Origin of the sequence: Flavobacterium sp. (assembly GCF_040402955.1) — a bacterium.
Lineage (GTDB): Bacteria > Bacteroidota > Bacteroidia > Flavobacteriales > Flavobacteriaceae > Flavobacterium.
In genome coordinates this window covers 1-47,304 of sequence record NZ_JBBALQ010000011.1, presented here as the reverse complement: position 1 = coordinate 47,304, position 47,304 = coordinate 1, and the positions used below count along the sequence as shown (strand labels likewise).

At 32.3% G+C, this 47,304-nt stretch carries 39 protein-coding genes; 20 read left to right on the top strand and 19 right to left on the bottom strand.

Features of this window, described 5'->3' with window-relative positions:
* Positions 1 to 82: 82 nt before the first annotated feature.
* Positions 83 to 922 carry a 1,4-dihydroxy-2-naphthoyl-CoA synthase gene (locus ABWP78_RS06545; RefSeq protein ID WP_291241568.1) on the bottom strand — a complete coding sequence of 280 codons (840 nt, stop codon included), beginning with the start codon at positions 920 to 922 and terminating at the stop codon, positions 83 to 85.
* 129 nt (positions 923 to 1,051) lie between these two features.
* Between ABWP78_RS06545 and ABWP78_RS06540 the strand changes: the two genes are divergently transcribed.
* Positions 1,052 to 1,480 (top strand): PH domain-containing protein, encoded by a 429-nt coding sequence (locus ABWP78_RS06540; RefSeq protein WP_353169977.1) that lies wholly within the window; start codon positions 1,052 to 1,054, stop codon positions 1,478 to 1,480.
* Complete coding sequence (locus ABWP78_RS06535) at positions 1,480 to 2,670, top strand: serine hydrolase domain-containing protein (RefSeq protein WP_353169976.1); 1,191 nt, start codon at positions 1,480 to 1,482, stop codon at positions 2,668 to 2,670. Before ABWP78_RS06540 ends, ABWP78_RS06535 begins: the two co-directional genes overlap by 1 nt.
* Positions 2,671 to 2,673: 3 nt before the next feature.
* Here the strand turns inward: ABWP78_RS06535 and ABWP78_RS06530 are convergent, their stop codons facing one another.
* From ABWP78_RS06530 to ABWP78_RS06515, 4 genes are read right to left on the bottom strand one after another with little or no spacing between them, the layout of a single operon-like run.
* The gene (locus ABWP78_RS06530; protein ID WP_353169975.1) at positions 2,674 to 4,119 is read right to left on the bottom strand and encodes a DUF3570 domain-containing protein; all 1,446 of its coding nucleotides are present in this window, start codon (positions 4,117 to 4,119) and stop codon (positions 2,674 to 2,676) included.
* A 9-nt stretch (positions 4,120 to 4,128) separates the two neighbouring features.
* Positions 4,129 to 4,338: a DUF4266 domain-containing protein gene (locus ABWP78_RS06525; RefSeq protein ID WP_353078232.1), complete on the bottom strand. Its 210-nt coding sequence runs from the start codon at positions 4,336 to 4,338 to the stop codon at positions 4,129 to 4,131.
* A 35-nt stretch (positions 4,339 to 4,373) separates the two neighbouring features.
* Entirely contained in the window at positions 4,374 to 5,357 is a 984-nt protein-coding gene (locus ABWP78_RS06520; RefSeq protein WP_353169974.1) for an FAD:protein FMN transferase, read from the bottom strand.
* Positions 5,357 to 5,791 carry a thioredoxin family protein gene (locus ABWP78_RS06515; protein WP_353169973.1) on the bottom strand — a complete coding sequence of 145 codons (435 nt, stop codon included), beginning with the start codon at positions 5,789 to 5,791 and terminating at the stop codon, positions 5,357 to 5,359. Before ABWP78_RS06515 ends, ABWP78_RS06520 begins: the two co-directional genes overlap by 1 nt.
* Before the next feature lie 173 nt (positions 5,792 to 5,964).
* Here ABWP78_RS06515 and def point away from each other — a divergent pair, with 173 nt between their 5' ends.
* The 5 genes from def to ABWP78_RS06490 all read left to right on the top strand — a co-directional run bounded on the left by def (position 5,965) and on the right by ABWP78_RS06490 (position 10,527).
* Positions 5,965 to 6,552: a peptide deformylase gene (gene def, locus ABWP78_RS06510; protein ID WP_353169972.1), complete on the top strand. Its 588-nt coding sequence runs from the start codon at positions 5,965 to 5,967 to the stop codon at positions 6,550 to 6,552.
* 95 nt (positions 6,553 to 6,647) lie between these two features.
* Positions 6,648 to 7,070 (top strand): DUF5606 family protein, encoded by a 423-nt coding sequence (locus tag ABWP78_RS06505; RefSeq protein WP_353169971.1) that lies wholly within the window; start codon positions 6,648 to 6,650, stop codon positions 7,068 to 7,070.
* 183 nt (positions 7,071 to 7,253) lie between these two features.
* Positions 7,254 to 8,027, top strand: coding sequence for a nucleoside triphosphate pyrophosphohydrolase (gene mazG, locus ABWP78_RS06500; RefSeq protein WP_353169970.1), 774 nt, complete (start codon positions 7,254 to 7,256; stop codon positions 8,025 to 8,027).
* A gap of 174 nt (positions 8,028 to 8,201) precedes the next feature.
* Positions 8,202 to 9,278 (top strand): serine hydrolase domain-containing protein, encoded by a 1,077-nt coding sequence (locus tag ABWP78_RS06495; RefSeq protein ID WP_353169969.1) that lies wholly within the window; start codon positions 8,202 to 8,204, stop codon positions 9,276 to 9,278.
* Positions 9,279 to 9,981: 703 nt separating this feature from the next.
* Positions 9,982 to 10,527: a hypothetical protein gene (locus ABWP78_RS06490; protein WP_353169968.1), complete on the top strand. Its 546-nt coding sequence runs from the start codon at positions 9,982 to 9,984 to the stop codon at positions 10,525 to 10,527.
* A gap of 78 nt (positions 10,528 to 10,605) precedes the next feature.
* On the opposite strand, the gene bcp is transcribed toward ABWP78_RS06490, so the two are convergent.
* A complete protein-coding gene (bcp, locus tag ABWP78_RS06485) occupies positions 10,606 to 11,058 on the bottom strand; it encodes a thioredoxin-dependent thiol peroxidase (RefSeq protein WP_353169967.1) in 453 nt (150 codons plus the stop codon).
* Between the two features lie 318 nt (positions 11,059 to 11,376).
* On the opposite strand from bcp, the gene ABWP78_RS06480 reads away from it, so the two are divergent.
* Positions 11,377 to 12,039, top strand: a complete 663-nt coding sequence (locus ABWP78_RS06480) for an endonuclease III domain-containing protein (RefSeq protein WP_353169966.1) — start codon at positions 11,377 to 11,379, stop codon at positions 12,037 to 12,039.
* A gap of 226 nt (positions 12,040 to 12,265) precedes the next feature.
* Here ABWP78_RS06480 and ABWP78_RS06475 read toward each other — a convergent pair whose 3' ends face one another.
* From ABWP78_RS06475 to ABWP78_RS06425, 11 genes are all read right to left on the bottom strand, one after another.
* Positions 12,266 to 12,853 (bottom strand): RNA polymerase sigma factor, encoded by a 588-nt coding sequence (locus ABWP78_RS06475; protein ID WP_353169965.1) that lies wholly within the window; start codon positions 12,851 to 12,853, stop codon positions 12,266 to 12,268.
* Positions 12,854 to 13,087: 234 nt separating this feature from the next.
* The gene (locus ABWP78_RS06470) at positions 13,088 to 14,785 is read right to left on the bottom strand and encodes a family 16 glycosylhydrolase (protein WP_353169964.1); all 1,698 of its coding nucleotides are present in this window, start codon (positions 14,783 to 14,785) and stop codon (positions 13,088 to 13,090) included.
* Positions 14,786 to 14,821: 36 nt separating this feature from the next.
* Positions 14,822 to 16,270 (bottom strand): MFS transporter, encoded by a 1,449-nt coding sequence (locus ABWP78_RS06465; RefSeq protein ID WP_353169963.1) that lies wholly within the window; start codon positions 16,268 to 16,270, stop codon positions 14,822 to 14,824.
* A 22-nt stretch (positions 16,271 to 16,292) separates the two neighbouring features.
* Complete coding sequence (locus ABWP78_RS06460; RefSeq protein WP_353169962.1) at positions 16,293 to 17,711, bottom strand: glycoside hydrolase family 30 protein; 1,419 nt, start codon at positions 17,709 to 17,711, stop codon at positions 16,293 to 16,295.
* A 92-nt stretch (positions 17,712 to 17,803) separates the two neighbouring features.
* Positions 17,804 to 19,003 (bottom strand): glycoside hydrolase family 17 protein, encoded by a 1,200-nt coding sequence (locus ABWP78_RS06455; protein ID WP_353169961.1) that lies wholly within the window; start codon positions 19,001 to 19,003, stop codon positions 17,804 to 17,806.
* Positions 19,004 to 19,053: 50 nt separating this feature from the next.
* Positions 19,054 to 22,515, bottom strand: a complete 3,462-nt coding sequence (locus ABWP78_RS06450) for a 1,3-beta-D-glucan phosphorylase, GH149 family (protein WP_353169960.1) — start codon at positions 22,513 to 22,515, stop codon at positions 19,054 to 19,056.
* An 81-nt stretch (positions 22,516 to 22,596) separates the two neighbouring features.
* On the bottom strand, positions 22,597 to 23,409 hold the full coding sequence (locus tag ABWP78_RS06445; protein WP_353169959.1) for a glycoside hydrolase family 16 protein: 813 nt from the start codon (positions 23,407 to 23,409) through the stop codon (positions 22,597 to 22,599).
* A gap of 13 nt (positions 23,410 to 23,422) precedes the next feature.
* Positions 23,423 to 24,868 carry an Ig-like domain-containing protein gene (locus tag ABWP78_RS06440; RefSeq protein ID WP_353169958.1) on the bottom strand — a complete coding sequence of 482 codons (1,446 nt, stop codon included), beginning with the start codon at positions 24,866 to 24,868 and terminating at the stop codon, positions 23,423 to 23,425.
* Between the two features lie 17 nt (positions 24,869 to 24,885).
* A complete protein-coding gene (locus tag ABWP78_RS06435; protein ID WP_353169957.1) occupies positions 24,886 to 28,008 on the bottom strand; it encodes a glycoside hydrolase 5 family protein in 3,123 nt (1,040 codons plus the stop codon).
* 263 nt (positions 28,009 to 28,271) lie between these two features.
* Positions 28,272 to 31,082: a helix-turn-helix and ligand-binding sensor domain-containing protein gene (locus ABWP78_RS06430; protein ID WP_353169956.1), complete on the bottom strand. Its 2,811-nt coding sequence runs from the start codon at positions 31,080 to 31,082 to the stop codon at positions 28,272 to 28,274.
* A 109-nt stretch (positions 31,083 to 31,191) separates the two neighbouring features.
* Complete coding sequence (locus ABWP78_RS06425; RefSeq protein WP_353169955.1) at positions 31,192 to 32,943, bottom strand: T9SS type A sorting domain-containing protein; 1,752 nt, start codon at positions 32,941 to 32,943, stop codon at positions 31,192 to 31,194.
* 342 nt (positions 32,944 to 33,285) lie between these two features.
* Between ABWP78_RS06425 and uvrA the strand changes: the two genes are divergently transcribed.
* From uvrA to ABWP78_RS06390, 7 genes are all read left to right on the top strand, one after another.
* On the top strand, positions 33,286 to 36,096 hold the full coding sequence (gene uvrA, locus ABWP78_RS06420; RefSeq protein WP_353169954.1) for an excinuclease ABC subunit UvrA: 2,811 nt from the start codon (positions 33,286 to 33,288) through the stop codon (positions 36,094 to 36,096).
* Between the two features lie 21 nt (positions 36,097 to 36,117).
* Positions 36,118 to 36,345: a hypothetical protein gene (locus ABWP78_RS06415; protein ID WP_353149744.1), complete on the top strand. Its 228-nt coding sequence runs from the start codon at positions 36,118 to 36,120 to the stop codon at positions 36,343 to 36,345.
* Complete coding sequence (locus ABWP78_RS06410; RefSeq protein ID WP_353169953.1) at positions 36,330 to 36,632, top strand: type II toxin-antitoxin system RelE/ParE family toxin; 303 nt, start codon at positions 36,330 to 36,332, stop codon at positions 36,630 to 36,632. Before ABWP78_RS06415 ends, ABWP78_RS06410 begins: the two co-directional genes overlap by 16 nt.
* A 1-nt stretch (position 36,633) precedes the next feature.
* Complete coding sequence (gene uvrB / locus ABWP78_RS06405) at positions 36,634 to 38,622, top strand: excinuclease ABC subunit UvrB (protein WP_353169952.1); 1,989 nt, start codon at positions 36,634 to 36,636, stop codon at positions 38,620 to 38,622.
* Between the two features lie 384 nt (positions 38,623 to 39,006).
* Positions 39,007 to 39,738: a hypothetical protein gene (locus ABWP78_RS06400; RefSeq protein WP_353169951.1), complete on the top strand. Its 732-nt coding sequence runs from the start codon at positions 39,007 to 39,009 to the stop codon at positions 39,736 to 39,738.
* A 129-nt stretch (positions 39,739 to 39,867) separates the two neighbouring features.
* Positions 39,868 to 40,107 (top strand): hypothetical protein, encoded by a 240-nt coding sequence (locus ABWP78_RS06395; RefSeq protein WP_353169950.1) that lies wholly within the window; start codon positions 39,868 to 39,870, stop codon positions 40,105 to 40,107.
* A complete protein-coding gene (locus ABWP78_RS06390; protein WP_353169949.1) occupies positions 40,107 to 40,511 on the top strand; it encodes a type II toxin-antitoxin system VapC family toxin in 405 nt (134 codons plus the stop codon). Before ABWP78_RS06395 ends, ABWP78_RS06390 begins: the two co-directional genes overlap by 1 nt.
* On the opposite strand, the gene mnmC2 is transcribed toward ABWP78_RS06390, so the two are convergent.
* Positions 40,508 to 41,182: a tRNA (5-methylaminomethyl-2-thiouridine)(34)-methyltransferase MnmC2 gene (gene mnmC2, locus ABWP78_RS06385; RefSeq protein ID WP_353169948.1), complete on the bottom strand. Its 675-nt coding sequence runs from the start codon at positions 41,180 to 41,182 to the stop codon at positions 40,508 to 40,510. The genes ABWP78_RS06390 and mnmC2 overlap by 4 nt on opposite strands.
* Before the next feature lie 241 nt (positions 41,183 to 41,423).
* Here mnmC2 and ABWP78_RS06380 point away from each other — a divergent pair, with 241 nt between their 5' ends.
* From ABWP78_RS06380 to ABWP78_RS06360, 5 genes are read left to right on the top strand one after another with little or no spacing between them, the layout of a single operon-like run.
* Positions 41,424 to 42,767, top strand: coding sequence for a DEAD/DEAH box helicase (locus ABWP78_RS06380; RefSeq protein WP_353169947.1), 1,344 nt, complete (start codon positions 41,424 to 41,426; stop codon positions 42,765 to 42,767).
* A 31-nt stretch (positions 42,768 to 42,798) separates the two neighbouring features.
* Positions 42,799 to 44,727 carry a vWA domain-containing protein gene (locus ABWP78_RS06375; protein ID WP_353169946.1) on the top strand — a complete coding sequence of 643 codons (1,929 nt, stop codon included), beginning with the start codon at positions 42,799 to 42,801 and terminating at the stop codon, positions 44,725 to 44,727.
* On the top strand, positions 44,724 to 45,980 hold the full coding sequence (locus ABWP78_RS06370) for a dihydroorotase (RefSeq protein WP_353169945.1): 1,257 nt from the start codon (positions 44,724 to 44,726) through the stop codon (positions 45,978 to 45,980). The genes ABWP78_RS06375 and ABWP78_RS06370 overlap by 4 nt, the downstream gene beginning before the upstream one ends.
* On the top strand, positions 45,973 to 46,284 hold the full coding sequence (locus ABWP78_RS06365; protein WP_353169944.1) for a hypothetical protein: 312 nt from the start codon (positions 45,973 to 45,975) through the stop codon (positions 46,282 to 46,284). The genes ABWP78_RS06370 and ABWP78_RS06365 overlap by 8 nt, the downstream gene beginning before the upstream one ends.
* A 3-nt stretch (positions 46,285 to 46,287) precedes the next feature.
* Positions 46,288 to 46,923: an alpha/beta hydrolase gene (locus tag ABWP78_RS06360; RefSeq protein WP_353169943.1), complete on the top strand. Its 636-nt coding sequence runs from the start codon at positions 46,288 to 46,290 to the stop codon at positions 46,921 to 46,923.
* A 67-nt stretch (positions 46,924 to 46,990) separates the two neighbouring features.
* Here ABWP78_RS06360 and ABWP78_RS06355 read toward each other — a convergent pair.
* Positions 46,991 to 47,304 (bottom strand): T9SS type B sorting domain-containing protein (locus ABWP78_RS06355; RefSeq protein WP_353169942.1); only part of this gene is annotated, 314 nt, incomplete at its 5' end.

Below are 47,304 nucleotides of genomic sequence, written 5' to 3'. Positions count from 1 at the left end.
ACTTTTTACTTTTTACTTTTTACTTTTTACTTTTTACTTTTTACTTTTTACTTTTACCCTTTACCTAACACCCTTCACCCATCTAAGGAATATACTTTTTCTCAAAATTAGGTTTGCGTTTTTCTAAGAACGCATTTCTACCTTCTACAGCTTCTTCGCTCATATAGGCCAAACGTGTGGCTTCACCAGCAAAAACTTGTTGTCCCACCATTCCGTCATCAGTTAAGTTCATCGCGAATTTTAACATTCTGATAGACATTGGCGATTTACCTAATATTTCTTGTGCCCATTCGTAAGCAGTAGATTCTAATTCGGTATGAGGAATAACAGCATTTACCATACCCATTTCGTAAGCTTCTTGTGCCGAGTAGTTTCTTCCTAAAAAGAAAATTTCTCTTGCTTTTTTCTGTCCTACCATTTTGGCTAAATACGCCGAACCATAACCGCCATCAAAACTGGTTACATCAGCATCGGTTTGTTTAAAAATGGCGTGTTCTTTACTTGCTAAAGTTAAATCGCATACCACATGCAAACTATGTCCGCCACCAACAGCCCAACCCGGAACCACAGCAATAACTGCTTTTGGCATAAAACGAATTAAACGTTGTACTTCTAATATATTTAATCGGTGATAGCCGTCTTCGCCTACATACCCTTGTTTGCCCCTTGCTTTTTGATCGCCACCGCTACAAAAACTCCAAATTCCGTCTTTTGAAGAAGGTCCTTCTGCAGATAATAAAACCACTCCAATAGAAGTGTCTTCGTGGGCATCTTTAAAAGCATCTAATAATTCGGCAGTTGTTTTTGGTCGGAATGCATTTCGAACATCAGGTCTGTTGAAGGCAATACGCGCCACACCATCACATTTTTTATACGTGATATCTTCGTACTCTTTTACGATTTTCCAGTTGATAGTTGACATTTTCAATATTTTTTATCAAAAATACTTCAAAAATACTTTAATTTGCAAAAGCAGATGACATTTTTATATAATCAAAGCCAATAAAACATTCAATCTACTATTTCGCCCTAAAAAACAGCTAAACAATATATGAAATACAAATCGGACTTTAGTAAAATTAATTTCTTTATACCTCTATTGCCTGCAGTACTCGTATCGCTTATTGCTTTTTTATCTGGAGATTCTATTGAAATGGTTTTGGCGCCTATTGGTATTCTAATTTTACTTTTAAGTGTATTAATTACGGTTACATTTTTCACTACCTATTACGAAATTCAAGAAAATATATTGATTGTTTCTATGTTTTTTTACAAAACAAAAATTAAAATTTCAGAAATTAGAACCATAAAATATTCCAATTCTATACTAAAAACAAATTTTTACAAACCAGGCTTTCATCACAGAGGCATTGAAATTGTTTATCACAAATACGACGACATATTTATATCACCAATCAACAGAGACCAATTTATTGAGCAGTTAATCGAACAAAATTCAACTATAGAAATCAGAAAATAATGAGAATACGCCTTTCCCTTTTATGCCTTACTTTATTCATACTATCTTGCAAAGACAAAGCATCCGAATTTTCAAAAAATAATGGTACACAAGAAGCACAAAGCGACTTTTTTGTAGCGTTTAACGAATTAGATTCTGCGTATTGCGAGAAACAAAAAAACGAAATCAGTTACCATTACAATAAATTAATTAACAAAAGTGATTTTTATGGTCAGTTTTTAGTCGCAAAAAACGGAAAAATCTTGTTTGAAGATTATCAAGGATTTGCCTACAAAGAAAAAGACGATAAAAACAGAAAAAATAAGCCCATTCATATCGCTTCTGTAAGTAAAGTTTTAACGGCTGCTGTTATTTTACGAATGGTTGACCAAGAAAAAATTGGGTTAGACGATAAAGTTTCCAACTACTTAGAAGGTTTTTATCATAAAGACATTACAGTAAGAATGTTATTAAATCACCGAAGCGGCTTACGTCATTATGGTTATTTTATTGAGCGTGATGTAAAATGGGACAAATCGAAACGCATTACCAATCAAGATATTTTAGATTTAATCAATTCCGGAAAAATACATTTGGAAAGCAAACCTGGTACCCGATTTGCGTATTGCAACACCAACTATTCTTTATTAGCGCTTATTATTGAAAAGGTTTCTGGAATGCGTTATCACGAAGCGATGAACGAACTACTTTTTAAACCGTTAGGAATGAAAAATACGTTTGTTTTTGATTACGAAAAACACCACGACACGGTAAGTCAAACCTATAAATCAAACCGAATACGTTTGGCTTTTGACCACTTGGATTTAGTATATGGCGATAAAAACATTTATTCTACAGCACGTGATTTATTAAAATTTGATTTAGCAACGTATTCGGATAACTTTTTTAGCGAAAAACTAAAGAAAGAAATTTTTAAAGGGTACAGTTACGAATCGAAAGGTGAAAAAAATTACGGATTAGGCATTCGTTTACGTGAATGGAAAGAAGCGCCAACTCTAACCTATCATAACGGTTGGTGGCACGGCAATACCTCATCGTATATAACGCAAAAAACAGATACGGTTACGATTATTGCATTATCTAACAAAATGACTTACAACACCTATAAAACTAAGAAATTCATAGCATTATTTAACCCTAAATATCCTGTAAAATTAGATAATAGCGATGTTGGTGGTGCTAATGAATAAGAGTTACTGATTTACAAATTTGAATGCAATTGTAGCAATATCAGCGTGCAACCCATCGGTTCTTTCGTAATGATTGAATCTGAAATCGATGTTTTTTAGTCCGAATTTCCAAATTTTCGCAGCGGTGAATATGTCGGTATACGTAAATCCGGCACCATATTGGTTGGCGTTAAACGTAGACAAATCAAAATCTGAAGTATAGAATTTTTCAGTAGAAAAATGGTGTTCAAAAGGTGCAAAATATTTAGATTGCAACTGTGTATAATATCTATACATTGGAAAAATGGTGAATTTATCAGATACTTTCACAGGAATTTCAATAGAAGCCGTATGTGCTTGTATTTCCCAATCGTCTGAATAATAACGGTAATACGTTCTAAAAACAACTTTCTCGTTTAAGTAATAATTTAATCGTGCGCCAATAGGCAATTTAAAACGTGTGTTTGGTAAACGTTCAATATCATCCGCCAAACGATACACATCACTATTTAAAGGGTTTTCGTAATTAGAAATACTTGCAGGATTTCCAATATAATAATTGGGTTTATCTGCAAAATAGACTCTATGATACGGTGTAGACAACATCCCGTCTTGTTGTAACAAATCAAAAAACATTGAAACCTGAAACTTTTTGGTTAGTACTTGAGAAAAACCGAAAGAAGCCGAATAGGAATTTCTTCCCACAGCACTCCATTTTGTGAACGTATTAGGCAAATAAGCGGATGAAACAACACCATTTTGATTATATACCGTAACACCTGCAAAATAACCATTACTCTGAAAACCAGAGCCAAATTTACCAAACTCGCTCAATTCGGTTGGATAAATTGGGCGCCATTGATCTAAATAAGCATTGACTTTCAATGAAACTTCTGAATTCTTATCATTAAATAATTTCGAAATGCCTCCTCCAAAACCAATTGAAGTATAATCGTATTCATTTGAAAATGCCACATCGGCATTCCAAATGAAATTTCTATCGTCGCTATTATGACTGTAATTGGCATTTATGGCAGCCAACACATCACTTTGTGAAGCACCTGAAGACGCTTGCCAAGGCGAACCTGTCGGGCCTGTAGCCAATGCCGCAGCGGCTACTCTATCGTCATCATCTTCACCACCACCTCTGGAAGCACCTGAAGCATTAAACGGATTAATATTACTTGACGAAGCTGATGTATATGCAGAAATTCCGCTATCAATTGTCAAAACATCATCGTCATTTAAAGGCATAGCAATTACAATGTTGGCTGTAGCATTAGTTAATTTTTCAGAACCAATTCCACCACCTACAGAAGAATGCGTACCGTCTTGTTTGTAATAACTGGATAAAAAATCGATTTCAGTAGTTTCTAAAACACGTTTTTTAAATACAATGGTAGAATCATTTTTTACTTGCGCATGCGACAATAGCGAACATAAACTTAGGGCGAATACTATTTTTTTCATCTTTATAAATTAATTACAACCGCAACCACCACCCGATTTTCCACCATTGGCACCAGCAGCTGCTTCACGATACACTTGAAAAGACGTTTCGTACCGCTCTGAAGCACGAGCAGATAATTTCATATCTACATCGTTGATTTTTTCTTTTTCATACTCTTTAACCGAATTACAGGATTGGAACACCAAAAGTAACACCGTTAATATTAATAACTTTCTCATATTTTATTTATTTACAAACCAATTAAGGAATGCTTTTATTCGTATTTTTTAATGTCAATTCCTTTTGAAGTAAAAATTTTACCTTTATCATCCACAATAATGCACTCAATGCCTTTTAGTTGATTGATTAAGTTCAACCCTACTTCTACACCCAACACAAAAACACCTGTTGCCAACGCATCTGCAATTTCTGTTTGTCTGGCAAAAACCGAAACACTTACTATGCCAGTTGCTGGATATCCAGTTCGCGGGTCAATTATGTGCGAATAGCGAATGTTGTTAAACGTGACATATTTTTCATAACTTCCAGACGTTTCCACAGCGCTATCAATCAACGGAAACGTAGCGAATACTTTATTCTTATTAACTGGATTTACGATACCAACCGACCAAGGTTTACCATCGGTTTGACTTCCCCAAGTGTTTATATCGCCAGAAACATTTACAATTCCGGCCGCACAACCTTTGGCTTGAAGTACTTCTTTCACTTTATCGGCAATGTAGCCCTGACCAATACCGCCAAGTCCTAATTTCATACCGGCATCTTTAAGAAAAATGGTTTTGTTTTTGGTATCTAAAATTATTTTTTCATAACCAATTCGTTCTACTGATTTTTTAATCGCTTCAGGCGAAGGCATTTCTTTCATCGACCCATCAAATTTCCAAATTTTATCCATTGACGCATACGAAATATCGAAAGCACCATCCGTTAATTTAGAAATTTTAATAGCGCGTTCCACCAATTCAAATACTTCGTTATTGACTTTAATAGGAACTATACCTGCATTCTGATTTACTTGTGAAATTTGTGTGGTCGGAATCCAATCTGAAATTAAATTTTCAATTCGTTTTACTTCATTTACAGCTGAATTGACATAAAAATTTCCTTCAACCGTGTCTTTGGCTACTACAGTAATTTCAAACGGACTGCCCAATAAAGCGTACTTTTTCTTGTGTGTAATTTGAGAAAAAGCAGTTAAGGTTCCTAAAAACAAAAAAAGACAAAATTTCAATTTCATTATTTTACCATCGCATTTAAAAGTTGCACATATTCTGTAGGCGATACATTCTTATAGCCCGTAATTCCTAATACTTTACCCGTAGCGTCTAATAAAACTACCAATGGAAAATTACCTTCTTTATTGTATTTTTCGGCTAATTTTTTATTACTTTCTGTTTGTTCTGCCGAAAGTAAATTCCCTTTTTTCTTTGGAAAATCGGCTTTTAACAATACCCATTTCTTTTCTGCTTCAGATTGAAAAACATCAGATTGAAAAATAGTCCTGTCTAATTTAATGCAAGGTGCACACCAATCAGATCCTGAAAAAACCAAAAGAATGTTTTTATTCGAAGCGGCGGCTTCCGTTTTGGCGGCATCTAAAGAAGTGGTCCAATTTTGAGAAAAAGAAATTGTAGCTGAAAATATAAATGCAAATAGAATTATTTTTTTCATGGCTTTTAAGAATTGTTTAATGTTTTATTTATAACACAAATATACGAATTTTATTGCTTAATGGCTTTGTTAAAATATTATTTATTTGTTATATAATTACGTTATAAAAGGGTTCCGAAAATTAATAAGGAAGAATAAAAGAAAATTTGCTAATTTTGCAAAAAAAAGAAACCATGATTTTACCTATATACGGATATGGCGAAGCTGTTTTAAGAAAAGTTTGCGAAGACATTACGCCAGAATATCCAAACTTAACCGAAACATTAAGCAATATGTATGAAACCATGTACAATGCTTATGGCGTAGGTTTGGCAGCACCTCAAGTAGGTTTAGCCATCCGATTATTTGTAATTGACACCACCCCTTTTGCAGATAGCGACGAAGTTACTAAAGAGGAATCCGAACAATTAAAAGGATTTAAACAAACGTTTATTAATGCTAAAATTTTAAAAGAAGAAGGTGAAATTTGGGCGTTTAATGAAGGCTGTTTAAGTATTCCCGATGTGCGTGAAGACGTTTTGCGTCATGAAACCATTACTATTGAATATTACGATGAAAACTTCGAGAAGAAAACAGAAACTTACAACGGATTGATTGCCAGAGTAATACAGCACGAATACGATCATATTGAAGGTGTTTTGTTTACCGACCATTTATCTATGTTAAAGAAAAAATTAGTAGGTAAAAAACTGCAAAATATTATGGAAGGCAAAGCAAGACCCGATTATAGAATGAAATTTGCCAACCTAAAAATCAAATAAATCGGACCTAAAAATTTTATGTTTTATTTTGGATTTTCAAATTGGAAATTCATTTTTTAAAATATATATTTGCGACCATATAAAAACAAAAAACTATGAGTTTTCAAAAAATATTAGCCATTTCTGGAAAGCCAGGATTATACGAATTAAAAGTACAAACACGTTCAGGATTTGTAGCGGAATCTTTATTAGATGGTAAAAAAATTACTGTAGGATTAAGAAGTAACGTAAGTTTATTAGCTGAAATTGCCGTGTTTACTTACAATGAAGAAGTAAAATTAATTGATATTTTTAAATCAATAGCTACCAAAGAAAACGGAGAAGCTACTATTTCGCACAAAGAAACAGACGACAAATTAAAAAGCTATTTTCGTGAAATTTTACCAGAATATGACGAAGACCGAGTATACACATCGGATATTAAAAAAATATTCAATTGGTATAATATATTACAACCAAAAGGCTATGTTACTTTAGATGCTTTAAATACCGAAGTAAAAGAAGAAACCCCTGAATAAGCTATTTCCATCAAAAAAATATAGTATATCCCATTCTTAATTTAGTTTGGGATTTTTTTTTAACTTTGACGTTAGGAAAGGCAAAAGTAAAAAGGCAAAAGTAAAAAGTCTAAAAATCTAACCAGTCTAAAAATCTAACCAGTCTAACAATCTAACAAATCTAACAATCTAACAAATCTAAACATGAACACAAGAGCACAACAACTACAAGCCTTTGAAAGATTACTGGATATTATGGACGATTTACGTGAGAAATGTCCGTGGGATAAAAAGCAAACGTTAGAAAGCTTGCGTCATCTTACCATAGAGGAAACCTATGAATTGGGTGATGCCATTTTAGATAATGATTTGCCTGAAATTAAGAAAGAACTGGGCGATTTGTTACTACACATTGTGTTTTATGCCAAAATAGGTTCGGAAACAAATGATTTTGATATTGCCGATGTGGCCAATAGCATTTGCGATAAGTTAATAGACCGCCATCCGCATATTTTTGGCGATGTGGTGGTGGAAAACGAAGAACAAGTAAAACAAAATTGGGAAAAGCTGAAATTAAAAGAAGGCAGAACTTCGGTATTAGCAGGTGTTCCAAAAAGCTTACCTGCATTAGTAAAAGCCAGCAGAATTCAAGATAAAGTAAAAGCCGTAGGATTCGATTGGGAAGAAACCCATCAAGTTTGGGAAAAAGTAGAAGAAGAAATTGCCGAATTACAAGTGGAAATAGCCGCAAATAATAAAGATAAAATGGAAGCCGAATTTGGCGATGTGTTATTCTCTATGATTAATTACGCCCGCTTTTTAAATATCAATCCAGAAGACGCCTTAGAACGCACCAACAAAAAATTCATCAAACGCTTTCAGTATTTAGAGAGTAAAGCCACAAAATTAGGCAAATCGTTATCTGATATGACATTAGCCGAAATGGATGTGTTTTGGGAACAAGCGAAGAAGGTTTAGGGTGAAGGGTTAAGGGTTAAGGGAAAAATCTAAAAAATCTAAAAAATCTAAAAGTCTAACAATCTAAGAAATCTAAGAAATCTTAAATGTCTAACAATCTAAGAAATCTAAGAAATCTAAGTAGTCTAAAACATCTAACAATCTAAGAAATCTAAAAAATCTAAGAAGTCTAATATGTCTAACAATCTAATCCGTCTAACTAGTCTATTATTAAGCATCCTATTCATTTCATGTGGTGAAACGGAATGTGATTGTGTGTCGCCACCAGAAGAAACAATGTATTTTCCAACAAATACAGGCACTTGGGAAACCAAAACACCTGAAAGTTTGGGATGGAATACGGCAAACATTGCGGCACTTGACACCTATTTAACCGAAAAAAACACCAAAAGTTGTATTGTTTTGCACAACGGAAAAATAGTTTTAGAAAAGTATTATAACGGACATACTGCCACTTCACTATGGTATTGGGCAAGTGCGGGAAAAACATTAACGGCAACCGTTACAGGGATTGCAGCACAAGAAGGACTAATAAATATTAACAACAAAGTATCCGATTATATAGGATCGGGCTGGACGAGTGCGCCTTTAGCAAAGGAAAACCTAATTACTTGCAAGAATTTATTAAGTATGAATTCTGGGTTAAACGATGCTTTAGGCGATACGGTTACACCCAGTAATTTACAATACGTAGCCGATGCAGGCACCCGATGGGCGTATCATAATGTATATGTAAAATTACAAGATGTGATAGCCACTGCCACCAACCAAACGTGGGACAACTACTTTAACAACAAATTACGCAACCCAATTGGTATGACTGGCGCTTGGGTAACAGATCCAACGGCATTAAGCGTCTATTGGAGCAACAGCCGAAGTATGGCACGTTTTGGCTTACTGGCTTTAGCCAATGGCAATTGGAATGGTACACAAATTATCAATTCAAATTATATGAATGCTGCCACTACAACATCTCAACCCATTAATTTAGCGTACGGCTATTTGTGTTGGCTAAACGGAAAAAGCAGCTTTCGACTTCCTCAAAGTCAATTGCAATTTAATGGTAGTATCATCACTACCGCCCCTGCAGATATGTATTGCGCATTAGGCAAAAACGACCAAAAAATTTACGTGGTTCCCAGCCGCAAATTAGTCATTATCCGAATGGGTGAAGCCGCAGACAGTAGTAACTTAGCCCTTTCTACTTTTGATGAAGTGCTTTGGCAGAAGATTAATGCGGTGGTGAATTAGATGGTTTGATTTTTAGATGGTTAGATTGGTTAGACGGGTTAGATGTTTAGATGTTTAGAAACCTTAGATTTTTAGAATATAGAGAAAAGAATATAGAGTATAGACTTTTGACTTTCGACTTTCGACTTTCGACTTTCGACTATAGAGATAATCAGCAAACCCTCTTAAATTATGAAAACCTTTGGTATACTGCCAAAGGTTTTTTTGTTAAATACCTGAATTTTTTTGTTCAGGACGTGAAATTTTACGTTATACCACCCCAATTTTTTACGTTCAGAACGTGAAATTTTAGGTTTTCAATTAATCCAAGTCCTGAAATAATAAAAAAATATCGCACTAAAAGAAAGTACTACCAATTAAGATTTCTTAAAATATAGATTGGCAAAGTTTGGTTTTTTTTTTGTATGTTTGAAAATACTAAAATAAACACATCCCAAATCTTTAAAATTAACCGAATAGATTATATTACCAATGAAATACAAAAACATACGAGAAGAAGAACTTAAAAACAAAGTAGGTGGCTTCGAGAACCTCAGCCAACAACTTATTAGGTTCTTTAGACTAAACTTTAAGTTTTTTTTATAATTATATATTTTGGCTACTGCGATATATTTAGTTTATTTGTTATTAATACTTGTTAAGGCGTTACAACCATAGCAGCAATTTTAAAAAAATATAAACTAAAATTCACAATATGAAACATATGAAAAAAATCTTGTTTACCTTGTTTTTAGTAGCGGTAGTAGTTAGTAGCGTAGTGGTTGCCAACAACGATACTAAAAAGGAAACTTCTAAAAAAGCCATACAAAAGCCACTTACTGCTGAAGAAATGAAAGCAGCTCGTAAAAAATGGGAAGCTACACCAGATGGTATTGCATACAAAAAATGGGAAAACGCTCCAGAAGGTAAAAAAGTAAACGCCAGTTATGAAAAAGTAAAAAAGCACTTTAAAGATTTCAGGGATATGGAAGCTGTGGTAACTTCAGTTACGTTTCAGCGTGAAAACGCACAATCAGGTGGTCCAAAATGGCTTATCTTAGAAATTGAGGGCGAAACATATATGATGCAATTTATTCCTAAAGAATTTGAGCCACTAAAAAGTTTAAAAGTAAACGATAAGATACTTGTAAGAAGTCGCAGCGCAGGTTTTTCGCACAATCATCCGTATTTAATACTTTCTGGCGACTATATTGCAAAAGACAATAAAGTACTTTTTAAACGTGTATTTAATAAAAACAATCATTGTTAAATAATTAAAATAGCTTGTTATTTTTGAAGGGATTAGCATAAAAAAAGGGTTTTCAACTAGTTTGAAAACCCTTTTTCTTTATCCTAAAATCTGACTGGCGTGTACTTTGGTTTTCACATCAGATATAACATCAGTTATAGTACCATTTTCGTCTATTACAAACGTGGTTCTATGAATACCATCATATTCTTTACCCATAAACTTTTTTGGGCCCCAAACGCCAAAGGCTTCAATCACAGATTTGTCTTCATCCGCCAATAAGGCAAATGGGAAACTGTATTTTTCTTCAAATTTCTTTTGTGCTTTGGCACTATCGGCACTCACGCCTATCAATACGTAATTATTAGCTTGAAAACGTTCATAATTGTCTCGTAAATCACAAGCTTCAGCGGTGCAACCCGGCGTATTGGCTTTCGGATAAAAGAATACTACTAGTTTTTTTCCTTTATAATCTGCTAAGGAATGTTGTTTTCCATTTTGGTCGGTTCCTGAGAAACTTGGTGCGGTATCGCCTACTTTTAAATGTGTCATGTTTTTTTGTTTTTTGTTTGTTGTTTTTGAAAATCCTTGTAATCCGTGGTAAAAAAATTAACCGCAAGGTTCGCAAAGATTTACGCAATGTTCGCAAAGTTTTTTTTTGTTGATTTTTGATATTGTTATTAATTTTTGAAAATCCTTGTAATCTGTGTAATCTGTGTAATCTGTGTTAAAAAAAATTAACCGCAAGGTTCCGCAAAGATTTACGCAAGGTTCGCAAAGTTTTTTTGTTGATTTTTGATATTGTTATTGCTATTGATTTTTGATATTGTTCTTGCTATTGATTAACTTTACCACTTCAAATATACAAAAATGACTAAAAAAGAGCGTGCAACATTTGTTATAAATACGTTAAACGATTTGTATCCTGAAATTCCGATTCCTTTAGACCATAAAGATCCGTACACGTTACTAATTGCTGTTTTACTATCGGCGCAATGTACAGATGTTCGTGTCAATCAGATTACACCCTTATTATTTGCTAAAGCAGATAATCCGTACGATATGATAAAAATGAGTGTGGAAGAAATTAAAGAAATCATTCGTCCTTGTGGTCTGTCGCCTATGAAATCGAATGGGATTCACGGTTTATCACACATCTTACTCGAAAAATACAATGGCGAAGTGCCTCAAAGTTTTGAAGCATTAGAGGCCTTACCTGCCGTAGGACATAAAACCGCAAGCGTAGTAATGAGTCAGGCATTTGGAGTACCTGCCTTTCCTGTAGATACGCACATTCACAGATTATTATACCGTTGGAATTTAACATCTGGTAAAAATGTGGTGCAAACCGAGAAAGATGCCAAAGCTATTTTCCCTATAGCAACTTGGAACGAATTGCATTTGCAAATTATTTGGTACGGCAGAGAATATTCACCTGCAAGAGGTTGGGATTTAGAGAAAGATATCATTACCAAAACGATTGGAAGAAAGTCTGTTCTTAACGAATATTATAAAAAAAATGCTTCGAAATAGTTTCCGAAGCATTTTTAATCAATTTACAATGTTTTCAAAAGTAAGCGTGCCTACTGTTATGATTTTCATTGCCCGCGAATAACTCAATATAAAACTAACTGCACTTTTACTGGGTTTCATTTCTTTAATTGATTGTCTTTTTTTAGCGTAAAGTTTCCCCATATACGAACTTAATTGTTTATTTATAGGATAACGCAAAAACACATTATATTATTGTATGAAACGTTTAATTCGTTAAAATAATATTATTTTTTTCGATAATTTTTCTCAAGTTAATTACACCATAGCGCATTCTACCCAAGGCAGTGTTGATGCTCACACCTGTAATTTCAGAAATTTCTTTGAAACTTAAATCTTCGTAAAAACGCATTTTTATAACTTCTTTTTGGTCTTCTGGTAATTGCTCTAATATTTTTCTAACATCTAACGCAACTTGGTCATCAATTAGCTGATTTTCAATAGACAAACTAGAATCGGTCATAAAATCAAAAATACTATATTCGTCGGTTTCACGCTGATACGGCATTTTCTTATTATGTCTGAAATAGTCAATTACTAAATTAGAAGCAATCCGCATTACCCAAGGCAGAAACTTACCCTCTTCATTATAGCCTTTGGTGCGTAACGTTTTAATTACTTTAATAAAGGTATCTTGAAAAATATCATCGCATACCGAACGGTCTGGAATTTTAGAATAAATAAATCCGAAGATTTTAGACTGGTGTCTTTCTATTAAAACTTGTAAAGCTGTTTCTTCTCCACTAATGTAGTTTTGCAATAAAATTGCGTCAGGAGTTTGTACCTTATTTGCCATAAATATACTTTTTAGATTTGGAACTAAAATTTTAAAAAAAGTATTTTTATATAATAAGCAAATAGGTTTTAGGGGTTAATTAGTAGCAAATATAATGTTAAATATTTCTAAATACCAAATATAATTTAAAAATTTAACGTTTTTATTGTAATTAAGTATTGAAACAAAGTAAAAATACCTCACAAAAATGGATTTCTGTGAGGTAATATCTAGAATTTTATTGTTTAGTGATAACTATTTCACTATCATTTTTTTAACGCTTCTTTTGTCTCCAGAGTAAACTGTTACTAAATAAATTCCTTGTGAAAGATTTTTAATATCAATGTTGTTTGTATCCGTTTTCGTTTCTAAAACTAACATCCCAGTCATATTATATACTTCTACTTTGTCAATTTCATCTTTAGAATTTATATTTATGTAATCTTCAACGGGATTTAAAAATGAAAAATCTAAAGGTTCTTGAATTGATGCCACTTCTAAAGCACAATTACTACCTACCACATACGTATAATAATTTGTAACTGACATACCACCAGAATAAGCAAACTTCACACCATAATTTATAGTGCTACCGATAGTTTGACCCGTAATGGTGTGTGTAAAAATAGTACCTGATACATTTGTCATTTGAGTTTCAGCAAATGGACTTTGTTTCCAAAGAAAAGCCACTACTCCAACTTTGTCTGTATCTAATAAGCCATAAGTAATTTTAACACTGGTTCCTAACGTTTCAAAGGCATAAGTATATCCTGTAGTAAATGAACCTATTTGTGCTAAATTACTAGTGCCGAAACATCCAGTTACAGCTGTAGTAGTTGCATTTATAACAATTGGATTTGATACAAAATTATTTCCAGACAAATCACTTGCAGCTATTGAAAAAACATAATTTGTATTTGGGTTTAAGTTTGGAACCACTACCGATTTTTGAACTCCAGAAGGGCTAGCTGTATTTATTGTACCACCGCTATAATTAATGCTATAAGAAACATTTCCTGAGTTATCATTACCGTTTAGTAACAATTCAATAGTTGAACTAGTTACTGCACCAATAGTGGCTGTGAAATTAGTTGGTGGTTGGTTGTCTACAGTTGTATTTTGATACACTCTAACATAATCAACAACCATAGTCGCTTGATTGAAGTTTGAAGGAATAGTTCCCGCTACGCCGCCCATAGCGATATTTAATAATAAATATTGTTCTGCATTAAATGGCCAATTATTCGGCGTTTTAACCGCAGGATTATAAGTATAAAACGCTACTCCATCTAATAAAAAAGTTATTTGAAAAGGAGACCAATTCATAGAATATACGTGGTAATCGGTTCCTAAATTAGCGGCAATAGTTCCCCCAATATTTGTGGTATTCCCAAAAGATGAAGGGGTATGAAGTGCACTTTGTACATATCCTGCAGGTTGCGATTGTGTGATACCATGTTCCATAATATCAATTTCACCGCATGCTGGCCAACCAGTTGTTCCAAATTGAGCATCAAAAAAACCACCATCTTCATTAATATTTTTCCCTAACAACCATAATGCAGGCCAAGTACCTTGATTAGTTGGAATTTTTGCACGAATGTCCACACGACCGTATAGAAAAGCAAATTTTGAATTTAATCGTGCAGATGTATATTGTTTTGTAACACCTTGACTGGTGTAAGGTTCTTTTTTTGCTGTAATATTAAGAAAACCACCAGTTACAGATGAATTTGTAAGTTGGTTTGTGTAATGTTGTACTTCGCCATTATACCAATTTCCTCCGGCTGGCAATTGCGTTTGATGATGCCATTTGGTTGCGTTTATTGCTCCAGTGCCATCAAATTCATCTGACCAAACTAAATTATTATACACTACATCAACTTGTGCAAAACCAAATTGTGTTGCAAATAATAGTGTTAAAAGTATCTGAAATACAGTGTTTTTTTTCATATTTATTTTGTAAAATTGCATCATTAAAAGTTTTATTTAAATTTGGTCAACTTGTTTTTGAGCTAAAGCTTTTCTTTCCACTAATTCTTTCTTAATTTCATTTGCTTTTTTCTCGGTAAGATTGTAATCCCACATGATCCACATAGCTATTAATGTGCCACATATTGGCACGCCAGAGAAAAATAATCTCAAACCTGTAACAGCTCCTTCTGGTTGAGTAGGTGCTCCGGCTTTAAAGGCTACGGCAGACATAATAACACCTGTTAATAATCCTGCAATGGCAAAACCAAATTTTACCATCCACCAATAAATAGCGCCAAAAATTCCTTCTCTCCTTTTTCCTGATGCTAACTCATCCATATCACAGACATCAGCAGTCATTGACATCATAAGTGTAAACAAACTTCCAATACCGAAAGCGAAAAATGGCAATGCGAATAAAAACATATATGGCTTACCTGGAATAAACAGTAACCATAATAATATATACCCAAATACTGAAATACCTTGAGAAATTAAAAACGCTGTTTTTTTCTCCATTTTTTTTGACATCCATGCCACAATTGGAATAACAATAAATGTAGTTGCTAATGCGCCTATACATCCAAAAAGTGTCGGCCAAATTCCTGCAGCAGCAGTATCTCCATTAAATAGATAATAAACCACAATAAAAAAGGTGAAACCTGCTACTGTATTGAAAGCATTAAAAATAAAAAATGTAGCAATACAAAGTTTTCTAAATGGTTTATTAGAAAACGCTTCTTTAAAACTACTTAATATTTCTTTTAAACTACCTCCAATAGTTTTAACTGTTAAAGGTTTTAAGGTGTCATCAAATTTGGTTGATTTACTTTTAATGAAAATGGCAGGTACCATCGCTAAAAGCATAAAAACTAATCCTACCCAAATGGCTAATGTTCTTGTGGCTGTATCTGCATTTGGAAACCAAGCAGGGTCGTACATAATTACCCAAAACCATGGTGCAATTACCCAAGCCCACTGACCTATCCATTGAGAAATAGCCATTATACTGGTACGTTCGTGAAAATCGTCACTCATCTCATATCCCATTGCCACATACGGTACACTAAAGATGGATAGCCCAATGTGAAAAATTAGTGACATTACTAGAAAAAATATGAAATTATAAGTCACACTGTTTTCGCGGTACAATTGCCACATAATAATAAAAGAAATTCCCATAATGATGGAACCTACAAAGACATATTGTCTTCTTCTCCCCCAATCTGATTTTGTATTATCAGATATAAACCCCATGATAGGATCAAAAAAAGCGTCAACTATTCTAGGTACAAAAAATAAAACACCCCACATCCATGATGGCATTCCTAAGTTTTCGACTAGTACTACCATAAAAATCCCTAAGGCTGCTGGAAACATTTGATTGGCAAGCATTCCTAATCCAAAGGCAATTTTTTGACTCATTGGAACCATTACTTTGGTATTTGTAATATTATTTGACATATGTTTAATTTTAATTTTGCAATTAGTTAGGTTTTATAAGTATTGTTTGAAGTGTATTTGCGTCTATAGTAATTATTTTATTCTTTTTATTTAATTGAATATCAATGGTTTGAATACGCTCAGTTGGATTAAAAATAGCCACTGCTATTGAACCATCCAGATTCTTAACTGCTGTTGCTACTACCTCTTTATTAGCTATAATACATCCAATTTTTATAGCTCCTGGACGCATAAACTTACTGAAATGAGCCATCACATAATATAAAGGTGTAAAATAAACCTCATCATTTTTATCATCAACAAGTATTGGAGCCAAGCACCAGTTTTTGAACCAATTGGGGCCGCCTTGTCTATCTAAGACCATATTCCAATCAACCCATCCATCTACCCAATTGTTTAAACAACCAATTATATCCATAGCGTAACGATGAACAGGTGCATATTTTGGATGCAAATATTTTTCCTTTTCGCTTGCCCAATCCCAACCCCAATCTGTTGCTTCTTTTTTCCAATACCAAGCATCATCTTGCCAATGTGGAATTTCTGAATCTACACACCCTTCGGTTTCAATTAAATATTTATTGGATGCTTTTTGGTGAGCGTATTGTAAATCGGCTGGAAAAACTTCGTAAGTACTTTCATACCAATGAACGGCCATCCCATCAAAATATTTAGAGGTGTTTGCGTCTTTATACATTTCGTCTGCCCATTCTTTAATGCCTGCACGATTTTGGTCGTATCCAAGAATTTTCACATTTCCCCAACCGTCTTTTTCTAATTTTGGACCTAAATGATTTTGAACAAAAAGTGTCATTTCTGCCGGAGAAAAAAGCGTACTTTCCCAATTGTTTCCGTTACCATGAGGTTCATTTATAGGAGTAATTCCCCAAATATCAATACCTTCCTTTTTATAAGCATTCAAATATTTAGAAAAATAAAGAGAAAAAGTGTCGTTGTATTCCGGTACTAATTTCCCTCCAACATAGCTTTTATTGTCTTTCATCCATGGCGGACAAGACCAAGGGGAAGAAATGATTTTAAAGCCTTCCTTAGAAATTGCTTTTGCATCTAAAATCATCGGAATTAAATCGGATTTATCGTCTTCTATGGTAAAATGTTCCAAAGACCTATCGTTTTCAACTTTGGCATAGGTATAATTGTTTAGAGAAAAATCGCATGAAGCAATATGAGTTCTGGTAAGTGAATAATTGGCACCTGCTTCACTGAAATAGGCATTTAATATTTTGTTGCGATTTTCTTTTCCTAATTTATTCAATAAATAAGCTGAAGATTCTGTAAATGAGCCTCCAAAACCTGTAATCGTTTGAAATTTTTCATCAGGGTTAAGAGTAATAACAATTGGATTTCCTTCGTTAGAAAATTGGGTGATTTTAGTCAATGAATTTCCACTTGCAGATGTTTCATAAACTTGCACTTTCATTTCTTTTGTGCTTGAGCAACTGAACATCGACAATACAAAACAAGTTGTCAATAGTTTGAAAAACGTTATTTTAAAATAATTTTTAGACATAATTAATTTTGCTTACTAAGTCTTGGAACTTTTACATCCTGCCATAAAGCATTTTCGTCTCCATTATAGGTTTTTGTAATTGGTTTCCCATTGCGAGTTAAACCATTAAAAAATCCTTTATCAACTTTATCCCAAAGCGCAAATTTGGCTTGATTCTGCAAATTGAACAATCCGAAATGATTCTCGTATCCTCCCGGATTTGAACCATCTTTCCAATTTTCATCAAAAGCTTCAAAATAAAAACAAGTAATTTTTTCTTTGTTTGACCATTCTCGCATCAATTTATAATATTGAGCGGCTTTGTATTCGTCTGCTGCTTTAGAACCTTTATCTCCGTAATATATATTATCAATGGTAGTCCAACCTGTTTCACCAATATGAACGGGTTTATCTACGCCAATCGATTTCATATATTTTACAACTCCATTATATTGTGAAATAGCATAATCTCTGGCTCTTAACATAGCCGCATCTATTTTCATTTTATCGGATAAATTTGCTTCATTTTCTTTAATTTCCCATATTTCTGGAAAATAACGTTCGTCGTGAATAGGATACGAATGCAAGGAAATATAATCTACGGCTTTTATTAAGCTATTCAAATCTTCGGTGTGATATTGCTCCTCACCGCCTCCCCAAGAAAGATAATTGTCTGAGCTTGTTATCCATATATTTTTTGGTAATTGTTCTGATTTTTTTAATTCTTGTAAATGATTAACCCATTTTAAAATTATAACTGGTGTAACATAATAACTGGTTGCCCATTTCACCATTGCTTCATTTCCAACAGAAATAATTTTGATAATCTCTGGATATAGATTGGATAATTCTACAGCTTTTTGAATTTCAATTGTGTTACGTTGACTTTCTTCATCATGAATTGGAGCAATTTCTGTCCAAGCATTTTTACAATCAATCCAAACGCCTAACATCACATACATTTCAAACTTGGGATTCTCTTTTTTTAATTCGGTTATGGCTTTTAGCACATTTACTATTTCTTCACGATGCAGATTATAGGTTCTGATTATTTTAATATCTAGAGCTGCTAAAATTTTTAAATCCTCCTTAACTTCGGAAACATTTGGTTCATTATCTCTTGAATTAGTTCGATAGCCACCATAGCAAATAGCTTGATATTTAGGATTTCCCAATAATTTTTCTGCCGTCATTTCTCTTGAAACCAAATTACTAGTAATCATTGGTTTACATGATATAAAAAATAGTAATAGGATGTAAATCAGCTGTTTCATTATCTTAAAATACTTTCGTTTAAATACACTTCAATTACTGAAATTTCATTTGTGCGTTGTACTATTTTTTTACTTTCTTCTTCATTTAATTCTAAAGAATCAAACGTTTTTGTTTCTCCATTTTTATAGTTCAAAACAATTTTACTGGCGTTGTTAATTGTATAAATAACTGGAACTTGACAGGTAGTAAATGCTAAGCTATTTTTCTTAAGATGTAATTGTTTTTTTAAACCGTCAACCATAATAAATGAAGCATCGGTGTCATTGGATAAAAACGCCTCTTTTTTGAGAAAGGCTGGTTGAAAATGTAATTTTCCATGATTCATTTTCACACCAAATTCACCTATTCGAACAAGGACATCTTCTTTTACTTGTCCTGTCATACCGGGTTGTTGAGCACCTTTACCAAAAGGCGTATGCGAATAAGGATCAGTTGGAAAAGCACCGTACACTTTTGGCGATTTATGAATGCCAATTCCAGCTCCGATTTCATCAAAATGGTGCACTAATTCACTTATTGTTGATTGGTCTTCATTAGCATCTATTGCTTTATTAATAACCTCTAAAACAGCTAAATGCAACTTAGAGACCATGTGCCAATAAATAGAGCCTAAACCTTCGTAACCATAAAAAGTTCCGGAACGACCAGTAAATGCTTTATGATTAAATACTTCTTCAAAAATTTGCAGAATAAGTTCTGTGTCTTTTTTGACTAACTCTTTTAAATCGTTGTTTTGAGCTACTTGTTCCAAGGCAATTTTTAAATCGCTAGCGTTATGAAAATTTCCATTAAAATGATAATTTCCTTTACTATCTTTATTAATTAATTGATTATTCGATTGACTTAAAAGCTGATTTAATAAAGCTGATTTTTCTATGCTATCCTTCGGAATCGTGTTTTTTTCTAAAAATTTAGGTAATTCTTTATTTGGATATAAAATATAGCTGTTTTGATCTTTTCTGTACAAATCACTATTTCTTAAAGCGTCCAATACTTTTATTGATTGTTTTGCAGAAAGAAATCCAGAACTTAAAATAGCTACTTGACCTTCTAACATTTCTGGCAAATAAGAAATTGAAATGCCATTGTTTTCAACAGACATTAAATTATATGCGTGATAAAGATGATCTTCTCTTTGGTTGGCTTTTATTGAATGTTCGATGAAATCAATACTAACTTGAGTGAAATTTTTCAAACCTTGCATGGAATGCGTTCTTTTTTTACCCCAAAATCCGCTATTATAAACATGGAATCTATATTCAGAAGCGGCTTGACCTAACGAATCAAGTATTTTTTTTCTGTCTTCATTTGAAATTGAACCTGATAATACGTGCTGTTGGGAAAGTAAACTTTCTCTAATTGCATGGTAAAATTCCACCATTTCATTAGAAATTTTAATTGTTTCTTGGTCAGAATTATTTAATAATTGCTGAAAAAACTTTAGAAATCTTCTTAAATAATTAAGTGTAACCATTGAAACACCATTGCCTACTAATGCATTATTTGCGTCATTCCATTCTGGGCGTTGGGTATTCATCCAAATTCCCGCTTCAGGAATAAAGTTAGACATTTTAGCCAGTATGGTAGCTAATAACTTTTCAATTAAATTTACATGATATATGTCGCCATTATTATCTCTTAATAAGGCACCATCAGCGCCATTTTCTTTGCGACGTTGATTGATTTTCGCATCCCATTCATGATTAAATTCAATAGTATCTTTTGAATTTTTTAGTATATCTTGATGCGATTTGATAGTGTAAGGCACTGCTGCATAAACGAAATATTCCTTATCAAAATAAGATTGAAGTTTTCCTGGTTGATAATTTTCTATGAATTCTAAAAACTTTAATAAATAGATAATCTGATGATCACCCCAATAACCAATGTAAGACCAAGGATTATCTGGCTCTATCGTTTCCCAATCAAAACCATCTTTCGTAACACGGTATGGATTATATCCATCAAAAGTTGACGCATTTAAAAACTTGTGAATCATTCCGTCAATAAACTCCGGATAAGCATTCGCCAATGATTCCCAATTTTGAAAAATATCTCGCCAATTTCCTTCGTAATCTAATATTTTTGAACCGTCTATTTCACTTCTTGTATTGATAGAGAATTTATTCCATGGACGACTAGGGTCACCATGTCTTCGGCTAAATTTTAATGGAAGATATTCTGTGCAAAGTCGAATTAAATCTGCATTATTATGGTTATAAATTAGTTGTTGCAGAAATGAATAATCAAACGTTTCTGGTAAATTTTTTATAAAGGTTTCTTCTTCTTTAAATAAACTTTTATTTGCTTTAGCGATGTAGTTTACGAAATCATTTTTCTCAATTGAATAATTATTATCAAAAATACCACCTCGCATGATATTAAATAAAATATTTGAAAAATGACGCGAATCTTTTCGTTTATCTGCAGTAAATTGTAATCCATCAGCAGTTGCATTAAGTGCAATAAGATTTTGAGTGCCTAAATCGATATCTTGAATGATTTGATTTTCAAGAGTTTCGTCATTAGAAATTGCATCGGCAATTTGAATAACTTCCGATTGATTTTGATTTACATTGGCAATTATCTTCCATGTTTTAATTGCGTTTTTTTCTAAAACCAATTTTGTGGAAATAAAATAAGCACCTTTTTCTCCTTTTATATCTGTTTCTTGATGAATGTCTTGAAATTTTCTAAAAGCTGAAAGCTGAAGTGAAGAAAGTAAATACGATGGTTTATCTAATCCTAAAGACCAAACAATGTTTGCCTTTAATGCTTCACTAGGTTCTGCTTTATCTACAATAATAGCACTTAAAGCAAAAATTCCCAAACCACTTTCTGAATGAAGTTCATTTCTCTTATAAGCATCAACTAAATTACTAGTTGAATTTTGCAAGTCGCTGTTAACACCTTGAGGTAGTATGTTTTGAATTCCGTCTAAAACATTTATGTTGTAATCAATTTGAGAATCGTTAATCAATTCTGATTTTTTTACAAAACCAAACAAATTACTTGAACTCCATTGGTATCTGTAAGTCAAATTAAAATTATGATGAATTTCTTCAAAAATAATTTTATTTCCAAATTCGTTTTTATATAAATTCCTAGTTAAATTATAGGTTTCATTGAAACGTTCTGAAAAAGGTTCCCAAATATATTTCTCATTGTTTTTATCAATTTGAAAAATAGTTTTACTGCCTGTAATATCTGCAAATTCAGTTATTTTATCATCTGTATAATAAGGAAAAAGTGCAAACTCAGCATTTTTTCTTCCGGCAGTTAAACCGCCGTTACTTGAAATAAACATCCAGTGATTGGAATCACTAACGACACTCATAAAAAAGGGTCGCATCAAATCATGATTAGTGATTTTAAAAAACATTTCATTATTTATTAAAACCGATTCTAAATTTATTTCTTTCTTATTATTAGTGTCAGATATAGGGGTATTTGGGCTCATAATTGCTAGAATTCAATTGTATTTCTTAGGCGTGTTTAGACATTAGATGTCTTTTCTAATAAATGGTTTGTTTATAAATGGTTATTGGTAAACCCTTACGTAATCTACTAACATTTCTTGTGGAAATGGCGTTTCGCTGTTTGGAGCACCAGGATAATTTCCTCCTACAGCCATGTTTAGTATTATGTAAAAAGGGTTGTTAAACACCCAGTTACCCGTTACTTCTGATGGCGTAATTTGATTGTAAAGTACATCATCAACATAAAAGTTTATATAGTTTTCGTCCCATTCTACACCAAAAATATGGAAATCGGTATCAAATCTGCTATTTGGTAGCGCATAGGTTTTAGTTATTGCATTACCACCAGAATAACCAGGACCGTGAACTGTTCCAAATATTTTAGTGGGGCTACTCCCTAAATATTCCATAATATCAATTTCTCCACATTGCGGCCAAATAGCTGTATCAGAATTAGAACCTAACATCCAAAAAGCTGGCCATAATCCTTTTCCTCTAGGCAATTTTATTCTTGCTTCAAGTCTTCCGTACTTGGTTTCATATTTACCTTTAGTTAAAATACGGGCTGATGTAAAAGCTTCCCCCATATATTGTTCTCTTCTGGCTGTAATTTTTAAAAAACCATTTTCAACTTTAATATTCTCAGGTCTATTGTTATAATACTGCAATTCGTTATTTCCCCAACCGTTACTACCAGTACCAATATTGTACGACCATAAATTAGGATCAGGAGCTCCGTTAACATTAAATTCATCGCTCATTACTAAGGTGTTTTTAGTAACAACAGTTTGTTTATCATCTTTTGTGCAACTATTTAATGAAAAAATAACAGCAGTAGTTATAATAATTTTGTATTTTATTTTATTAGATATCATCTTTATTTATTTTTTAATTGTGAAAATATATATTGTCTACATATATTATTGAATTATCCCCACCTTCCAGAATAATTTGAGCTAAGTGGGATCTACTTGCTAAAGTTGTCATTGCAGAAAATGGAATTTCTATTGAAATCCAATTTTGAGAAACCAAAGCGGTAGGAGTTGTTGCTGTAAATGTTGTAGAATGTCTGGTATCATCACCTCCACCAAAAACACCATTTGCTCCAAAATCTACAACTAGCACTCTTAATTGTCTTCCTGGCGCTATAGGTCCCGGAATAAAAGCGTCTAAATGTATAAGTGTCATGCTATTAGCATTCACGGTTGGACTACTAAACTCGATTCCAACAAAATTAAAGTTGGTGTAATTCAATACATTGTCACCTAGAACTGAAAAATCGTTAGATAAAGTAGTTTGCCACGGTTGCCAATAGCCATTATAATAATTAACTGGAACATTAGTATATACATCTGAGAATATAGAAATTACATTAGATGGACTCAATGTTGGAATAGGTGCGTTGACATAAGCACCTGAACAATTAATTATTAAACTTCCAGTAGCGGGTTGACCATTAAATGTGGCTGTAATTGTTGCTGTACCCGCTGCGATTGGAGTTACAACACCTGCATCATTTACAGTAGCAACAGAAGTATTGGAGGATGTAAAATTTAAAAAAGCGGGACTAATAGAAACAGATTGATTCATACCATTAGGCATGTTAAATGTTGCTAATGCACCTGTTATTGTTGAAGTTACACCAACAAAAGTAGATCTAGTAATGTTATTACCATTCATTATAGAAGCTTGTAAAGGTAAAATAGTACCTAATTTTTCAAATTTTAATTCATCAATCCAAAAGGTATATCCAAAACCATTTGTACCTTGAGTACCTGCAGAATATCTAAACATACCTTTTTCTTGCACTAATTTTGAAGCATTAGGAATTGGAATAATGTATTTTGTCCAAGCCGTTCCTAAACTAATATTTCTCATTGTAGTTATGTATTTGTTTGGATAAAAGTCTTCTCCAAAACCAATCTCTCCAATTGTTACCCCTTGAGAGGCTTTAGCCCAAAACGTAAGCGCATCATAACCTGTTAAATCTCTACCTGCTCCATCTACTCTTAAAATTCCTCCAGCATAATTCCCTTGAGGATCAGTTGCATTTGGAACATCAAAACGCATCGAAGCATTCCCTTTATAACTCACATTACTATCGACTGACCAAGCACTAAATTTTGAACCAACTGGATTATTAGCGTCAGGTCCATAAGGAAAGTAGAAATTAGTACCCATACCTACTGGTGCATCTGTAAATACTTCAGCTGTTTTAGCAAATGTTGCATTTTGAGCTTCATCTGATACCTCTCTTTCACAATTCAAATTGACAAGTGTAACAATTGTCATTAAGAACGCACTTCTTAAATAATTAATTTTTGTATTTTTCATTTTTATTATTTTTAAAATTATTTACCAATATTAATATGAATATATGTTCTAATTTCCCATTCAGATCCATTTCCAAAACCTGCTGGAGTTAAAGTTGGAACTGCAGGATACGTGTTTGGTGCTACATAAGTTGGAGAATATCTAGGAGAATATTGATTTAATGTTCGCCATATTCCCATTAAACCAATTCTTGTATCTGGTAAAATATACCAGCTTGGTTTTCCTAAAGATGTTGAAATATCTATTTGAGATTGAAGTGGATACGTTAAGTTAAAGTCACGGTGATAATCATAAGGTCCCCAATCATTAAATTTAAGAGAAGAAACTACTTTCACTTGTTTGTAAATCAATCTAACATCACCACCCATTCTGTTAATGGTTCTTTCTGAATCTCCATTTGCTTGACCATTTCCAAAATAGATATTTGCAATCATTCCTAAATCTGGACTAATTTTTGAAACAATTCTTGTATTTGATTCCCATAAGTTTTGCGCAGGAGCCGATTTTTGAAAAGCAAAAGGCGTTCTGTTTGATAAAAATCCTATAGCTGCATCCATGGTTGTAGGCAATTTTCTATATACAAAACCTGTACTAAACGCAAATTTTGCATCTTCAACCATATCATTATTCCATTCGTACATCCAAGTTGCTGGAGTTGGATCGTAAGTGATTAATAACTCTCCGCCTAAAGTTTTTCTATTGGCTCTAACAAAAAACGGATCATCTAACACATTTCTTAATCTTCCTGGAGCTGCAACACCATTTGGCATAGCATCAACAATAGGTTGTTGCCATAACATATTTGGTGCTACTTGTAGTTTAGAATTTATATTATAAGTAAATCCAGCAAGAAAGTTTATTTGGTTACCACTTCCTGTATCTTTTAATCTCCAACCTGTAAATGTTTGAGTATTGTCTGCACCACCTGAAGCAACCAAACCTTGAATGGCACCTTGTGTGTAGGCATTGAATTTTCCTTTAGAAAAAGTAATCTTTGCTTTTCCTCCCCAGTTATCTTTGTTGTTAATTTTATCCACTTTCACAACATCACCATCCATCATTTGAAACGCTCTTCCGTTTAATGGTTGTCCTCCCCAAATACCTCCTGCATCAAAACCAAAATCACCTACCTTTGTTTTGAAGTGAACCGTAGCTCTTCTAGTTTTTGGTACTGGAAATGCAATAGAAGAAACTGTTTCAGAAATTTCTACTTGATTAATATCTTCATGATATACAACAGTCGCATCAACATTTCCTAATTTTGTTCCATATTTTACTAAATAAGCAGGATTTGCTCCCCACCATAATTGAGGGCCAAATGCTGCTTTAAAGCCTTTTAGACTTCTTTTACCATCAATTTCAAAACCAAGGGTTTCACCATTGTATGTATCTAAATTTGCTCCGTAATTTGCTTCCGAGTATAAGGCGAAGAAATCACCTTCATAACCCCAATGATAATGACCTGTTCTATAAAAACCTTTCAAATCAAAATCCTTTGCATTCCATTTGTATGAAGCGTTATACACTTGAACTCTATTAAAGTCGTTCACTACAGTTGGACCATTAGGCGTATTAAAAGATTGGGCTCTACCTCTATTTTCGTAAAAAATCTCATTAATTGGGTTTTCAGCTACTCTTCCTAAAACATTGAAATTAACATTTGCTTTCATATTGGCAGACGGATTTCCTTCTACACCAATAAAATAGGATTGCATGTGATCAAAACCAAGTTTGTTTGGATAATTCGCAGAAACAGGATCACCTGGTTTTGGCGTTGAAATTAAGCTTCCACCTGTATTAAAAGTTGTAAATTCAGCTCTAAGATTGCTTATTTTTAAAATTCCACCATCATTACTTGCTAAAGCCGCTTTGTCAGCACGGGCTCTAAGTGTGGCATCCATTAAATTGGTTTCATCAAAAAAAGTTTTAAGTTTCTCTTTATTTGCTGTTGCCGAAAATGGATTGAATTTATGAATTTCTTTCAAAACATAATATGAAGCTCTTGGATACAATTGGTAAAAACCTTTTTCGTTAGTTGGTCCTTTAGCACAAATACCAAACCACTCTTCATTCATATTGTTTTCACCTTCAATAAAATCTTTTTGGTAACCACCATTGGACCATGAAGCATTGTTGTCATGTAAATCTAAATTAGACGTTTGTCCATATTTCCACCAACCATCACTAAATTGAAACGTAAAACCACCGATAGCATTTCCTGCTTTACCCATACCAGAGGCATTAGTATATATTTCATTCCAATTCCCTTTTAAATAAAAGGCTTGAGCGTTTTGATCTTCTTCATTAGTTATAGCGTTAAAAGCGTCTGAACCAAATTCTGTAAATAAAACTGGCTTACCATATTCTTTTTTAACTCTTTCAAATAAATCGCCAAATGAAACACCTCTGTATACGTTTGTTCCTAAAACATCAACGTCTTTACATTCTTCTGCAATTATGTCAAGAAAAAGTAAATCACCATTACAAATAGCCATTGGATGATTGGCATCAATAGCTTTCATAGATACTACCGCTTCATTGAATAATTTATACAAAGAACGCGCTTTAATTGTAGATTTTCTATCTTTTACAGGTATGTTTTCTGTTTCTGCACCTTCCCAAAACAAGCCATAATTATTTTCATTTCCTAAAAGGAACAACAATAATCCTTTGGTGTCTTTGTACTCTTTTGCCATTTGAGTAACCTCGTTCAAAAGAAGTTTTCTTGTTTTTGTGTCAGAATATTCCGTGTTAGGTTTCCAAACACCATCTATAGTTAAACCGTATCTTCCAAAAGAATGATTTAACATCGTATATATACCAAAATTAGTATGGATATACTCAATCCATTTTTTCGGAATTCCAGAATAAACACGTATGGTGTTTACACCCATATTTTTTAGTAAACCCATTTCGCCATCAAGTGCTTGTTGAATAAAAGCATCCGACTGATTCCACAGACTATAAAAATAATTAGTGCCAATTGGAAAATAATCCCAGTTCATTCCATTAATAATGAAATTTTTACCATCTATAGTTATGCTATGATCGGTATCATTTTTCTGGATAGCAATTTTTTCTGTTTGAGAAAAACTAGAAAATGCACTGCAAAAAATTAGTAAATAAAAAAATTTTTTCATTTAAAGTACTAGATTAAATTAATTGTTAATTAGAGTTTATTAATAGTTGTATATATTTCAAAAATACAGATGAATTTTTAATAATTATGTAAAAAAAACCACAACAAAAAACATACACAATAAAAAAACAGGTGTATAGTTGTGAATTTATTGTTAAAACTCGGTTTTAAATTATAAAAATAGCCTATTTTAAACCATTTAAAAATTGAAATTCTTGCTTTTGTTGAGGAAATGTATAGGTGTTTTAGTGTGTAATTCAATCTCTAAATAGACAAAATATACTCAACTAAACCTTTTTCGTGAGGTAAATCAATTTTTTTACGCAAACGATATCTTTTAATTTCCACACTTCGTACAGATATATTTAAAAGGGGCGCAATTTCTTTAGAAGATAAATTCAATCTTAAATAAGCACAAAGTCTCAAATCATTTGGTGTTAAAGAAGGATGGCTTTCTTTAACTTTCTTAAGAAAATTATTGTCTGCGCTATCAAAAGCTTCTTTAAAAATATTCCAAGTACTCTCTTCTTTTACATTACTATTTATTGTAGAAATTACGGCTTTAATACTTCTGTTAGTTGAACTATCTGTTGAGTTTTTAAGATCAGCTTTAATAATATTTAAAAGTTCTGTTTTCTTAATAAGATTCATTGTTGAAACTGCCAATTCTTTGCTTTTCTTATCCACATCCTGAATTAGCTGTTCGTTTTTAATTTTCATTATTTTTTGATCGTTCTCTAATTCTTTAAGTTCCAATAAAATGTTGTTTTCAGCTATAATTCTTTGGTGTCGTTTTTCATGAAAAATAGTGTAAAATTTATGAATATAAAAACCTAGTATAATCAACAAGATAAAATAAAATAATTTTGCCCATGCGTTCGCATAGAATGGTTTGGAAATAACAAAAGAATACGATTCAATATTATCTGTAACAGAATTTGCTACCTTAGCCCTAACATAAAATGTATAATCACCTGCAGGTAAATTTTCAAATACAACTTTTGAATTAAAAGACCACTCACTCCATTTATCATTAAACCCATCTAATTTATATTGATATTCTGCATTAATGTAGTTATTGTACTCGGGAACTGTATAACTAAATTCCAAATTATTTTGATCATGATCTAAACGCACTTCATCTTTTATTGAAATATTTAATGGTTTAGAATTGACTCCCGAATTTGAAATTCTAATTAACGATACTTTATAATTACTAAATTTAAAATCAATGTTTTTTAAAATATAATACCCATCCGTGGATCCAATCAAATAGTTCACATCATTTAATTGTAAGATATTTTCATATCCTGGCATAGTATTGGTCATTGAAGAAGGAATAGGTAAACTATTCTTTTTTAATTCTGAAGATAACTTTCCGGAAGAAAAATAATGAATGTAATTTTTGGTGAAAAACCAAAGTTTATTTGACTTATCTACAATCATTTTTCCAGTTACATATTCGTCATTTTCAAATATTGTACTCAACGACTTGTCTTTAACAAATTGTTTTGTTTGATTATTAAGTTTAAAAATTCCGTTTTTATAGGCGTAATAAATTTGATTATTATATTTTACCAATGTAGCATTTTTACCTTTAATAGGATTTTTAAATTTGATAACTTTAGTAGCTTTAGTCAATAAATTATCAACTGAAAATGTATATACTCCTTTGTATTCGTGACTTACATAAACGTCTTTACTATTTAGTATTTCAAAATGCTTAGAAGAATAATTAAAACCTTCAATTTTGTTTTTAAAAGTCCAACCATTTGGGCTTTTCTCTAAAACTGAAATACCATTATAATTTCCTTGTAAGATAAAATTATTTCCATTTAAATAGGGTTCAAACTTCCAAGTTCCAGAACCTGAAAAAATCTGATTGGCATTGGAACCATTTATTATAAAAGTTCCCGAATCATGCCCACAAAAAAGGGTGTTTTTAAATGAAAACAAAGACCATACTTGCCCTTTGGTGTTTTGTACAAATTCAAATTTAGAAGCCGAACTCAAATCTTTATAAAAAAGCCCTTGATTTGTTCCAATATATAACTTATTGTTGTGAGTAGCCGATGCATAAATTGCACCTAGAATTCCTGTATTATCAATATAACTATTTATAGGCGATTTTAAATTGACACAGTTAATGCCATTATCTAAACCTATCCATAAATTTTTATCAACATCTTCAAATAATGAAAGTGCCGTGTTATTACTTAATCCTGAATTTTGTGTAATGTGATAAATTAATTTTCCTTCTTTGGATAAAATAAAAATTCCATTAGAAATTGAGCCGAGAGCTACACTTTCATCAGCTAATAATTGACTACTGTAAATATTACTTTGCTGTATTTCAGCATCAATATTGGTTTGAAATTTAGATAAAACACCGTTTTTATATTTAAAAATACCTTGCTTTTGCGTAACTAAAAGTAAACCATCAGATGTTTCAAAAATATTTATGAGCTTATTTTGATTTATTATATCATTACTTAAAAACAACTTACTTTTCCCTTGATCTATTTCAAATAAACCCTTTGGAGTTTGAAAATAAATGCCATTAGATGTTTTAAAAGCTTTGTTAATCGTGCTTTTTGGTTCTATAATTGTAAATAACTTCGTTTTGGTGTTATAAGCGTAAATTTTTTCTAAAGATTGAAAAAGTATCCAATTGTCGAATGGAAAAATACCCCAAAATTGCTCATCATCATTAATTTTAGATTTGATAGATTTGCTTAAAGATGTATAAAATAATTCACCGTTATCTGTACGTTGCCAATAACCAAATTCCATAAAAGCACCCGTGTATATTTTATCCTGAATACAATTTACAGAGCGAATAATAGTTTCATTAGGTGAGGGATTTAATACCCACTTTGACCCATTAAACTCTAACAAACCTTCATTATTTGCAAAATACATAAATCGCTGATTGTCTTGAGAAATCATCCAATTTTGTATTCCAGCATTATAAATATCTTTAGAATACTTTACAATTGGAGGTAATTGTTGTCCTGTACACACTAAAGAAAACAGAAATAATAAAAGTTGTATTTGAGTTTTTAAGAATTGCATTTAATTAAAATAAAAAAATAAAGATATATATTTAATGTATAATAAAAAAATGATTTAAAAAAAAAGACTGCCATTTCTGACAGTCTTAAAAAATTTAAAGTAGTATAAACTATTCTTTTATAAATTTTGTTGAAGAAACAGTTCCATCAATTACAGTTTTTATTACATAAACACCTGCATTTAATCCTGAAACGTCTAAACTTAATAAAGATTCATTAGCTGTTTTGTTCATTACTTCCTGTCCTAAAACATTGAAAATTGCAATATTCTGAATGGTTCCAACTGACTCAATGTTTAACACATTAGAAGTTGGATTTGGATACAATTTAACTTTTGAAACAGCAAAACTATCTGTAGATAAAACAGTGTTTTTATGTAAATAAATGTTATCAACATAAACAATTCCTAAATTTGAAGTAATTAAAAATTGATATAATTTTTCTCTAGCAAAAGCAACACCAGGACCTTGAGGTGAAAGTGTTGAAAGAGGCACATCAATTGAAACCCAAGAACCTGCAGTAGTTGGTAAATGAGTTAATAAAAGAGCATTGGTTTCTCCACCCATTGCAGCATGATTAGACCATTTAGGATTTAAAACTTTACCAGTCAAATTTGTTCCTGCAGTAATAAAATAATCCATGTGAAAATGAGTCATATTAGTAGCATTCTCATAATTAGTAAATTGTACACCTAGGAAGTCTCCAAAAGTAATTCTTTTAATATCGTCACCAGGAACGGAAACAAGATCAAAAATACTTGAGTTATCCCATGATGTAGACCATTCGGCAACACTAATATTAGTGTAAGCATTACTAAATAAAGAGATAAACTCACCAACAGGTCTGGCCGGTGGTGTTGGTGCAGCTACTGTAGGTCCAGCTGGTGGAAGTGTAAATGCAGCCTCCTCAGCTCTAATATTATCAACGAAGAAATCAAAATTTACCGCAGTATTAAATCCAGTATTTGCTGTATTCCAATTTGCATAAAAAACTATTTTTTCATATTCTCCATTTGCAATAGATTGACCATTCATTGGAACTGCAAAATTAAAAGTAAGCTTTTGCCATTGACCTGGAGTTGTGTATGCTTGTGCATTTGCAGAAACAGGACCTCCAACTTCAACTCTACCTAATAAATTAAATGCTTGTGAACAATACACATCAACAGTCATTGTTTTATTAGTAGTTAATTTTGCTTTTTTTACCGTTTGATAAAATTCAATTCCTTGCCAAACCTGTCCACCTGCAACACTAGTTCCCTTTAATACACTACCATTTGCAGCACCTGCAGCTGGATCAGTTACTACAGCAGCTGAAGCGCCACCAAAAGCAGCAACCGAAGTGTAGTTAGCAGGAGTTTGAAAATTTTGAATTAATGGAAGAACTTCTATAACAGATACGTTATCAATAAATACAAAACCTGTGGCATTACCCATATCAAAAATAACTCTATCAGTAACAGTGTTCCCATAATTAATAGTAAATTCGTAACTAAATGTTTGAGGGGTAGCAGTTAATACTGAAGTAGCTGTTAAAGATGCAAAAGGCGCACCAGTTTGACCTAAACCAGAAATTAAAGTTCTAGTACCAGTAGCTGTAGCTGTAAAAGCATCAAATTTTAGCAAATAAGTTTTACCATCTACTAAATTAACTTCTTGGCTCAAATTAACATCCCATGGATTACCTGCAACAGCTACGTTAGCTTGATTAACAAAATTTGAAGCGCCCAAGTCAACAACATTGGCAGCATTACCTGTCCAAGGTGCAGCAGTACCTGTTTGAAAACCTCCATTTGTAACAAGATTTTGTGAAAAACCCAAAATGGAAATTAATAATGTAAATAAATACGTAATTTTTTTCATAATATTAAATTTAATTGGTTAAAAATTTATAATAGTAAAATTAATAAAAAAATTAAACACACAAATTTTGTAGTATATATAGAAACTATACATTCAATTTTTTTTTTGTAAAAATAATAATTTTTTTATAAATACACAAGTAATTGATTTTCAATAAAATAAAATTAATTTAATTAATATTTAGTTATTTTTGTATAGTTAATGTATAGTCGAAAATCTAAATAAAAATTCCAACTACAACGATTTCAGAGGTTGTATTTAGGAATTTTTAATCATCTGAAAGAAGAATTGATACTTTTAGCATTATAATTAATTATCTTTGCCATTCTCATAAAAAACACAATGATGCAATCCGATTTTTCTTCTTTAGAACCCAAAAAATTTATCTTGATAAAAGGGGCACAATTGCACAATTTAAAAAATATTGATGTCGCCATTCCAAGAAATCAAATGGTTGTGATTACTGGACTTTCTGGATCTGGAAAATCGAGTTTAGCCTTTGACACGCTATATGCAGAAGGACAAAGACGTTATGTTGAAAGTTTATCTTCCTATGCCCGTCAATTCTTGGGAAAATTAGACAAACCGAAAGTAGAATACATTAAAGGCATTGCGCCTGCCATTGCAATTGAACAAAAAGTAAATACCACAAACGCGCGTTCAACGGTTGGTACTTCCACAGAAATATACGATTACTTAAAATTACTATTTGCCAGAATTGGAAGAACGTATTCACCAATTTCAGGTGAAGAAGTAAAAAAACATACCGTTTCTGATGTAGTAAAATACATACAATCGTTAGATATCGATTCGAAATGGTTATTGCTAGCTAAAATTCATTTAGAAGAAGGCAGAAAATTACATGACAAACTAAAGGTCTTATTACAACAAGGTTTTGCCAGAATATTGATAGACAATAAAACGGTACGATTAGACGATTTCGTTGCAACTTTAGAAATGATTGATGAATCTACGATGGTTAACAAAGAAATTTTATTAGTTATTGACAGAATCGTAGTGCAATCAGATGAAGAATTTTTAAACCGAATTGCCGATGCCATACAAATTGCTTTTTATGAGGGAAAAGGCGAGTTGTATTTACAAGAACCTGAAAAATCAAATCGCATCGTTTTTAATTCAAATTTTCAATTAGACGGCTTGGATTTTTTAGAACCAAATGTTCATTTATTTAGTTTTAATAATCCGTATGGTGCTTGTCCTACTTGTGAAGGCTACGGAAGTGTGATTGGTATTGACGAAGAACTTGTTGTACCAAACACCGCACTTTCTATATATGAAAATGCCATTTTTCCTTGGAGAGGTGAAAGTATGGGTTGGTACCGAGATCAATTGGTAAATAATTCACATCATTTTGATTTTCCTATCCATAAGCCTTATTTTGAATTATCAGACGAGCACAAAGCACTTGTTTGGAAGGGAAATAAGTATTTCACAGGATTAAATGATTTTTTTGCCGATTTGGAAGCTAATAATTATAAAATTCAAAATCGTGTGATGCTTTCGCGTTACAGAGGTAAAACAAAATGCCACGCTTGTAACGGCAAACGATTACGTTCGGAAACTAACAATATTAAAGTAGCGGAAAAAACCATTTCTGACTTGGTAGATTTGCCAATTATTAAATTAATTCCATTTTTTAATACGATTGAATTATCGGAATATGATGAAAAAGTTGCGAAACGATTACTTATAGAAATAAAAAACCGTTTAGCATTTTTAGACAACGTAGGTTTAAACTATTTAAGTTTAAACAGAAAATCGGCATCTCTTTCTGGTGGCGAATCGCAACGAATTAATTTAGCTACTTCTTTAGGAAGCTCGTTAGTGGGTTCTATGTATATTTTAGATGAGCCAAGTATTGGTTTACATCCAAAAGACACCGAAAAATTGATTGAGGTATTACTGAACTTAAAAAAATTAGGCAATACTGTTATTATTGTAGAGCACGACGAAGACATCATGAAAGCTGCCGATATGATTATTGATATTGGCCCTGAAGCTGGAACTTTGGGTGGTAATTTAGTCGCACAAGGCACGTATGAAGAAATTTTAAAATCAGATTCTTTAACGTCGAGATATTTAAACGGAAAAGAAAAAATTGAAGTCCCTAAAGTCCGAAAAAAATTCAAAAATCATATAGATATTATTGGCGCCAGAGAAAACAACTTAAAAAATATTGATGTCACTTTTCCTTTGGATTGCTTAACGGTAATTACTGGAGTTTCTGGTAGCGGAAAAAGTACGTTAGTAAAAAAGATATTGTTTCCCGCTTTACAGAAAAAACTAACGGGAATTGGAGAAAAAGCTGGTCAATTTACAAGTTTAGAAGGCAGTTATTCGCACCTTAAAAACATTGAATATGTAGATCAAAATCCTATTGGAAGAAGTTCGCGTTCCAATCCAGTAACGTATATCAAAGCGTACGATGACATTAGAGAATTATATGCCAAACAATCCACTTCAAAATTAAGAAATTACCAAGCCAAACATTTTTCATTTAATGTAGATGGTGGAAGATGCGAAACATGCAAAGGCGATGGCGAAGTAACCATTGAAATGCAATTTATGGCCGATGTGCATTTAGAATGCGAAACCTGTAACGGAAAACGCTTCAAAAAAGAAGTGTTAGAAGTGAATTTCGAAGGCAAAAACATCGACGATTTACTAAAAATGACCATTGATGAAGCCGTTTCATTTTTTGAAACACATAATCAGAATAAAATTACTCAGAAATTACAACCATTAAAAGATGTAGGTTTAGGATATGTGCAATTAGGACAATCTTCTTCTACGCTTTCTGGTGGTGAAGCACAACGTATAAAATTAGCTTCGTTTTTAGTGAAAGGTGCTACAAAAGAAAAAATGCTGTTCGTATTTGATGAACCTACTACTGGTTTGCATTTTCACGACATCAAAAAGTTATTAAAATCATTTGAAGCTTTAATCGATAAAGGACATTCCATAATCGTAATTGAACACAATTTAGAACTTATAAAATGCGCCGATTACATTATCGACATCGGTCCTGAAGGTGGTGAGAATGGTGGACAATTGGTCGCTTTTGGCACACCGGAAGACATCGCAATAAATAAAAAATCCTTGACAGGAAAATATCTAGCAGAAAAATTGTAATTTCGATAAAATTTCAAAAGTATGAACACGTTAGAATTAAAAAACATATTAATTGAAGAAATAAATCAAATTGAAGACAAATCTTTTTTAAATGCTTTGAGAACTATAGTTGAATCAAAAATTAAAAAAGAGAATCTTTATGACGATTATAATTCGGAGATTTTAATGGCGGAAGAAGATATTGAAAAAGGTTATACCGTTTCTCATAATGAGGTAAAAGCTAAAATTGACGAATGGAAAAAGAAATGATTTGGACTAAAACTGCTTTAGAACAATTAGAGACTATTTATTTCTATTTAATAAAAAAAACAAAAAGCAAAACTACTTCAAACAAAGTTGTCACTACCATATATGAATCTGTAACAATTCTAAAATCAAATTGGGAAATTTATGAGTTAGATGAAATGAAAAAATCTAATTCTGGAAATTTTAGAGCCTATGAAATTTATAATTATAGAATTTCATATAAAGTTACACCAAACGAAATATACATAATTAGGATAAGACATACAAAACGAAATCCTAAAAAAATCTAAAATGAAATTCCAAGTAGTATCCGATTACGTTCCCACTGGCGACCAGCCTCAAGCAATTGAAAAATTAGCTAAAGGCATCATCAATGGCGAAAAATACCAAACCTTATTAGGGGTTACGGGTTCAGGAAAAACATTTACGGTAGCTAATGTGGTTCAAGAAGTGCAAAAACCTACTTTAGTTTTAGCGCACAACAAAACTTTAGCGGCACAACTGTATTCGGAATTTAAACAATTTTTTCCTAACAATTCGGTGCAGTATTTTGTGTCGTATTACGATTATTACCAACCCGAAGCCTTTATTCCGGTAACGGGAACCTACATTGAAAAAGATTTATCTATTAACGAAGAACTCGAAAAACTTCGTTTAAGCACTACCTCTGCCCTACTTTCTGGTCGGAGAGATATCATTGTAATTTCATCGGTTTCTTGTTTGTATGGAATTGGAAATCCTGTTGAATTTCAGAAAAATGTCATTTCTTTAAAAAGCGGACAAGCCATTTCACGAACCAAATTATTGCATCAATTGGTGCAAAGTTTATACGCTCGTACTGAAATGGAATTTACGCCTGGAACCTTTCGTATCAAAGGCGATACCGTAGAAGTATTTCCAAGTTATGGCGATGAACCGTTTCGAATTCACTTTTTTGGTGATGAAATTGAAGAAATTGAAGCGTTTGATGCCCGAACGTCTCAGGTATTAGAAAAATACGACTCGTTAAGCATTTATCCTGCTAATATGTTTGTGACTTCTCCAGATGTTTTACAAAAAGCCATTTGGGAAATCCAACAAGATATGGTAAAACAAGTCGAATATTTTCGAGAAATCGGCAAACATTTAGAAGCCAAACGCATAGAAGAACGCACCAATTTCGATTTAGAAATGATTCGCGAATTGGGCTATTGTTCTGGAATTGAAAACTATTCGCGTTACCTTGATGGTCGAGAACCGGGAACGCGTCCTTTCTGTTTATTAGACTATTTTCCAGACGATTATTTGATGGTTATTGATGAAAGTCACGTCACCATATCGCAAGTACACGCTATGTATGGTGGCGATAGAAGCCGAAAAGAAAACTTGGTAGAATACGGATTTCGTTTGCCTGCCGCAATGGACAACCGTCCTTTAAAATTTGAAGAGTTTGAAGCCCTACAAAATCAGGTGTTGTATGTTTCTGCTACGCCTGCCGACTATGAAATGCAAAAATCGGAAGGCGTTTATGTAGAGCAAATTATTCGCCCAACAGGATTGTTAGACCCTATTATAGAAATTCGTCCAAGTGCGAATCAAATAGACGATTTAATTGAAGAAATTCAACTGCGTTGCGAAGCCGACGAGCGTGTTTTAGTTACGACGTTAACCAAACGAATGGCAGAAGAATTGGCTAAATACCTTACCAAAGTTTCGATACGATGCCGTTACATTCATTCGGATGTAGATACATTGGAACGTGTGGAAATTATGCAAGACTTACGAAAAGGTGTTTTTGATGTATTAATTGGCGTCAACTTATTACGTGAAGGTTTGGATTTACCCGAAGTATCGCTGGTGGCAATTTTAGATGCGGATAAAGAAGGTTTTTTACGAAGCAAACGTTCGTTAACGCAAACCGTTGGACGAGCCGCCAGAAACATTAACGGGAAAGCCATTATGTATGCCGACAAAATAACGGCAAGTATGCAACACACTATTGACGAAACCATTTACCGCCGCGAAAAACAAACGGCTTACAATACCTTACACGGCAAAACGCCACAATCGTTAAACAAGAGTTTGGGTAATGCCTTTAGCGCCAATTCTGTTTCTACACAATACTATGAAAACCAAGCGTATAAAGCCGCCGAACCCGAAAGCGAGTACCTAAGCAAACCCGAAATTGAACAAAAAATTAGGGACAAACGAAAACTTATGGAAAAAGCCGCTAAAGAATTAGACTTTATGCAAGCCGCCAAGTTTAGAGATGAAATAAAAGCGCTACAAGAAAAACTATAGAATTCTATAGTTATTATTGTCATACCGAATTCATTTCGGTATCTAAATAACTAATAACCTCAATTTTTACGTCTAACACCTAAAATTTCACGTTATACAACCCCATTTTTTAGGTTCTAGACTTGAAAATTCACGTTATACAACCCCAATTTTTACGTTCGGAACGTGAAATTTTACGTTACACAACCCAATTTTTTACGTTTGGAACGTGAAATTTTACGTTATACACTATCTGTCGCAACATTGAATAATCACACATATTTTGTAGTAAAATTTCCAAATAGAATATTGAGGATTATTTATTATATTTGAAAAATAAAATTGATGTAAGTCTTACAAATAAATAAGTTGTGGTTAATTCTTCAAAAAAACACACGTATACAAATGAAAAAACAAATATTTTTTTTTAGGTTTTTAATTATCTCTTTTAGTTTTTATAGTTGTGGACCTGGAGAATGGGATATTTCAGAATTATACGCACAAAAAATTGAAGGAACATCAAAAATACTTTATAAATATAATGCTTGGGGAGGAAGAGATTCAAATGCTAACGGTTTTATAATCTTAGACTCTACAGAAACTTTTAAAATCAACCTTAAAAACAATTTATCTTTTAATAAACTTTCTGAAATTCCAAATAAAATAAAAATACAAGGGATTACAAGTGAATGTTATAATTCTTGTGAAGAGAACTATTATAAAACATTACCAATTTTTAAACCAATGAAGATTGATAAATATCAGTCGAATAATATAAATATTGAAAGTATAATATATCAATATCGCGGATATTCGGAAAAAGAAGGTGGATTAGAAAGATACGTTTTTGAAAAATTTACCGAAACAAAAGACAGCTTATTCTTTTATAATTTAGATGATGTTGAAAGTATGGACGGAATCCATCTTGATGAATTAAAATTAAAAAAAGGAGAAGTCTATCTGCAACAAACCGAAAATGGAACAATAGAAAAAATAATTGTAGAACAAATAACTTTAGATCCAATAACAAAAGAATTTATTGACGGTAGAACTTGTCATTTAAAACCTAAAAACAAAACATTTGCCATAGAATTTTCGAAAAAAGGAATCTTCCTAAAAATAAAAACAGTTAAATAATAGCACCGCTACCGCGCGAATCCTTTCACGTGGTAACTAAAACTTTTACCCATTTTTCAACGCACGCAACTAATCAATTCTTGTAAAACAAAAAATATTTTATATATTTGAATTATAAATTTGTAAAAAATGACATTTACTGATAAAAATATTATAGAAAATTATTTTGGTTTATTCGAAAGTTTAAATTCAATTAGTAAACTTGAACTTATTGAAAAGCTTACAAAATCGATAAAAGCAGATACTAAAAGTAAAGAAAACGCATTTTTTAAATCATTTGGAGCCTTTTCTACTGAGAAATCTTCTGATGAAATAAATGTAGAAATCAAAAAAAATAGAAAATTCAGAACAAAAGAAATTAAATTCTGATGAAATATTTACTTGATACAAATATCTGCATTCATTTTCTTCGCGGAAAATTTGAAATTGATACTATCATTAAAAACAAAGGTTTAGAAAATTGTTATATTTCTGAAATAACAGTCTTAGAACTCAGATTTGGTGCTGAAAACAGTTCTGACAAAATAAAATCACATAAAGCGGTAGATATTTTTTTAAAGGGTATTGTAATTATTCCAATATATGGTTCAATTAAAAAATATGCAGAAGAAAAAGTCCGTTTAAATAAAATTGGAAAACCGCAAAATGACGAATTTGATTTACTAATTGGAGTAACAGCACTTGTAAATCAACTTACTTTAGTAACAGAAAACACTAAAGATTTTAAAAACTTTGAAAATCTTGCTTTAGAAAACTGGGTAACTCGTACCTAATAAATTTCATTTTTCAACGCACGTAACATTTCTCTTTTTCCGGGTGCGCCTGGTAATTTTTTGGTTTCAAAACCAGCGTGTTGCATAGCGTTTTTAATCGTGGTACGGCACGCATACGTGGTTAATATGCCTTTGCATTTTAGGGCATGATACATTTTTTCAAAAATAACTTCATTCCATAACTCGGGTTGCACGTTATAGCCAAAAGCATCAAAATAAATTAAATCAAACGTATTTTCATCGATAATGTCATTAAAAAATTGTTTGCGCTTGGTTAGGGTAAAATAAGGTGTTACTTCAATAGTTTCTTCCCAAGGCAACGTATGTAAATGTTCAAAATCCGCTTGTCGGTTGGGTACTTCCAATTGCGTAGCATAATTGAGCTGTACAATATCTTCAAAAGCCACCGGATAGGCTTCCACGGCTACATAATTCACTTTTATTTGTCGGTGTTCAGCTTCAAACATCGTAATTAAAGCATTTAATCCGGTACCAAAACCAATTTCTAAAATCGAAATTTCCAAAACGTACTCAAAAAGTGCCAATCCGTTTTTTATAAATACGTGTTTTGCTTCTTGTATCGCACCAAATTTAGAATGATACGTTTCATCCCATTCTGGAATATAAATTGACGTAGAACCGTCTTTCGTAATGATAATTTCGTGTTTCATAATAAAGGTGAAAGGACAAAGGTAAAAGAAATCAATGGCAATGGCAAAAATCAATAGCAATGGCAATGGCAAAAATCAATAGCAATAGCAATGACAATGTCAAAAATCAATAGCAAACTTTTTAAAATTAAAAAAATCCGTTACATCTGTCAAATCCGTGTTCCTATCAAAAACCAACTAACCATCTAAAAGATTGCTTCACGAACTCTCAATCACTATCTTTGCCTAAATTTTCATACAAATGGTTACATTCGAACAACTTAATCTTCCAATTTCGCTACAAAAAGCTATAGACGATTTAGGTTTCACAACTCCCACTCCTATCCAATCAAAAGCCTTTCCAATTGTTATGTCGGGTAGAGATGTGATGGGAATTGCACAAACCGGAACGGGTAAAACCTTTGCCTATTTGTTACCTATTTTAAAGCAATGGCGTTTTGTACCTACCGATATACCGAGAGTGCTTATTTTAGTCCCTACTCGAGAATTAGTAGTGCAAGTGCACGAAGAAATTGAAAAATTAACCAAATATATGAGTGTGCGTTCACTTGCCGTTTATGGTGGCGTGAACATCAATACACAAAAAAAAGACATTTATTCTGGAATTGATATTGTGGTGGGAACACCAGGTAGAATTATGGATTTGGCTTTGGATAATGTCTTGCGTTTTGACGATTTACAAAAATTAGTCATTGATGAATTTGATGAAATTTTAAATTTAGGATTTCGAGTACAATTGACTTCTATATTATCAATGATGCGTTCGAAAAGACAAAATATTTTGTTTTCGGCAACTATGACAGAAGAAGTAGACGATTTGTTAGACGAATTTTTTGAATTTCCAGAAGAAGTTTCGTTAGCGCCAAGTGGTACTCCATTAGAGCAAATCGAACAACGTGCTTATGTGGTACCGAACTTTTTAACGAAAGTCAATTTACTTAAACATTTATTGCAAGACGAATCATACAGCCGAATTTTATTGTTTGTAAACAGTAAAAGAATGGCCGATTTCCTATTAGAACATTTAGAAGAAGATTTCCCAGGTCAGTTTGGAACGGTGCACTCCAATAAAACGCAAAATTACCGTTTAAATATGATGGAAAATTTTCAAACGGGTGAAATTAGAGGTTTAGTAACCACTGATATTATGGCGCGTGGATTGGATATTACAGATATTACACACGTAATAAATATGCAATTTCCTGAAATCCCAGAACAATATATGCATAGAATTGGTCGTACGGGTCGTGCCGATAAAGATGGTATAGCTATCAGTTTTATTGGTCCGAAAGAAGACGAATTTCAACTGGAAGTGGAAATGCTAATGCAAACGGAAATTAAAATTCACGAGATTCCTGCAAATGTAAAAATAGAACAACAACGCTTAGAATTCGAAAAAGATCAAAAGAAAGTAAAAACCCTTTTGAAACGTGTTAAGAAAACAGGAGGTGATGCTTTTGAGAAAAAATCAGAAAAAAATAGCAAAGTCAATTTAGGAGGTCCAGGAAAAAGAACGCCAAGAAAAACCGCTTCCAGAAACCGTGGAATTGAAAGAAAACGAGACGAAAAGAAAAAGAAAAAGTAATTTTTAGTATTTTTGAAAAACTTTAATAAAAATGCAATTTAAAAACCCAGAAATTCTATATTTTTTATTTCTATTGATTATACCAATTTTGGTACATCTTTTTCAATTGAGACGATTTAAAAAACAAGAATTCACGAATGTTAAATTGCTGAAAGAACTTCAAATTCAAACACGAAAAAGTGCTACAATTAAGAAATGGCTATTATTAGTCACTCGTTTATTACTTTTAACCGCTTTAATTTTTGCCTTCGCGCAACCTTTCTTCAAAGCAAAAGATTTTGATAAAAAAAATAACGAACTGATTTTGGTAATCGATAATTCCTTTTCGATGCAAGCCAAAGGGAATAACGGTGAATTATTAAAAAGAACCATTCAGGATGTATTAGAAAACACGCCAGAAGACCAACAATTATCGGTACTTACCAACGATGAAAATTTTTACGATACGAATATTAGAAACATTCAAAAAGAATTACAAAATTTAAACTACTCGTCTACTCCATTTAATCCTGCCGCAATTATCACCAGAATTGAAGCCAAAAAACCAGGCATTCCGAAAGATATTTTATTTATTTCTGACGCTGTTGGTTTAAAAGAAGAATTAAAAACCAATTTAAGCGAAACTTCATCGCTGTATTATCAAACCGTAAAAGCAAACGAAACCTATAATTCTGCAATTAAAAACGTACAAATTAGTCAGGTTTTAGATCAATTTTACGAGTTGAAAATTAGTATTTCTACTTACGGAGAGGTTGAAAATGATGTGCCGATTTCTATGTATAATGGAAAAAAATTAGTAGGTAAAGCATTGATTTCGAAAGAAAAACCTCAAAAAGAAATTTTATTTACCATTCCGAAAACAGATTTTCATGGCTATGTTAAAATTGAAGATAATAGCTTAACATATGACAATACGTTTTATTTTAGTATTTCGAAACCACAAAAATCGAATGTAATTGCCGTAGGTACTCCAGAAAAAAACAACTTTTTATCCAGAATATTCACAGCTGAAGAATTTAACTACACATCAACAGATTGGAAAACCTTAAATTACAATGCTATTGAAAATGCCGATGCTTTGGTTTTAAATGAAATACCAACTATTTCAAGCGCTTTATCTGTTACTTTAAAAAATTATTATAGCAAAGGCGGAACCATAATTTTTATACCTGATGTTACAAGCGATGTTTCGAGTTACAACGCTTTTTTGAGTAATTTTAGTCCAATTTCATTTTCAGAAAAAACACAAAAAGAAAAACAAATTACACAAATTAGTTTCAATCATCCGATATATGCCAATGTATTTGAGAAGAAAATTAGCAATTTCCAATATCCAAAAACGAATGCATCATTTACCATAAACGGTAGTAATTTGCCCGTATTACAATATGAAGATAAGAGTGTTTTCTTAGGGAATGTCACAAATAAACTTGGAAATTTATACTTCTTTTCTACTTCAATAAACAAGGAAAATTCGAACTTTCAAAATTCGCCATTAATTGTACCTACCTTTTATAATATGGGACAGAATAATAACAAAACTGGTTTAAATGCATTTATAATTGGAGAAAATAATTACACCATAATTAACGAAACTATTACAAAAGATAATGTTTTAAGTGTTACCAATACAGAAAATAGTTTTATTCCGATGCAACAAATTTTGAATAATAAAATCAAACTTACTTTCGGAAATTATCCAGAAAAATCAGGAAATTACGAAGTTTTAAAAGATATAGAATCGCTTAAAGCTATCAGTTTCAATTATCCAAGAAATGAAAGCGATTTATCACAAATAAATTCAGATTATTTTGATTCGTGTACAGAAGTAAATGCTGTATCTACGTTTTATTCTGACATTCATTCATCCAGAACAAGCAATGAAGTTTGGAAATATTTTATCTTTACCACATTATTACTTTTACTAATTGAATTACTAATCCAAAAATTTGTAAAATGAATCTTTTACTAAAAAACGCGACACTACTTGAAAGTCAAAACCCATTTCATAAGCAACAAGTTGATATTGAAATTACAGATGGGATTATTTCTAAAATTGGAAAGAATCTAACCAAAAAAGAAGGTTTTGAAGTCATTGAAAAAGAGAACTTACATATTTCTCAAGGTTGGTTAGATACTTCGGTAGTTTTTGGAGAACCAGGTTTTGAAACAACAGAAACCATTGAAAACGGTTTAAAAGTGGCTGCGAAAAGTGGTTTTACTTCTGTTTTCTTACATTCCAATACGAATCCAGCGATTGACAACCAAGCGGTAATTCAATTTATAAAAAGTAAAGCACAAAATAGCATCACCAACCTTCATATAGTAGGTTGTTTAACCAAAAACAGCGAAGGAACTGACTTAGCCGAGCTTTTTGATATGAAAAATGCGGGTGTGGTTGCTTTTGGAGATTATAAAAAATCTATGACGAATGCGAATTTATTAAAAATAGCGTTTCAATATGTCGATAATTTTAACGGAATTTTGTTTGTACAACCTATGAATAAAGACCTTAAAGGAAAAGGGTTTGTGAATGAAGGAGAAGTTTCAACAAAATTAGGATTGAAAGGAATTCCAGCAATGGCGGAAGAAATTGAAATCGAAAGAAATATTGCGTTACTTGCTTATACAAAAGGAAAATTGCACATTCCTTCCATTACAACTAAAAAATCTGTTGAATTAATTGCAAACGCGCAAGCACAAGGATTAGAAATTACGTGTGGGGTTTCGGTAAATAATTTAGTGTTAACAGATGAAGAATTGGTAGATTTTAATTCGAATACTAAAATTTATCCGCCACTTCGAACAGAAACCGACAGAAAAGCTTTAATTGAAGGAGTTTTAAACAATGTGATTTCAGTCTTCACATCAGACCATTGCCCTGTAAACATAGAACAGAAGCAATTAGAATACGATTTAGCCGACTATGGTTCGATAGGTTTAGAAAGTGCATTTGGTGCCTTACAAACGGTTTTACCAACGGAAGTTATTGTAGCCAAATTTACTGATGCGAAATCATATTTCAACATAGAAAACAATACCATTGCAGAAGGAAATAAAGCCGAACTTACTTTATTTAACCCTAATGAAGAATGGGTTTTCAGTAAAGAAAATATACTTTCTTTTTCAAAGAACTCAATTATGTTAGGTAAGAAAATGAAAGGAAAAGTGTACGGGATTATTAACAACAGTAATATTTTGTTGAATGAATAAAATTAAATTTGGTGCCATAGTTTCTTATTTCGGAGTTATTGGCATAATCTTTAGTAAAGCAATAAACAGTGAAGAAAAAAATGAATTTATCAATTTTCACTTTCGACAAGCTTTCCTAATATCTATAATTATTTTGAGTTTAAACTTTTTTAATTTAGGTTTAGACAACTCATTATTTAGAACAATAATTTGGTCGATATCTATCTTTTTAAAATGTATCGGGATTTTCTATGCTTACAATAATCAACAAAAAAATATTCCATTACTTGGTGAATACGCACAAAAATGGTTTAAAAATTTATAATTTATGAGTTTAGACTATTTGGTAAAAGCGCCAAAAGAAATAAAAGAAAAAAACGGAGCGTTACTTTTAATACACGGCTATGGAAGTAATGAAGAAGATTTGTTTTCTTTTGCACCACAATTACCTGAAGATGTGTATGTGATATCAATTCGTGCGCCATACAATTTACAACCTTATGGTTATGCTTGGTATGAAATTACTTTTGATGCCGATGAAAATAAGTTTTCAAATAACGAACAAGCCAAAGAATCTTTACAACTAATCGCAAATTTTATTGATGAAATTTCAGAAAAATTACCTTTAGATAAATCGAATATTTCATTAATAGGATTTAGTCAAGGTGCAATTTTAAGTTATGGAATGGCATTTACTTTTCCAGAAAAAATTAATAAAGTTGTGGCTTTAAGCGGTTATTTAAATGAACAAATTTTACCAGAAAATTATGATGTAAATCAAATCAATCACATTAAATTTTTTGTTTCTCACGGCACACAAGACCAAGTAATTCCTGTAGAATGGGCAAGAAAAACAGCACCATATTTAGAAAAATTAGGTTTGCGTATTATGTATAAAGAATATCCCGTAGGACATGGCGTAGCACCACAAAACTTTTGGGATTTTAAAAATTGGTTAGACTAAAATAGACTTTAAATATTATACAAAAACGGCTCCGAATTCGGAGCCATTTTTGTATATACTTAACTTCTTATCTTTTTAAAGCGAAGTGGGCTTTAAATAGTTTTTGTTGGTCTTTTTCCTTATATTCTATGGTAAACCAATAGTCTGTTGATGGTAGTACAGAACCAATATAAGTACCATCCCAACCTTGACTAGTAGCTATTGGTGTAATTTGTTTTAACAACTTACCATATCTATCATATATATAAATCTTAGCATCCGGTTGATCCAATCCTACGATGTTCCACGTATCATGAATTCCATCTCCATTTGGTGTAAAATATTTCGGATAATCAATTACTAATACTTCTATAGTTAGGTTCGTACAACCTTCTGTATCTT

Excerpts from the sequence above, each read along its gene's own strand:
- ABWP78_RS06545 (WP_291241568.1), bottom strand. The coding sequence starts at position 922 with ATGTCAACTATCAACTGGAAAATCGTAAAAGAGTACGAAGATATCACG.
- ABWP78_RS06540 (WP_353169977.1), top strand. The coding sequence starts at position 1,052 with ATGAAATACAAATCGGACTTTAGTAAAATTAATTTCTTTATACCTCTA.
- ABWP78_RS06535 (WP_353169976.1), top strand. The coding sequence starts at position 1,480 with ATGAGAATACGCCTTTCCCTTTTATGCCTTACTTTATTCATACTATCT.
- ABWP78_RS06530 (WP_353169975.1), bottom strand. The coding sequence starts at position 4,119 with ATGAAAAAAATAGTATTCGCCCTAAGTTTATGTTCGCTATTGTCGCAT.
- ABWP78_RS06525 (WP_353078232.1), bottom strand. The coding sequence starts at position 4,338 with ATGAGAAAGTTATTAATATTAACGGTGTTACTTTTGGTGTTCCAATCC.
- ABWP78_RS06520 (WP_353169974.1), bottom strand. The coding sequence starts at position 5,357 with ATGAAATTGAAATTTTGTCTTTTTTTGTTTTTAGGAACCTTAACTGCT.
- ABWP78_RS06515 (WP_353169973.1), bottom strand. The coding sequence starts at position 5,791 with ATGAAAAAAATAATTCTATTTGCATTTATATTTTCAGCTACAATTTCT.
- def (WP_353169972.1), top strand. The coding sequence starts at position 5,965 with ATGATTTTACCTATATACGGATATGGCGAAGCTGTTTTAAGAAAAGTT.
- ABWP78_RS06505 (WP_353169971.1), top strand. The coding sequence starts at position 6,648 with ATGAGTTTTCAAAAAATATTAGCCATTTCTGGAAAGCCAGGATTATAC.
- mazG (WP_353169970.1), top strand. The coding sequence starts at position 7,254 with ATGAACACAAGAGCACAACAACTACAAGCCTTTGAAAGATTACTGGAT.
- ABWP78_RS06495 (WP_353169969.1), top strand. The coding sequence starts at position 8,202 with ATGTCTAACAATCTAATCCGTCTAACTAGTCTATTATTAAGCATCCTA.
- ABWP78_RS06490 (WP_353169968.1), top strand. The coding sequence starts at position 9,982 with ATGAAAAAAATCTTGTTTACCTTGTTTTTAGTAGCGGTAGTAGTTAGT.
- bcp (WP_353169967.1), bottom strand. The coding sequence starts at position 11,058 with ATGACACATTTAAAAGTAGGCGATACCGCACCAAGTTTCTCAGGAACC.
- ABWP78_RS06480 (WP_353169966.1), top strand. The coding sequence starts at position 11,377 with ATGACTAAAAAAGAGCGTGCAACATTTGTTATAAATACGTTAAACGAT.
- ABWP78_RS06475 (WP_353169965.1), bottom strand. The coding sequence starts at position 12,853 with ATGGCAAATAAGGTACAAACTCCTGACGCAATTTTATTGCAAAACTAC.
- ABWP78_RS06470 (WP_353169964.1), bottom strand. The coding sequence starts at position 14,785 with ATGAAAAAAAACACTGTATTTCAGATACTTTTAACACTATTATTTGCA.
- ABWP78_RS06465 (WP_353169963.1), bottom strand. The coding sequence starts at position 16,270 with ATGTCAAATAATATTACAAATACCAAAGTAATGGTTCCAATGAGTCAA.
- ABWP78_RS06460 (WP_353169962.1), bottom strand. The coding sequence starts at position 17,711 with ATGAAAGTGCAAGTTTATGAAACATCTGCAAGTGGAAATTCATTGACT.
- ABWP78_RS06455 (WP_353169961.1), bottom strand. The coding sequence starts at position 19,003 with ATGATTACTAGTAATTTGGTTTCAAGAGAAATGACGGCAGAAAAATTA.
- ABWP78_RS06450 (WP_353169960.1), bottom strand. The coding sequence starts at position 22,515 with ATGAGCCCAAATACCCCTATATCTGACACTAATAATAAGAAAGAAATA.
- ABWP78_RS06445 (WP_353169959.1), bottom strand. The coding sequence starts at position 23,409 with ATGATATCTAATAAAATAAAATACAAAATTATTATAACTACTGCTGTT.
- ABWP78_RS06440 (WP_353169958.1), bottom strand. The coding sequence starts at position 24,868 with ATGAAAAATACAAAAATTAATTATTTAAGAAGTGCGTTCTTAATGACA.
- ABWP78_RS06435 (WP_353169957.1), bottom strand. The coding sequence starts at position 28,008 with ATGAAAAAATTTTTTTATTTACTAATTTTTTGCAGTGCATTTTCTAGT.
- ABWP78_RS06430 (WP_353169956.1), bottom strand. The coding sequence starts at position 31,082 with ATGCAATTCTTAAAAACTCAAATACAACTTTTATTATTTCTGTTTTCT.
- ABWP78_RS06425 (WP_353169955.1), bottom strand. The coding sequence starts at position 32,943 with ATGAAAAAAATTACGTATTTATTTACATTATTAATTTCCATTTTGGGT.
- uvrA (WP_353169954.1), top strand. The coding sequence starts at position 33,286 with ATGATGCAATCCGATTTTTCTTCTTTAGAACCCAAAAAATTTATCTTG.
- ABWP78_RS06415 (WP_353149744.1), top strand. The coding sequence starts at position 36,118 with ATGAACACGTTAGAATTAAAAAACATATTAATTGAAGAAATAAATCAA.
- ABWP78_RS06410 (WP_353169953.1), top strand. The coding sequence starts at position 36,330 with ATGGAAAAAGAAATGATTTGGACTAAAACTGCTTTAGAACAATTAGAG.
- uvrB (WP_353169952.1), top strand. The coding sequence starts at position 36,634 with ATGAAATTCCAAGTAGTATCCGATTACGTTCCCACTGGCGACCAGCCT.
- ABWP78_RS06400 (WP_353169951.1), top strand. The coding sequence starts at position 39,007 with ATGAAAAAACAAATATTTTTTTTTAGGTTTTTAATTATCTCTTTTAGT.
- ABWP78_RS06395 (WP_353169950.1), top strand. The coding sequence starts at position 39,868 with ATGACATTTACTGATAAAAATATTATAGAAAATTATTTTGGTTTATTC.
- ABWP78_RS06390 (WP_353169949.1), top strand. The coding sequence starts at position 40,107 with ATGAAATATTTACTTGATACAAATATCTGCATTCATTTTCTTCGCGGA.
- mnmC2 (WP_353169948.1), bottom strand. The coding sequence starts at position 41,182 with ATGAAACACGAAATTATCATTACGAAAGACGGTTCTACGTCAATTTAT.
- ABWP78_RS06380 (WP_353169947.1), top strand. The coding sequence starts at position 41,424 with ATGGTTACATTCGAACAACTTAATCTTCCAATTTCGCTACAAAAAGCT.
- ABWP78_RS06375 (WP_353169946.1), top strand. The coding sequence starts at position 42,799 with ATGCAATTTAAAAACCCAGAAATTCTATATTTTTTATTTCTATTGATT.
- ABWP78_RS06370 (WP_353169945.1), top strand. The coding sequence starts at position 44,724 with ATGAATCTTTTACTAAAAAACGCGACACTACTTGAAAGTCAAAACCCA.
- ABWP78_RS06365 (WP_353169944.1), top strand. The coding sequence starts at position 45,973 with ATGAATAAAATTAAATTTGGTGCCATAGTTTCTTATTTCGGAGTTATT.
- ABWP78_RS06360 (WP_353169943.1), top strand. The coding sequence starts at position 46,288 with ATGAGTTTAGACTATTTGGTAAAAGCGCCAAAAGAAATAAAAGAAAAA.